General features: G+C 71.8%; 49 protein-coding genes and 5 pseudogenes (1 of these 54 cut by a window edge). 28 read left to right on the top strand and 26 right to left on the bottom strand.

The genetic code is table 11. The features are described 5' to 3' along the window. Positions 1–204 precede the first annotated feature (204 nt). A pseudogene (locus ACFY4A_RS16870) lies at positions 205–812 on the bottom strand (transposase); the annotation flags it as partial. 339 nt (positions 813–1151) lie between these two features. Between ACFY4A_RS16870 and ACFY4A_RS16875 the strand changes: the two are divergent. From ACFY4A_RS16875 to ACFY4A_RS16885, 3 genes and pseudogenes are all read left to right on the top strand, one after another. After that, positions 1152–1979, top strand: coding sequence for a sensor histidine kinase (locus ACFY4A_RS16875; RefSeq protein ID WP_390830199.1), 828 nt, complete (start codon positions 1152–1154; stop codon positions 1977–1979). Next, positions 1976–2722, top strand: a complete 747-nt coding sequence (locus tag ACFY4A_RS16880; protein ID WP_390830200.1) for a response regulator — start codon at positions 1976–1978, stop codon at positions 2720–2722. The genes ACFY4A_RS16875 and ACFY4A_RS16880 overlap by 4 nt, the downstream gene beginning before the upstream one ends. 244 nt (positions 2723–2966) lie before the next feature. After that, a pseudogene (locus tag ACFY4A_RS16885) lies at positions 2967–3293 on the top strand (3-carboxy-cis,cis-muconate cycloisomerase); the annotation flags it as partial. 114 nt (positions 3294–3407) lie between these two features. On the opposite strand, the gene ACFY4A_RS16890 reads toward ACFY4A_RS16885, so the two are convergent. Then, positions 3408–4061 (bottom strand): TetR/AcrR family transcriptional regulator C-terminal domain-containing protein, encoded by a 654-nt coding sequence (locus ACFY4A_RS16890; protein ID WP_390830201.1) that lies wholly within the window; start codon positions 4059–4061, stop codon positions 3408–3410. 63 nt (positions 4062–4124) lie between these two features. On the opposite strand from ACFY4A_RS16890, the gene ACFY4A_RS16895 reads away from it, so the two are divergent. Further along, positions 4125–5387 carry a beta-ketoacyl-[acyl-carrier-protein] synthase family protein gene (locus ACFY4A_RS16895; protein WP_390830202.1) on the top strand — a complete coding sequence of 421 codons (1263 nt, stop codon included), beginning with the start codon at positions 4125–4127 and terminating at the stop codon, positions 5385–5387. A 919-nt stretch (positions 5388–6306) separates the two neighbouring features. On the opposite strand, the gene ACFY4A_RS16900 is transcribed toward ACFY4A_RS16895, so the two are convergent. After that, positions 6307–7272 (bottom strand): pirin family protein, encoded by a 966-nt coding sequence (locus ACFY4A_RS16900; protein ID WP_390830203.1) that lies wholly within the window; start codon positions 7270–7272, stop codon positions 6307–6309. A gap of 155 nt (positions 7273–7427) precedes the next feature. Here ACFY4A_RS16900 and ACFY4A_RS16905 point away from each other — a divergent pair, with 155 nt between their 5' ends. Then, positions 7428–7775: a tetratricopeptide repeat protein gene (locus ACFY4A_RS16905; RefSeq protein ID WP_390830204.1), complete on the top strand. Its 348-nt coding sequence runs from the start codon at positions 7428–7430 to the stop codon at positions 7773–7775. Positions 7776–7796: 21 nt separating this feature from the next. Here the strand turns inward: ACFY4A_RS16905 and ACFY4A_RS16910 are convergent, their stop codons facing one another. Continuing rightward, a complete protein-coding gene (locus tag ACFY4A_RS16910) occupies positions 7797–8618 on the bottom strand; it encodes a M56 family metallopeptidase (protein WP_390830205.1) in 822 nt (273 codons plus the stop codon). Positions 8619–8627: 9 nt separating this feature from the next. Between ACFY4A_RS16910 and ACFY4A_RS16915 the strand changes: the two genes are divergently transcribed. Continuing rightward, positions 8628–9272 carry a peptide deformylase gene (locus ACFY4A_RS16915; RefSeq protein ID WP_390830206.1) on the top strand — a complete coding sequence of 215 codons (645 nt, stop codon included), beginning with the start codon at positions 8628–8630 and terminating at the stop codon, positions 9270–9272. Between the two features lie 18 nt (positions 9273–9290). Here the strand turns inward: ACFY4A_RS16915 and ACFY4A_RS16920 are convergent, their stop codons facing one another. Next, positions 9291–10730: a dihydrolipoyl dehydrogenase family protein gene (locus tag ACFY4A_RS16920; RefSeq protein WP_390830207.1), complete on the bottom strand. Its 1440-nt coding sequence runs from the start codon at positions 10728–10730 to the stop codon at positions 9291–9293. Between the two features lie 129 nt (positions 10731–10859). On the opposite strand from ACFY4A_RS16920, the pseudogene trxA reads away from it, so the two are divergent. After that, positions 10860–11243, top strand: a pseudogene (trxA, locus tag ACFY4A_RS16925) (thioredoxin); the annotation flags it as partial. Positions 11244–11411: 168 nt separating this feature from the next. Here trxA and ACFY4A_RS16930 read toward each other — a convergent pair. Together ACFY4A_RS16930 and ACFY4A_RS16935 are read right to left on the bottom strand one after the other, a co-directional pair. Continuing rightward, entirely contained in the window at positions 11412–12446 is a 1035-nt protein-coding gene (locus ACFY4A_RS16930) for a LacI family DNA-binding transcriptional regulator (protein ID WP_390830208.1), read from the bottom strand. A gap of 744 nt (positions 12447–13190) precedes the next feature. Beyond that, positions 13191–13898 (bottom strand): TetR/AcrR family transcriptional regulator, encoded by a 708-nt coding sequence (locus ACFY4A_RS16935; protein WP_390830209.1) that lies wholly within the window; start codon positions 13896–13898, stop codon positions 13191–13193. Positions 13899–13999: 101 nt separating this feature from the next. Here ACFY4A_RS16935 and ACFY4A_RS16940 point away from each other — a divergent pair, with 101 nt between their 5' ends. From ACFY4A_RS16940 to egtD, 8 genes are all read left to right on the top strand, one after another. Then, positions 14000–14563, top strand: coding sequence for an NAD(P)H-dependent oxidoreductase (locus ACFY4A_RS16940; protein WP_390830210.1), 564 nt, complete (start codon positions 14000–14002; stop codon positions 14561–14563). 377 nt (positions 14564–14940) lie between these two features. Then, complete coding sequence (locus tag ACFY4A_RS16945) at positions 14941–15660, top strand: glutathionylspermidine synthase family protein (protein ID WP_390830211.1); 720 nt, start codon at positions 14941–14943, stop codon at positions 15658–15660. A gap of 27 nt (positions 15661–15687) precedes the next feature. After that, positions 15688–16116: a cupin domain-containing protein gene (locus ACFY4A_RS16950; protein WP_390830212.1), complete on the top strand. Its 429-nt coding sequence runs from the start codon at positions 15688–15690 to the stop codon at positions 16114–16116. Positions 16117–16136: 20 nt separating this feature from the next. After that, entirely contained in the window at positions 16137–16583 is a 447-nt protein-coding gene (locus ACFY4A_RS16955; RefSeq protein WP_390830213.1) for a type II toxin-antitoxin system PemK/MazF family toxin, read from the top strand. A gap of 298 nt (positions 16584–16881) precedes the next feature. Then, the gene (gene egtA, locus ACFY4A_RS16960) at positions 16882–18231 is read left to right on the top strand and encodes an ergothioneine biosynthesis glutamate--cysteine ligase EgtA (protein ID WP_390830214.1); all 1350 of its coding nucleotides are present in this window, start codon (positions 16882–16884) and stop codon (positions 18229–18231) included. Beyond that, the gene (gene egtB, locus ACFY4A_RS16965) at positions 18228–19544 is read left to right on the top strand and encodes an ergothioneine biosynthesis protein EgtB (protein WP_390830215.1); all 1317 of its coding nucleotides are present in this window, start codon (positions 18228–18230) and stop codon (positions 19542–19544) included. The genes egtA and egtB overlap by 4 nt, the downstream gene beginning before the upstream one ends. Then, on the top strand, positions 19544–20335 hold the full coding sequence (egtC, locus tag ACFY4A_RS16970) for an ergothioneine biosynthesis protein EgtC (protein WP_390830216.1): 792 nt from the start codon (positions 19544–19546) through the stop codon (positions 20333–20335). The genes egtB and egtC overlap by 1 nt, the downstream gene beginning before the upstream one ends. Further along, entirely contained in the window at positions 20332–21294 is a 963-nt protein-coding gene (gene egtD / locus ACFY4A_RS16975; RefSeq protein ID WP_390830217.1) for an L-histidine N(alpha)-methyltransferase, read from the top strand. The genes egtC and egtD overlap by 4 nt, the downstream gene beginning before the upstream one ends. Before the next feature lie 87 nt (positions 21295–21381). On the opposite strand, the gene ACFY4A_RS16980 is transcribed toward egtD, so the two are convergent. Further along, positions 21382–22629, bottom strand: a complete 1248-nt coding sequence (locus tag ACFY4A_RS16980) for an extracellular solute-binding protein (protein ID WP_390830218.1) — start codon at positions 22627–22629, stop codon at positions 21382–21384. Between the two features lie 256 nt (positions 22630–22885). Here ACFY4A_RS16980 and ACFY4A_RS16985 point away from each other — a divergent pair, with 256 nt between their 5' ends. Continuing rightward, positions 22886–23101 (top strand): dodecin, encoded by a 216-nt coding sequence (locus ACFY4A_RS16985; RefSeq protein WP_390830219.1) that lies wholly within the window; start codon positions 22886–22888, stop codon positions 23099–23101. Positions 23102–23144: 43 nt separating this feature from the next. Here the strand turns inward: ACFY4A_RS16985 and ACFY4A_RS16990 are convergent, their stop codons facing one another. After that, on the bottom strand, positions 23145–23636 hold the full coding sequence (locus ACFY4A_RS16990) for a hypothetical protein (RefSeq protein ID WP_390830220.1): 492 nt from the start codon (positions 23634–23636) through the stop codon (positions 23145–23147). 110 nt (positions 23637–23746) lie between these two features. Between ACFY4A_RS16990 and ACFY4A_RS16995 the strand changes: the two genes are divergently transcribed. After that, positions 23747–23980 carry a hypothetical protein gene (locus tag ACFY4A_RS16995; protein ID WP_390830221.1) on the top strand — a complete coding sequence of 78 codons (234 nt, stop codon included), beginning with the start codon at positions 23747–23749 and terminating at the stop codon, positions 23978–23980. Positions 23981–24036: 56 nt separating this feature from the next. Here ACFY4A_RS16995 and ACFY4A_RS17000 read toward each other — a convergent pair whose 3' ends face one another. The 3 genes and pseudogenes from ACFY4A_RS17000 to ACFY4A_RS17010 all read right to left on the bottom strand — a co-directional run. After that, positions 24037–24330, bottom strand: coding sequence for a hypothetical protein (locus tag ACFY4A_RS17000; RefSeq protein WP_390830222.1), 294 nt, complete (start codon positions 24328–24330; stop codon positions 24037–24039). Between the two features lie 123 nt (positions 24331–24453). Continuing rightward, positions 24454–24735, bottom strand: coding sequence for a universal stress protein (locus ACFY4A_RS17005; protein ID WP_390830328.1), 282 nt, complete (start codon positions 24733–24735; stop codon positions 24454–24456). A gap of 70 nt (positions 24736–24805) precedes the next feature. Then, positions 24806–24913 (bottom strand): annotated as a pseudogene (locus tag ACFY4A_RS17010) (hypothetical protein); the annotation flags it as partial. Between the two features lie 109 nt (positions 24914–25022). Between ACFY4A_RS17010 and ACFY4A_RS17015 the strand changes: the two are divergent. Both ACFY4A_RS17015 and ACFY4A_RS17020 read left to right on the top strand, forming a co-directional pair. Next, on the top strand, positions 25023–25622 hold the full coding sequence (locus ACFY4A_RS17015; protein ID WP_390830223.1) for a DinB family protein: 600 nt from the start codon (positions 25023–25025) through the stop codon (positions 25620–25622). Positions 25623–25763: 141 nt separating this feature from the next. After that, a pseudogene (locus ACFY4A_RS17020) lies at positions 25764–26057 on the top strand (Tn3 family transposase); the annotation flags it as partial. Between the two features lie 159 nt (positions 26058–26216). On the opposite strand, the gene ACFY4A_RS17025 reads toward ACFY4A_RS17020, so the two are convergent. Next, complete coding sequence (locus ACFY4A_RS17025) at positions 26217–28031, bottom strand: DUF2207 domain-containing protein (RefSeq protein ID WP_390830224.1); 1815 nt, start codon at positions 28029–28031, stop codon at positions 26217–26219. Between the two features lie 312 nt (positions 28032–28343). After that, positions 28344–29162, bottom strand: coding sequence for a DUF5995 family protein (locus ACFY4A_RS17030; protein WP_390830225.1), 819 nt, complete (start codon positions 29160–29162; stop codon positions 28344–28346). Positions 29163–29771: 609 nt separating this feature from the next. On the opposite strand from ACFY4A_RS17030, the gene ACFY4A_RS17035 reads away from it, so the two are divergent. Beyond that, entirely contained in the window at positions 29772–33125 is a 3354-nt protein-coding gene (locus ACFY4A_RS17035; protein WP_390830226.1) for an ALF repeat-containing protein, read from the top strand. A gap of 213 nt (positions 33126–33338) precedes the next feature. Then, positions 33339–33617 carry a hypothetical protein gene (locus ACFY4A_RS17040; protein ID WP_390830227.1) on the top strand — a complete coding sequence of 93 codons (279 nt, stop codon included), beginning with the start codon at positions 33339–33341 and terminating at the stop codon, positions 33615–33617. A 120-nt stretch (positions 33618–33737) separates the two neighbouring features. Here ACFY4A_RS17040 and ACFY4A_RS17045 read toward each other — a convergent pair whose 3' ends face one another. From ACFY4A_RS17045 to ACFY4A_RS17055, 3 genes are all read right to left on the bottom strand, one after another. Next, positions 33738–35945 carry a S1 family peptidase gene (locus tag ACFY4A_RS17045; protein WP_390830228.1) on the bottom strand — a complete coding sequence of 736 codons (2208 nt, stop codon included), beginning with the start codon at positions 35943–35945 and terminating at the stop codon, positions 33738–33740. A gap of 89 nt (positions 35946–36034) precedes the next feature. After that, the gene (locus ACFY4A_RS17050; RefSeq protein ID WP_390830229.1) at positions 36035–36577 is read right to left on the bottom strand and encodes a hypothetical protein; all 543 of its coding nucleotides are present in this window, start codon (positions 36575–36577) and stop codon (positions 36035–36037) included. A gap of 324 nt (positions 36578–36901) precedes the next feature. Next, entirely contained in the window at positions 36902–37183 is a 282-nt protein-coding gene (locus ACFY4A_RS17055; RefSeq protein WP_390830230.1) for a hypothetical protein, read from the bottom strand. A gap of 472 nt (positions 37184–37655) precedes the next feature. On the opposite strand from ACFY4A_RS17055, the gene ACFY4A_RS17060 reads away from it, so the two are divergent. Both ACFY4A_RS17060 and ACFY4A_RS17065 read left to right on the top strand, forming a co-directional pair. Further along, a complete protein-coding gene (locus tag ACFY4A_RS17060) occupies positions 37656–39206 on the top strand; it encodes an esterase (RefSeq protein ID WP_390830231.1) in 1551 nt (516 codons plus the stop codon). A gap of 32 nt (positions 39207–39238) precedes the next feature. Beyond that, a complete protein-coding gene (locus tag ACFY4A_RS17065) occupies positions 39239–39700 on the top strand; it encodes an NlpC/P60 family protein (protein WP_390830232.1) in 462 nt (153 codons plus the stop codon). Here the strand turns inward: ACFY4A_RS17065 and ACFY4A_RS17070 are convergent. From ACFY4A_RS17070 to ACFY4A_RS17090, 5 genes are all read right to left on the bottom strand, one after another. Then, the gene (locus ACFY4A_RS17070; protein ID WP_390830233.1) at positions 39664–40608 is read right to left on the bottom strand and encodes a lysophospholipid acyltransferase family protein; all 945 of its coding nucleotides are present in this window, start codon (positions 40606–40608) and stop codon (positions 39664–39666) included. The genes ACFY4A_RS17065 and ACFY4A_RS17070 overlap by 37 nt on opposite strands. Next, entirely contained in the window at positions 40608–41381 is a 774-nt protein-coding gene (locus ACFY4A_RS17075) for a GNAT family N-acetyltransferase (protein WP_390830234.1), read from the bottom strand. Before ACFY4A_RS17075 ends, ACFY4A_RS17070 begins: the two co-directional genes overlap by 1 nt. A 315-nt stretch (positions 41382–41696) precedes the next feature. After that, a complete protein-coding gene (locus tag ACFY4A_RS17080; protein WP_390830235.1) occupies positions 41697–42446 on the bottom strand; it encodes a succinate dehydrogenase/fumarate reductase iron-sulfur subunit in 750 nt (249 codons plus the stop codon). Then, positions 42443–44392, bottom strand: a complete 1950-nt coding sequence (locus ACFY4A_RS17085) for a fumarate reductase/succinate dehydrogenase flavoprotein subunit (RefSeq protein WP_390830236.1) — start codon at positions 44390–44392, stop codon at positions 42443–42445. Before ACFY4A_RS17085 ends, ACFY4A_RS17080 begins: the two co-directional genes overlap by 4 nt. A gap of 1 nt (position 44393) precedes the next feature. Beyond that, on the bottom strand, positions 44394–45065 hold the full coding sequence (locus ACFY4A_RS17090; protein WP_390830237.1) for a succinate dehydrogenase: 672 nt from the start codon (positions 45063–45065) through the stop codon (positions 44394–44396). A 120-nt stretch (positions 45066–45185) separates the two neighbouring features. Here ACFY4A_RS17090 and ACFY4A_RS17095 point away from each other — a divergent pair, with 120 nt between their 5' ends. Next, positions 45186–46073: a LysR family transcriptional regulator gene (locus ACFY4A_RS17095; RefSeq protein ID WP_390830238.1), complete on the top strand. Its 888-nt coding sequence runs from the start codon at positions 45186–45188 to the stop codon at positions 46071–46073. A gap of 76 nt (positions 46074–46149) precedes the next feature. Here the strand turns inward: ACFY4A_RS17095 and ACFY4A_RS17100 are convergent, their stop codons facing one another. Next, complete coding sequence (locus ACFY4A_RS17100; protein WP_390830239.1) at positions 46150–46833, bottom strand: TetR/AcrR family transcriptional regulator; 684 nt, start codon at positions 46831–46833, stop codon at positions 46150–46152. Between the two features lie 88 nt (positions 46834–46921). Here ACFY4A_RS17100 and ACFY4A_RS17105 point away from each other — a divergent pair, with 88 nt between their 5' ends. Together ACFY4A_RS17105 and ACFY4A_RS17110 are read left to right on the top strand one after the other, a co-directional pair. Further along, positions 46922–48550 (top strand): amidohydrolase, encoded by a 1629-nt coding sequence (locus tag ACFY4A_RS17105; RefSeq protein WP_390830240.1) that lies wholly within the window; start codon positions 46922–46924, stop codon positions 48548–48550. A 93-nt stretch (positions 48551–48643) separates the two neighbouring features. Next, positions 48644–50050, top strand: a complete 1407-nt coding sequence (locus ACFY4A_RS17110; protein ID WP_390830241.1) for an APC family permease — start codon at positions 48644–48646, stop codon at positions 50048–50050. A gap of 180 nt (positions 50051–50230) precedes the next feature. Here the strand turns inward: ACFY4A_RS17110 and ACFY4A_RS17115 are convergent, their stop codons facing one another. The 3 genes from ACFY4A_RS17115 to ACFY4A_RS17125 form a co-directional block, all read right to left on the bottom strand. After that, positions 50231–52372, bottom strand: a complete 2142-nt coding sequence (locus tag ACFY4A_RS17115) for a putative bifunctional diguanylate cyclase/phosphodiesterase (RefSeq protein ID WP_390830242.1) — start codon at positions 52370–52372, stop codon at positions 50231–50233. After that, positions 52369–53181 (bottom strand): SAM-dependent methyltransferase, encoded by an 813-nt coding sequence (locus ACFY4A_RS17120; protein WP_390830243.1) that lies wholly within the window; start codon positions 53179–53181, stop codon positions 52369–52371. Before ACFY4A_RS17120 ends, ACFY4A_RS17115 begins: the two co-directional genes overlap by 4 nt. Before the next feature lie 239 nt (positions 53182–53420). Further along, positions 53421–54371, bottom strand: coding sequence for an SCO0930 family lipoprotein (locus tag ACFY4A_RS17125; protein WP_390830244.1), 951 nt, complete (start codon positions 54369–54371; stop codon positions 53421–53423). Positions 54372–55115: 744 nt separating this feature from the next. Between ACFY4A_RS17125 and ACFY4A_RS17130 the strand changes: the two genes are divergently transcribed. Further along, positions 55116–55244 (top strand): hypothetical protein, encoded by a 129-nt coding sequence (locus ACFY4A_RS17130; RefSeq protein WP_390830245.1) that lies wholly within the window; start codon positions 55116–55118, stop codon positions 55242–55244. Between the two features lie 18 nt (positions 55245–55262). Then, positions 55263–55996, top strand: partial view of a hypothetical protein gene (locus ACFY4A_RS17135; protein ID WP_390830246.1) — the 5' portion only. It continues 31 nt past the right edge of the window; 734 of the gene's 765 nt are visible here — the first part of the coding sequence; the start codon lies at positions 55263–55265; its stop codon lies off the right edge, out of view.

Here is a 55996-nt window from a genome sequence, read left to right on the forward strand (position 1 = left end):
AGTACGCCCAGTACGAGGACTTCCGGTCGGCACACCGAGAGCACGCACCGGACGCCGCTCCTCAACGGGCAAACGTTGCCTGCCGGGGCACTAGTAGGCTTGGTCAGGTGTATATCGGTTCGGGTATGTCGCGGTGGCAGGTGGTGCAGGTGCCGGCCCAGGTGACGAGGAGTGCCTGCAGTTGGCGGACGATCTGGTAGAGGCTCAGCCCTGCGCCGCGTCTTTTGGGGCTCGTGCCAGCCGCTGCAGCGTGCAGAAGGCATGCGCGACGGACACGAGGGTGACGTGGTGGTGCCAGCCGTTCCAGGTACGGCCCTCGAAATGGGCCAGGCCCAGGGCCTGTTTCATCTCCCGGTAGTCGTTTTCGATGCGCCGGCGGAGCTTGGCCAACCACACGAGTGTGGCCAGCGGCATGCCCGGGGGCAGACTGGACAGCCAGAACTGCACCGGCTCGCTCTCAGTGGCGGGCCATTCGGCCAGCAGCCAGCGCTCGGGCAGCTCCGGACCCTCCGTGGCCTGACGGATCTCGCGCCCGGCAGGCCGGATGCGCAGGGCAACGAAACGCGAGTACATGCGCTTCAACCCGCTGCGGCCGGTGCCCGGCCTGGAACCCTCGCGCCAGGACACGGGCCGGGCCGCCTGCCGGCCGGCCTCCCTCGCCAGTTCTTTCACCGTCTTGGGCTTGTCCGGGTACGTCGCCACCGGTGGGCGACCGGTGCCCTGGCAGGGCGGGGCGATCGGCGGGCATGAGCGGGATGAGCAGTGAGCCGGGAAGAGATTCCGACCGCGTAGGCCAGTTTCCGTTCCTCCACATCCGCAACCTGAGGGCCGTCACCCGCCAACTCAACGACAGACCCCGAATGGTCCTCGGTGACCGGACCCCGGCCGAGGCCATGCGAGACTGGGGCATAGCACTGCGATTCAACTGATTCGTAACCATCGATGGAAACCGCCTGAGAAGCATGAAGAATTTGTTACACGGTTCCGAGTCCGTACCACCCGGCCCCCAGGCGTGCGGCGGCGGGAACGGAGAAGTGGAATGAAGGACGAGGCATACACGCCGGAGTTCTTCCTGTGCATCCTCCCGGGGGGTGACGCCTCTGGCTCGGAAGGAGGATGCGGAGCACGGTGCGAACTGCGAAGCTGACGGTGTGTGGGGTTCCGGGGAGTACTGGCTGGTCATCGCCCTGGCCTTGGCGTGCGCAACTGCGGGCTGGCTGGGCGCGGCACTCCTGCGGGCACGGCGGCTGCACCGCAAAACACTGGAGGAGCGCGGCTGGCTGCTGGAGCGGGAACGCGAGAGTGCGGCGCGGACCGCGGTCGACGCCGAGCGGGCCAGGATCGCGTCGGACCTCCACGACATCGTCAGCCACAACGTCAGCCTAATGGTGGTCCAGGCCGGCGCCGCCCGCGAGGTGCTCGCCACGATGCCCGACGAGGCCGCGGCCGCGATGAGGGCCGTGGAGACCGCCGGACGCAACGCGATGACCGATCTGCGGCACTTGCTGGGTCTGCTCGCGCCCTCGCAGAGCGGTGAGGACGAACCGAGCGAGAACGACCTGTCACCGCAGCCGAGTCTGAGCCAGCTCAGCCCGTTGATCGACCGGATCGCGTTCGCGGGACTGCCGGTCGAGGTGCGGATCTCCGGGGAGCCGAGGCCGCTGCCGACCGGGATAGACGTCACCGCCTACCGGATCATCCAGGAGGCGCTGACCAACGCCCTCAAACACGGGGACGGTACGAAGGCCAAGGTGATGGTGCGTTATGCCGACCACTGGCTCCGGGTCGAGGTGCTCAACGGCGGGCCGAGCGTGCTGACCGGGAGCGACGAGGCGCCGAAGACAACGGCGAACGGAGCGGGACACGGACTGCTGGGCCTCCGGGAGCGGGTCGCCGTCTACGGCGGCGACCTGGACGCCCGGCGCCGCCTGGGCGGCGGTTTCCGTGTCCGCGCCCGCATCCCCCTGGACCGGCCGTGACACCCCCCGAGCCCGCCCCGCGCGTGGTGGTCGCGGACGACCAGGAGCTGGTCCGCACCGGCTTCCGCCTGATCCTGACAGTCCGTGGGATCGATGTGGTGGGCGAGGCGTCCGACGGCGTGGAAGCGGTGGCGGCGGTGCGTGAACTGCGTCCCGATGTCGCGCTGCTGGACATCCGCATGCCGCAGATGGACGGGCTCGAGGCCGCCCGCCGGATCATCGCCCAGTCTCCGGACTGCCGGGTCATCATGCTGACCACCTTCGACCTCGACCACTACGTCTACGCCGCCCTCTCCGCCGGTGCCAGCGGCTTCCTGCTGAAGGACGTCACCCCCGAGCATCTCGCCGCCGCGGTCCGTCTGGTGAACACCGGTGACGCGCTGCTCTCGCCGTCGATCACCCGCCGCCTGGTGGAGCGCTTCGCCGCGCCCGGCAGCGGCAGCGGCGGCGGTGGCACCCAGGGCGTCCGGGGTGCCACGGTCCCGGCCACCCACCGGGACCTCGTCGCGCTGACACCGCGTGAGCTCGAGGTGCTGACGCTGATGGGCCACGGACTGTCCAATGCCGAGCTGGCGCGTGATCTGACGCTCAGCGAAGCCACGGTGAAGACCCATGTGACCCGGATCTTCACCAAGCTCTCCCTGCGCGACCGCGCCCAGGCCGTCGTCCTCGCCTACGAGACGGGGCTCGTCGCACCGGGCGGCTCGGCGGATCGACGTGACCGCCTACCCCACGCCCCTTGATTCCGTGACCGACTACCCCACGCCCGGCCTTTCGGGCGGCGGACGGGGATGAGGGTGCCGATGCCGGCGCCGATTTAGCCCTTGTCGGCCGGGGTGGGCAGTCCGTCGGCTGCCGCTTTGTACAGCGCGGGGAGCGCGTGGATGCGGGCGGCGGTGATGTCGGGGTGGAGCCGGGTTCGACGTCAAAGACCCACAGCGGAGTGCCGTCCGGGGCGGCCAGGAACTGCGCGTTCCCGCCGAACGCGTCGCGGCCGAGGACGAGCGGCCCGCCGGAGCCTGGCACGCGGAGTGGGAGACCCTGCGCGACCTGCTCCGGCTCATCGGGGGCGCGGCCCGGGACGCGGCGGAACTGGTCGCCGGTCTGCAGGTGCACCCCACGCGGATGCGGGAGCACCTGGACATGGCCGCAGGACTGATCGTGTCCGAGCGGCTGACCGCCTTCGTCGCAGCCCGGCTGGGCCGCGCCCGCGCCGAGGAACTGCTGACGGAGGCGGCACGAGCCGCCCGCAGAGGGGGCCGGGGACTGGCCGAGGTGCTGGCCGAGGAGCCCGCGCTGAAGGATCTCGACCTGGCCCACGCCCGCCCTCGTCCGTGATCGCAGCGCGGCGCAGGTGGGGAGAGGTGCTGCTGCCGTCGGAGACCTCACAGACGGCATCGAGCCACGTGCCCCGGGACCCTCGCCTGCCTACGACTCTGGCTGCCCTGACTTTGCGGATACGACCGAGTCGGGCTCGGATTCGTCGTGGATGGTCAACGCTCCGGCGAGATCGAGGTCGGCGTTGGTGCCGTGTGCCCCGGCGCGGACGAGCAGCACCGCGCCGAGCGCGGTGCTCCAGAACGTCCTGACTTCTACGTTGAGTGGTCGGCGGGCACTCCAGCCGCGAGCGTCGAGGAGCTGGCTCACGAAGCGCGCGGATTGCCGGAAGAGCAACTGGAGGTGCCGGTCGACCACAGGGCCGAGTTCGGGCTTGGAGATCGCGGCTGCGAGTGCTCGCGCGAGTGACGGAAGTGAGGGCAGGGACAGTACGGCGCGGGCGATGTTGCGGCGGAATGTCGCCGCATCGGGAGCTTGGCGACCGATGCGCTCAATCCGCCGGGTGTCGTGCAGCAGGCCGAGAAAAGCGGCGTGCACGAGCAGCGAGTCCTTGGAGCCGAAATAGTAGGTGACCTGGTTGGGGAAGACCCCTGCCGCGTTCGCGATCTCCGCGACGCTCACCTCGGCGCCGGGCCGCTCCTTGCAGAGCCGGGCAGTGACCTCGATCAGTCGGCGCCTCGTCGCGCGACCACGGTCGAGCCCCTGAGGCGGCGTTGCTCGGGCTTCGGTTCGCTTTCTCTCCACGGTCGAATTGTATGTGATACAACAAGGCTGCTCGTTTGTATGACGTACAAGAGAGGTCGAAGCATGCAGCGCACTGAAGTCGTCGTGACCGGACTTGGCGCGATCACACCACTCGGTCGAGATGTGGTGTCCACATGGAACGCCCTGCTTGCCGGCGAGTCCGGCATCCGCGGCGGCGTCCTGCGCGGCCACGAGGACATCAATCTTCCCGAGACCGTCGCGGGGGTGATGGCGGTCGACCCCGCCGAGTTGCTGCCGCCAGTGCAGGCCAGGCGGCTCGACCGCGCGCAGCAGGCAGCCTTCATCGCGGCGGCCGAAGCCTGGTCCGATGCAGGCGCTCCGGACGTGGACCCCGACCGGCTCGCATCGGCGATCGGCACGGGCATCGGCGGTGTACGGACGCTGTTGAAGGAAGACGACGTACTGGAAGCGGTCGGGGCTCGGCGCGTCTCGCCACGCACGGTCCCGATGCTCATGCCTAACGCAGCGGCGGCGCTGATCAGTATCGAATACGGCGCACGGGCCGGGGTGTACACCCCTGTCTCGGCGTGCTCTTCCGGTGCCGAGGCGATCGCCCTGGGCGCGAGGCTCATCCGTTCCGGCGAGGCGGACATGGTGATCGCGGGTGGGACCGAGGCCCCGATCACCCCCATCACGGTCGCCGGCTTCGCCCAGGCTCAGACACTGTCGCGGCACACCGCTGAACCCGCGTCAGCATCACGTCCGTTCGCAGCGGACCGCAGCGGACTCGTCCTCAGTGAAGGTGCTGCTGTCGTGGTGCTCGAAAGCGCCGAGCATGCCGACGCCCGGGGCGCACGCGTCCACGCGGTGCTCGCGGGCGCCGGCATCGCCGCCGACGCTCACCACATCACGGCGCCCGATCCGGACGGCTCCGGTCAGATCTCGGCTATGCGGAAGGCCCTCGCGCAGGCGGACTTGGTTCCCGGGCAGATCAGCCACATCAACGCCCACGCCACCGGAACTCCAGTCGGCGACGTCGCCGAGGCGCACGCGATCGGGAAGGTCTTCGGCCGCGCCACCGTGACAGCCCCCAAGGCGGCGCTCGGCCATCTCTTTGGCGCCGCCGGCGCCATCGAAGCGCTCATCACCGTCCTCAGCGTGGAGCACGGCGTCATCCCGCCGACCCGCAATCTCACCACGGCCGGCGTCTGTCCCGACATCGATCTCGATGTCGTCACAGAGCGACGAGACGTCCCCCAGAAGGCCGTGCTCAGCAACTCCTTCGGCTTTGGCGGACAGAACGTCTCACTCATCGTCACCGCTGCACGGCACCCCGCGTCCCGTGCAGCCTCGATCACACCATGACGCACCCGAACTACCCAGCCAAGGTCGCCCTCGCCTGCCTACGCCTCTGATTGTCCTGACTTTGCGGACACCACCTAATCCTGCCCGGCCCCGTCGTCGTCCTCGTCCAGCTCTGGCGCGTCCGGGTTGCGCAGCGGGCGCAGGCCGCCGCCGGCGGCCGGGGTGGAGGCGGTGAAGCTGTAGCGGCCCAGGATGTCCTTGTCTGGACACCTTCGGGTGAGGGTCGTTCCGACTGCGCTGCGGTGAGCTTGCTGTCCTCGTTGAGCCGTCCGAGTGGCGGTCGGGGAGGCTGTGTGCGATCTGGCGATCTTCCTTCTCGTGCTGGACGGTGGACTGCGGCCCGGCGAGGTCCTCTCGCTGCATGTTGCCGATATCTCCTACGGCCGGCGCCGGGTGACGACGTCACCGTCGCCGACGGCTGCCCGGGCAGGGCCAACGGCAGCGCGGGCGCCAGCGATTCGTCCTCGGTCCGGGCCGCCTTGCGCGCCTCCGGAGCGACCGCGTCTGCGGTCAGGGCCCCGGCCCGCAACGCGGTCGCGAGACCGGCGACCAGGTGCTCGTGCGCGATGTGCCGGCCCAGCAGCAAAACCTCGATCAGGGCTCGGGTGCCCTCGGTCGGCGCCCTTGCCGGACACCGGGCCAGTGTCATCGGCGGTAGCCGCCACAGGGCGACGGCGCCCGCCGCGAAGGTACGACACGAACCTCCGCCGATACCCGATGACTCATCAGTAGAGTTAGCAAAGGGTCAGCAAGAGTCCTGCCACAGCTACCCACAGACGGACACACTGTGGAATTGCCAGCACCACGCATGGGGGCCTGCGGCACGTCCAGCCGCCCTCCCGCACGCGATGGGGGACGGGAGACAACGCACGACGGCGAGTCGCCCACCCGTCACCGACCAATCAGCCGTTTCCGCAGCTCAGCGAACCCTTCCCCGCGGCCTCAGCGACGTCGGCGGCAACTCGGGGGCCGGCAGTGGGTCCCCGTCGTACCCCTGCACCTCTCCGAATCTTGTCCCTTCCATCCAGTCCCGACAAGCCTGCACGATCTCGTCTTGCGACCGTCCGATCCAGTTCCAGAACATGATCAGTTCCTCCTCGAACGGCTCGCCGCCCAGGAGCATCAGACCCGCGTCCGACTCGGCGCGCAGGGGGAGTTCGGTGCGGCCGCAGCCGAGGTAGAGCATCGAGCCGGGCAGGACGGGGACGCCGTCGACGTGGGTCTCGCCGGACATGGAGAGCACGGCGTACTCGAAGTCCGGGTCCAGCGGGAGGCGTACGTCGGCGCCGCGGGTCAGGGCCAGGTCGGCGCCCGTGATCGGGGTGTACGTCGTTCCCGGCGAGGTCGCGCCGTCGAGGTCGCCCAGGATCAGGGTGGCCGTGAGGCCGGGGGCGGTGACCGTCGGCAGTTCGGTGTGGTGCTCGAAGCGCGGGTCGGTGTGGCGGTGGGCGTCCGGGAGGGCGACCCACAGTTGCGCGCCGTGCAGGAAGCGGGCGTGCGACCTGGGGCTCTCCTCGGAGTGGCTGATGGCCCGGCCGGAGGTCATCAGGCCCAGCTCGCCGGGGCGGATCAGCTGGAGGCTGCCCGTCGAGTCACGGTGCAGCACCTCGCCCTCGTGCAGCCAGCTCACCGTCTGCAGGCCCATGTGCGGATGCGGCGGGACCTGCATGCCGGGCTCGTCGGCGATGTCGTCGGGGCCGTAGTGATCGACGAAGCACCAGGCGCCCACCATGCGGCGGCCCAGGTTCGGCAGCAGCCGCCTCACCTCCGTGGACTCGCCGAGCTTGACGCGACGGGGGCTGAGGAGTTCCCGTACGGGCTCCGCCACGACGAAGCCACGGCCGCCGCACACCGCGGGAACCGACTCGCGATCAAGATTGCTCATGGCGCCCAACCTAGCCCCACGAAGGCCGTTTGAGCCCCGGCATGCCGTCGTCGGCGGGCTTCACCGCCGACGACGGCAACGTAGTGGAATATTCAACCAATCATGCCTGTTGACGCGGCCGGTGGCTCCGAACGAGGCACCTGAGGAGGTCACGAGTGGACACGACGTACTACGAGCACGGAACCCCGGCGGAGCGCTGGGAGCGGGCGCAGATGTTCTTCGACGCCCGGGACTACGCCGCCGCGGCCCGCGTGCTGGACGGGCTGGTCGAGGAGGTGCCGGAGCAGACCGGCCCCCGGCTGCTGCTGGCGCGTGCCTACTACCACTCGGCACAGCTGCGCCGGGCCGAGGCCGAGTTGCGCGTCATCGTCGAGCGCGACCCGGTGGAGCACTACGCCCGGTTGATGCTGGGCCGCACCCTCCAGCGGCAGGGCCGCCAGGACGAGGCCGAGACGCACCTGCGGGTCGCCTCCGCCCTCGCGGGCGACTTCGGGGACCGATGAACGGTCGGAGCGGCTGAACGGTCAGAGCGGCGCCGCCGGGTGGAGGAGCAGGAACAGGGTGACCGCGGAGTTCGCCGAGGACATCGCGGACACCACCGCACCGGCGGCGGCGCCCCACACGGCGGCGCCGACCGCTGTGAAGACCGACGGCCAGTGCCGGCCCGCCGGTGCCGGCGCCAGCAGGGCGGCGACCCGTCGCGGCACCGGGCCGCCGGCGACCACCGCGGCGAGAGTGGGCGCGGGCGCGCCGGACGACAGCAGGGCCGCCTTGCCGATCGCCCGCGCGACCACGCGCCGGTCGCCGACCGCGCGGGCCGCGTCCTCGTCGGCCCAGCGCTCGACGGTGTAGACGACGGCGGACCGCAGCGGCCGCAGGAACGGGTTGGCGCGGGCCGCGACGTGGACGGTGAGCAGATGACGGTGGTGGCGGGCCGCCAGGTGAGCGCGTTCGTGCGCGAACACGGCGCGCCGTTCGTCCGGAGCGAGGCCGTCGAGAAGTGCCGTGGTGACGACGATCCGGTCCTGGCTGCCGGGCAGGGCATAGGCGTACGGCGTGGTGTCGGGCAGGACGACGACGGGTGCGCCGCGCAGCCCGGTCAGGGCCCGGCGGGCGCGACGGGCCACTCGCCGGTGGCGCCACAGGGTGCGCGCGCAGGCCACCGCGACCAGTCCCAGGGCGGGGATCGCCGCACGGCCCGCGACCCGGTCGCGTGAGACGACCGCCCTGATCTCCGGGTCGGCCCACCCTTCCGGAACCGGGCTGCCGGTCAGCTGTGCGGCACCGATGACCGTGAGCAGGGCGAGGCACAGCGTGCTTGCCGGGCCGGCCGAGCGCCATGGCATCCTGGCGTGATGGCTTCCCCCCGTGCGCGTACACCCCTGGCCGAGCAGGTCGAGGAACTCCTCGCCGGCGGCGGCCCGTTGCCCATCGTCGCCGCCGGCGACCCGGTACTGCGGCGCGCCGCCGAACCGTTCGACGGCCAGCTGGAGCCCGCGCTGCTGGCCCGCTTCGTCCAGGCGATGCGCCTGACCATGCACGCGGCGCCGGGCGTGGGACTGGCCGCGCCGCAGGTCGGGGTGGAGCTGCGGATCGCGGTCATGGAGGATCCCGCACCTGTGCCGGACGAGGTGCGAGTGGCGCGCGGACGGGTGCCGCTGCCCTTCCGCGTGCTGGTCAATCCGTCGTACGAGGCCGTCGGCACCACGCGTGCCGCCTTCTACGAGGGCTGCCTGAGCGTCCCGGGCTGGCAGGCCGTGGTGGCACGGCACGCCGAGGTGCGCCTGCGGGCCGTGGACGAGCACGGGCGCCCGGTGGACGAGGTGTTCTCGGGCTGGCCCGCCCGGATCGTCCAGCACGAGACCGACCACCTCGACGGCACCCTCTACCTCGACCGCGCCGAACTCCGTTCCCTGTCCTCCAACGACGCGATGGCGCGTCGCTGGACCCAGCCGACCCCGGCGGAGGCCGCGCAGGCGCTCGGCTTCGAGTTGCCGTAGGACCACGCGGGTGCGCGGTCAGCCGCGGTAGGCCTCCAGCAGGCGGAGCCACACCTCGCTGATCGTCGGGTAGGACGGGACCGCGTGCCACAGGCGGTTGACGGGAACCTGGCCGGCGACGGCGACGGACGCCGAGTGGAGCAGCTCGCCGACGCCGGGGCCGACGAAGGTGACACCGCGCAGGATCTCGGCGTCGAGGTCGACGACCATGCGGGCGCGGCCGCGGTAGCCGTCGCCGTACAGGCCGGCCCCGGCGACCGAGGAGAGGTCGACGTCGACGGCCCGGACGCGGTGGCCGGCCTGTTCGGCTTCGGCCAGGGACAGGCCCACGGCCGCGGCCTCCGGGTCGGTGAAGACGACCTGCGGTACGGCGTGGTGGTCGGCGGTGGCGGCGTGCGCGCCCCATGGGTCCGTCTCCAGCAGGGGCACACCGGCCGCACGGGCGCCGATCGCGTCGCCCGCGATCCGGGCCTGGTACTTGCCCTGGTGGGTGAGGAGCGCGCGGTGGTTCACGTCGCCGCACGCGTACAGCCAGGTGCTGCCCTGCACGCGCAGGCTGTCGTCGACCGGCAGCCAGGAGCCGGGCTCCAGGCCCACCGTCTCCAGGCCGATGTCGTCGGTGCGCGGCGCGCGCCCGGTGGCGAAGAGGACCTCGTCGGCCTCGACACGGTCGCCGTTGCCGGTGACGGCCACGACGGCGCCGTTCTCACGGGCGACGGACTCCACCGCGGTGCCGGTGCGGATGTCGGCGCCGGCCTCCGTGAGGGCGTCGGCGACCAGTTCGCCGGCGAAGGGTTCCATGCGGGGCAGCAGCCCCTTGCCCCGGACCAGGACGGTGACCTGCGAGCCGAGCGCCTGGTAGACGGTGGCCATCTCGGTGCCGACGACACCGCCGCCGACGATGATCAGCCGCCCGGGCACCTGCTCGGCGCTGGTGGCCTCGCGGCTGGTCCACGGCTTGACGGCGTCGAGCCCGGGCAGGTCCGGCAGTTGGGCGCGGCTTCCGGTGCAGACGGCGACGGCGTGCCGGGCGGTCAGCGTCCTGCGCGTGCCGTCGGGGCCGTCGGGGCCGTCGACCGTGACCGTACGCGGACCCGCCAGCCGGCCGTGCCCGCGGTGGAGGTCGGCGCCGATGCCGTCCAGCCACCGCACCTGGCCGTCGTCGTGCCAGTGCGAGGTGTACTCGTCCCGGCGGGCGAGGACCGCGGCGGCGTCGAGGGAACCGCGCACCGCCTGGCTCAGGCCCGGCAGACGGCGGGCGTCGGCGCGGGCGATGACCGGGCGCAGCAGGGCCTTGCTGGGCATGCACGCCCAGTACGAGCACTCTCCGCCGACCAGTTCGCTCTCCACGATCGCGGTGGACAGGCCGGCCGCCCGGGTGCGGTCGGCCACGTTCTCCCCCACGGGTCCGGCGCCCAGCACCACGACGTCGTACGCGATGGTTTCCGTTTCGGTCATGGGGTCAGTCTGGTGGGTGGTGTGCGCCCTGGCCACACGGGTACGTGCGCGGAATACCCGTAGGGTCGGCCGTGTTGTGCCGACGGCTTCGCCCCACGCCAGTAAGCCGACACCAGGAAGCACCAGGAAGAGGGATACGCCATGAGCAGCACCGTGGAGCTGACCAAGGAGAACTTCGACCAGACGGTCACGGACAACGAATTCGTCCTCATCGACTTCTGGGCATCCTGGTGCGGTCCGTGCCGTCAGTTCGCCCCGGTCTACGAGAAGGCGGCCGAGGACAACCCTGACCTGGTGTTCGGCAAGGTGGACACCGAGGCCCAGCCGGAGCTGGCGGCGGCCTTCGGCATCCAGTCCATTCCGACCCTGATGATCGTCCGCGACCAGGTCGCCGTGTTCGCGCAGCCGGGTGCGCTGCCCGAGGCCGCTCTGGCGGACGTGATCGGACAGGCCCGCAAGCTGGACATGGCCGAGGTCCGCAAGGCGGTCGCCGAGCAGCAGAACGGTCAGTAGATCCTCGGATCGGTCAGTGAGTCTCGACGGGCTGCTCTCCGAGCGTGCCGGGCGGTGGGTGTCCTTCCCCTGGGAGTGGCGCCCACCGCTTCGTCGTAGCGCCGGTCGGCCGGTCGCAGGGCCAGGTCAGTCACACGGGGGGCACGCGAGGTCATATGGACTCGCGGTTCAAGTGGACTCGCGGTGGACCACCGTCGCGCCCAGCACCGCGTGCCGTTCGGGCGGGGCGCCGGGGTCGCGTACGGCGCGGTCGACCAGTTCGGCCAGGTCTCGGCCGGAGGGCAGGTCGATGTGGACGGTGCTCAGCCGGGGCCGCAGCAGCCGTCCGAGCATGAGGTCGTCGGCGCCGATCACGGCCGTGTCCTCGGGGATCCGTACGCCGCTGTCCTGCAACGCGCGCATCAGCAGCATGGCGTACTCGTCGTTGTAGGCGAACACCGCGTCGAGGCCGAGGTCGCGCCAGCGGGCGGCGAGGCGGGCGGCGGACCGCTCGTCGTAGGCGAGGGACAGTTCGGTCACGCTGCCGTCGGTGCCTCGCAGGGCTCGCCGTACGCCGGCGAGCCGGGGCCGGGAGAACATGTCCAGTCCGCGCTCCTCTGGCACGACCACGCCGACGCGGCGCCGGCCGCGGGCGTGCAGGTGGGCACCGGCCCGGTGGCCGACGCCCTCGTGGTCCATGAGCAGCGCGTGGGCCCCTTCGACGGGCTCCGGGCCGAGGGTGACGACGGCACGCGCGCCGGAGCGTTTGAGCACCGCCACTCCCCCGGGTCCGAGCCCCGCGCCGGACACCAGGACGGCGACCGGGCGCAGTTCGGCCCAGGCCCGGACGGTCTCGTCACCGGGCAGGCAGGCGGTGGCGTGCTGTACGACGGTGTAGTCGAGGAGGCCGAGCGCCCATTGGAGTTCTTCCAGGAAGCGGCTGTAGAGCGGGCCGGCCGGGAGGGCCGGGGCGGGCATCAGGACCATACGGCTGTGTCCCGCGCGCAGGCTGCGCGCCGCCGCGTGCGGCACGTACCCGAGTTCGTCGGCGGCCTCGTGGACCCGGCGGCGGGTGGGCTCGCTGATGCGGACGGCTCTGCTGTTGTTCAGGACGTAGGAGACGGTCGCGCGCGAGACGCCGGCCAGTCGGGCCACGTCGGCGCTCGTGGGCACGGAGCGCGGAGCGGGCGCCGGGGGCACGGCGGGTTTGGGAATCTGCACCATGACGTACCGCATCTTGGCAGAAGCCGCGGGCCGTCCGTCTGGTGAACTGCCCTATTACAGACGGAAGTTGAAACAGCAACAGATGTGGGACGGGCGCACGGAGGACAAGGACGCGAAGGTCGCCCTGCCGGGTCGCGCCGCCCGTGCGATGCCTCCCCAGCGCCCGGCCTCGCCGGGCCGGACGGCGCGGGCCTCATCGGGCCGGACGGCGCGAGGCTCGCCCATGTCGCCCGGCCGGATGATGTCGAGGCCACCGTGCCCTCGACGGGAAGGCCGCTCGCGCGCGTGGGCCGCGTGCGCCAAGCCGCTCGCGCGCGGAGGCCGCGGCGGCGGGGGCACCCGCTCTGGCGGGGCCTCCCACCCTGCCAGGGTGCGGCGCGGGGTTGCCGACCACTTGGGGCGGGACAGCCGCCTGGCCGTGCGCGGCGCGCCCGCTGCGCCGGGACGCCGTGTACGGCGCGCGGCACCGGGCAGACGCACCCGACCAGCCGCCCCGGCGGGACGCCACACCCCCGGGCCCTCGGGCTACTCACACCGCGACCGGGACACGATCCCGCGGGTGTGGTGCCGATGGCGAGGCCGCCCGGCACCGGGTGGCAGGCAGCCGGGCCAGGACGGCGGCCGCCGCGCGTCCCGCAAGGCACGGCCGCTCCTCCGCACGAGCGCGCCGCGACCCCCGCCGCAGGTGTTCGCCGGACATGTTCGCCGCGCGCCGCTGAGCCGGCCGGACCGGCTCCCCGGCTCTCAGCGGGGCGGCTCCGTGGAGGTGATCCGCGCGACCAGATCGTGCCAGCCCGCCTGCAACCGCTCCATCGGCATCTGGCACTGCCTGGTCAGATGGTGGATGAGGGCGGGCTCGAGGTACCCCATCAGCGTGTGGGCGAGGAGTTCGCTGTCCGCGTCCGGGACCGCCTGCCGCAGCAGCATCGCCACGTGGGCGTACTGGACCTGGCGGGCGGGTACGGCGAAGCGGCGGGCCGGGCCCGGATCGGCCGCCAGTTGCAGTTCCAGGTCGTCGGCCGCGCGGCGCAGCGCCACGCAGCCGAAGGCCCGCAGCCGCTCGGCGGGCGGCGCGCCGGGGCCCATGGGAGGAGGCCCGCTGAGGAACGCGGCCTGGAACTTCCGCTCCGAGTGGTCCAGCAGCGCCCTGAGCAGGCCGGTGCGGTCACCGAAGCGGCGGAAGACCGTCCCTTTGCCCACCTCGGCCGCCGCGGCGACGGCCTCCATCGTGACTCCGGCCGCGCCATGCTCGGCGACCAGGCGCGCGGCGGCGTCCAGCAGCCGGGCGCGGTTGCGGGCCGCGTCGGCCCGCAGACAGGGCTCGTCCTCGCCAGTGCCGAATTCGAGCAACACCGGCTGGGCCAGCGGCTCCCGGGTCTCCTGAGGTTCTTGAGGCTCCTGGGGCTTCTGAACGGGCGGCAGGGGACGGGACATGAAGACAGCGTAAGGCATCCGGAAGCGAACTGGACCGCGGTCCGGTTAAGTGGTAGAAAATTAAACGGACCTCGGTCCGGATCCCTAACGCCATTGTGTCATCCCCCTTGGAGTCCCCCATGTCTGTTCGCATCCTCGCGCTCGTCGGCAGCCTCCGCTCCGGCTCGCACAACCGCCAGCTCGCCGAGGCCGCGACCAAGCTCGCCCCCGCGGGCGCCGAGGTCGAGCTGTTCGAGGGCCTGGCCGACGTCCCGTTCTACAACGAGGACATCGACGTCGAGGGCAGCGTGCCGGCCGCCGCCGCCAAGCTGCGCGAGGTCGCCGGCTCCGCCGACGCCTTCCTGCTGTTCTCCCCCGAGTACAACGGCACCATCCCGGCCGTCCTGAAGAACGCCATCGACTGGCTGTCCCGCCCGTACGGCGCCGGCGCCTTCGTCGGCAAGCCCGTCGCCGTCATCGGCACCGCCTTCGGCCAGTACGGCGGCGTGTGGGCGCAGGACGACACCCGCAAGGCCGTGGGCATCGCCGGCGGCAAGGTGATCGAGGACATCAAGCTCTCCATCCCCGGCTCCGTGACCCGCTTCGCCGAGACCCACCCGGTCGACGACGCCGAGGTCGCCGCCCAGCTCACCGAGGTCGTCGCGCGCCTGCACGGCCACACCGGTGACGTGGCTGCCGCCTGAGCGACCCCTGGAAGGGGCACGGCGCCCAGTGGGCGCCGTGCCCCTTCCGGCTTTCCGCGAGGCTCCACGTCCGAGTCCCGACACCCGTGCCTACGGGCAGGACTCCCCGAACTTGACCGCCGTGAAGGACACCGGCTGTCCCTTCAGCTCGGTACCCGGGCCCGGACTCTGGGAGCACACCCGCCAGTTGCTCTCCACCAGCACCCACCGGTCGACCGGGGACGCGTCCTTCACCGTGAGCGACGGCTCGCGTCGAGGGCGGCACGAGCCGCCTTCACCGACCTCCCCTTGAAGTCGGGCACCCTCGGTCCGGCAGCGTCGTCCGCGGCGGCTTCTGCGCCAAGGGCGGCAAGGCCGGATCGGTCGGCGGCTGACCCATGAGACGCGAACCCCGCAGCCCGAGGCCCGGCTGGGAGCAGACGGTGCTCCAGTCAGGCCTTCCGTTCCACACCGAAACCCTGCCCGACGGCAGCAGGCTGCCCTGCTGGAACGAGAGCGCCGCCTACGTTCTCACCTCGCACGAGGTGGACTACCTGGAGGACGTCACCGAGGAACTGCACGCGATGTGCGTCGCGGCGGCCCGGCACGTCCTGGAGAAGGGCGACGTCGAACGCCTCGGCATCGCCCCCCGCTGGGCGAGACCGATGCTCGAGACCCTCGAGAACGAGTCACCGAGCGTCTACGGCAGATTCGACCTCGCCTGGGACGGCACGGGCGACGCCAAGCTGTACGAGTACAACGGCGACGTTCCGGCGGCGCTCCTCGAAGCCGCGGTGCTCCAATGGCAGTGGCTGGAGGACGTGCACCCGGACCGCGACCAGTTCAACACGATCCACGAGCGCCTGGTGCAGACGTGGCAGCGCCTGGCTCCGCGGCTGGGCGGCCAGGTCCACTTCGCGCACTCCGTCGACGAGCCCGACGAGGACATCATCACCACGGCGTACCTCCGGGACACGGCGGCCGAGGCGGGCCTTCCCACGGTGGGCCTGACGATGGAGGAAATCGGCTGGCACAGCGGCATCCGGCGCTTCGTGGACCTGAGCGACGTCCCCATCGACTCGAATCGTAGGCCCGGGACGCGGGTACCGGGGGAGTGACGGGTCCCGGGAAATGAGGGGTGCACCATGACATCGCCTTCCGAGCACGGCACCGGACCGGCCGGCCGGGCGGAGCCGGAACCGGAACCGGAACCGCGGGTCCTGTGCGACGCCCGGGCGCTGACAGACGCCCCGCCGGTACCGGGCGGCGTGCTGTGGAAGCTGGCGGAGTCCGGACGCCAGCTCGACGCGAACGTCGTACGGCTGGCGCCCGGCGCGGGCGTGGCGCCGCACCGCGAACCGGACCTGGACGTCCTGCTGTTCGTCGTCGCGGGCAGCGGTGTGCTCGGCGCGGGCACCGGCGGCGAGCCGCGTCAGCTGACCGAGGGCGCGGCGGTCTGGCTGCCGCACGGCTCCACGCGCAGCCTCACCGCCGGCCCGGACGGCCTGGCCTACCTCACCGTCCACCGGCGCCGCCCCGGCATGCGGATCCGCCCCCGTGAAGAGGCTTCCTGAGCACGCTCTAGGGTTCCCCCGTGACTGCCTTTACCGATGAGAACGTGCCCGGCCGTTACGGCCCCACCGCCACCACCGAGGCCGACCCGCGCGAGGTCGGACGGGTGCGCACCGAGTACGCGCCCGCGCACGACGGCGACCCCGACCCCGGGGAGATCGTCTGGACCTGGGTGCCCTTCGAGGAGAACGACGGCCGGGGCAAGGACCGGCCGGTGCTGGTGGTGGCGCGGGAGGCCGCCGGGACACTCCTGGCCGTGCAGCTGTCCAGCAGGGCGCACGACGGCGACCGCGAGTGGGTGGCCATCGGCAGCGGCCCCTGGGACCGGTCGGGACGGGACTCGTGGGTGGACGTCGACCGGGTGCTGCGGCTGCACGAGGACGGCATGCGCCGTGAGGCGTGCGCGCTGGACCGGATGCGGTTCGGTCTCGTGGTGCACCGCCTGCGCGAGCGCTACGGCTGGAGCTGACCCGACGGCCGCACGCACGCCAGGGCGTGCGCATCACCCGGTCGGAGTAGCAGCGGGCGACGGGGCCCGGTGGCCGCGGGACGCCCGCGAAGGGGCGGACGCATACGGAAGGCGCCGGGCCCCGACATCGCGGGCGAGTGCCTGAAATATCGCGGATACGGAGTTTTGGCGCCACGATTGTCGCGATTTGCACCCTTGTGCGAATCGGCCGGAGGGTTTTGGCTGGGACGATGCGGCCCCGGCCCGGCCCTCCGACCGCCGGGCCGGCGGCATGGTGGAATCTCAGGAGGATCCCGATATGTCCGATGCGCAGCCCACCTCGGCGGGCGGCCGTGCGGAACCCCGTACCGCCGTCACCGAGGCCGAGGCCGAGGCTCTGGTCAGCGGCATCTGCTTCAAGACCGGACCGCCCCGCGCCCTCGGGGTCGAAGTGGAATGGCTCGTCCATGAGCTGCGTACGCCGCGGCTCCCCGTCACACCCGAACGTCTCGAAGCGGCCTACGCCGCACTGCGGACCGTGCCCCTGAGGTCGGCGCTCACCGTCGAACCCGGCGGCCAGCTGGAGTTGAGCTCGCCGCCCGCCGCCTCCCTGATGGAGTGCATCGGTACCGTCTCCGCCGACCTCGACACCGTCCGCGCCGTACTGGCCGAGGACGGACTCCGTCTCGTCGGTGTCGGCCACGATCCCTGGCACACCCCCCGCAGATTCCTGCGCGAGCGGCGCTACGACGCCCTGGAGGCCTGCCTGGACCGCGGTGGCCCGGCAGGCCGGCACATGATGTGCGCCTCGGCGTCCGTACAGATCTGCGTGGACGCCGGCCACGAGGAGCCCGGACCACTCGGCCACGGACGCCGCTGGTGGCTGGCGCACCAGTTGGGCGCGGTGCTGGTGGCCGCGTTCGCCCACTCCCCGCTGGTGGCGCGGCGGCCCACCGGCTGGCTCTCCACGCGGCAGCTGATGTGGATGGAGATCGGCCCGGGACGGGCCGGCGCCCCCGCGCTGAACGGCAATCCCCGCGCCGCCTGGGCCCGGCACGTGCTGGACGCGCCGGTGATGTGCGTACGGCACGACGACGGGCCGTGGGAGGTGCCCGACGGGCTCACCTTCCGCAGGTGGATCCGCGCGCGCCGGCCGAGGCCGCCGACCCGGGCGGATCTCGACTACCACCTCACCACGCTGTTCCCGCCGGTCCGGCCGCGGGGCCACCTGGAACTGCGCATGATCGACGCCCAGCCCGGCGACGACGGGTGGATCGTGCCGCTGGCCGTCACCGCGGCGCTGTTCGACGACCCGGAGGCGGCGGAGACCGTCTACCGGGTGGTGAAGCCCCTCGCCGAGCGGTCCGGGCCGCTGCCCGCGCCGCACAATCCGCTGTGGACCGAGGCGGCCCGCTCCGGGCTCGCCGACCCCGACCTGCGCGAGGCGGCCGTAACCTGCTTCGCCGCCGCCCTGGAGGCCCTGCCCCGGCTCGGCGCCACCACCGAGGTCACGGACGCCGTCGCGGCGTTCCAGGACCGCTACGTCCGCCGGGGCCGCTGTCCCGCCGACGACCTGCTGGACCGGCTGCGCGGTTCGGAGCACCCCCGTTCCCGCCTCCGCCCGAACCGGGGAACCCCCACCGCACACGGGAAGGACATCGCTCCATGACCGATCCCGCCCTCGACGCCGAGACGCTGCGCGAGCGCGCGCTGCGCTCGCTCAGCACGGCCCGTGACCGCACCACGCTGCTGACCACCTGCGTGGAGGAGCCCGACCTCACCGCCCAGCACTCGCCGCTGATGTCCCCGCTGGTGTGGGACCTCGCCCACATCGGCAACCAGGAGGAGCTGTGGCTGCTGCGGGCGGTCGCCGGCCACGAGGCGATGCGCCCCGAGATCGACAACCTCTACGACGCCTTCGAGCACCCGCGCGCCGAACGCCCCTCGCTTCCGCTGATGGCCCCCGGCGAGGCCCGGGGCTACGCGGCCGAGGTGCGCGGCCGGGTGCTGGACGTCCTGGAGTCCACCGCGTTCCACGGCACCCGGCTGACCGAGGCCGGCTTCGCCTTCGGCATGATCGCGCAGCACGAGCAGCAGCACGACGAGACCATGCTGATCACCCACCAGCTCCGCCGGGGCCCGCAGGCCCTGACCGCGCCGGACCCGGAGCCGGCCCCGCCGTTCACCGGTCCGCCCGAAGTCCTCGTACCCGGAGGCCCGTTCACCATGGGCACCTCCACCGAGCCATGGGCGCTGGACAACGAGCGGCCCGCGCACGTGCGTAAGGTGCCGCCGTTCTGGATCGACACCACCCCGGTGACCAACGCCGCCTACCAGGCGTTCATCGAGGACGGCGGCTACACCGAGCCCCGCTGGTGGGCACCGGACGGCTGGACCCACATACGGCGGCACGACATCGACGCGCCGCTGTACTGGCGGCGTGACGGCGGCCAGTGGCTCCGCCGCCGGTTCGGCGTCACCGAGGCCGTACCGCCCGACGAGCCAGTGCTGCACGTGTGCTGGTACGAGGCCGACGCCTACGCCCGCTGGGCCGGACGCCGGCTGCCCACCGAGGCCGAGTGGGAGAAGGCGGCGCGTCACGACCCGGTGAGCGGGCGCTCGACGCGCTACCCGTGGGGCGACGCCGACCCCACGCCGGAGCACGCCAACCTCGGTCAGCGGCATCTGCGACCGGCGCCGGCCGGCAGCCATGCGGGCGGGGCGTCGGCGCTGGGCGTACGGCAGTTGATCGGGGACGTGTGGGAGTGGACGGCGAGCGACTTCCTCCCCTACCCGGGCTTCACCGCGTTCCCGTACAAGGAGTACTCGGAGGTCTTCTTCGGGCCGGAGTACAAGGTGCTGCGCGGCGGTTCGTTCGCCGTGGACCCGGTGGCCTGCCGGGGCACGTTCCGCAACTGGGACCATCCGATCCGGCGGCAGATCTTCTCCGGGTTCCGCACGGCCCGTTCGGAGAACACCTGATGTGCCGTCACCTGGCGTACCTGGGACCCGAGGAGCCGCTCGGCCGGTACCTGGTGGAACCGGCGCACAGCCTGTACCGGCAGGCGTGGGCGCCCCGGCACCAGCGGCACGGGACGGTCAACGCCGACGGCTTCGGGGTGGGCTGGTACGCGGAGTGCGACCCGGTGCCGGCCCGCTACCGCCGGGCCGGTCCCGTCTGGGCCGACCTGTCCTTCGCCGACCTGGCCCGGGTCGTGCGCACCTCGGCACTGCTCGCCGCGGTGCGGGACGCGACCCTTTCGGGCGCGGACGCGGAGGCCGCGGCGGCGCCGTTCGCCGCGGGCACCTGGCTGTTCAGCCACAACGGCGCCGTCACCGGCTGGCCGGACTCGCTCGCCGCGGTGTCCCGGACCCTGCCGCCCCGGGAGCTGCTGGCGCTGGAGGCCCGCAACGACTCGGCGCTCGTGTGGGCGCTGGTGCTGGCCCGGCTCCGCGGCGGTGACGAAGAGGGGCAGGCACTCGCCGACACCGTCCAGGAGGTCGCCGCGGCGGCCCCCGGCTCGCGGCTCAACCTGCTGCTCACCAACGGCGAGACGATCACCGCGACCGCCTGGGGCGACAGCCTGTGGTATCTGGCCGAGCCCGGCCGCCGCACGGTGGTGGCCTCCGAGCCCTACGACGACGACCCGCGCTGGCGTCAGGTGCCCGACCGCACCCTGCTCGCGGCGAGCCGCACGGACGTCCTGCTCACCCCGCTCAAGGACCCCACCGAGGACCTGGCACCCGCACGATCCGAGGAGCCCCGCACGTGAGTGAGTTCCATGTCACCCGCACCCTGCCCGAGGACGCCATGGCCGCGGCCCTGCGCGCCGATGTCCTGCACGGCCTGACCTCCGACCCCAAGACGCTGCCGCCGAAGTGGTTCTACGACGCGCGCGGCAGCGAGCTGTTCGAGCGGATCACCGAACTGCCCGAGTACTACCCGACCCGTGCCGAGCTGGAGATCCTCGCCGGCCGCGCCACCGAGATCGCCGCCGCGCTTCCCGCCCGCACGCTGGTCGAACTGGGCTCCGGCTCCTCGGAGAAGACGCGCCATCTGATCGACGCGCTGCCCGGGCTGCGCACCTACGTCCCCGTCGACGTCAGCGACACCGCGCTGGAACAGGCCGGGCGGACCCTGGTCGCCGAGCGGCCCAAGCTGAACGTGCAGGCGCTGATCGCCGACTTCACCACCGGCCTGACCCTGCCCCGCTCCCCCGGCCCGCGGCTCCTGGCGTTCCTGGGCGGCACGATCGGCAACCTGCTGCCCGGCGAACGCGCCGAGTTCCTGGCCGCGATGCGCGCCCTGCTCTCGCCCGGCGACGCGCTGCTGCTCGGCACCGACCTGGTCAAGGCCGAGGACGTGCTGGTCAGGGCGTACGACGACGCGGCCGGGGTGACCGCCGCGTTCAACAAGAACGTGCTGAACGTGGTCAACCGCGAGTTGGGCGCCGACTTCGACCCGGACGCCTTCGACCACGTGGCGCTCTGGGACGCGACCAACGAGTGGATCGAGATGCGGCTGCGCGCGCGCACCGCTCAGACGGTGAAGGTGCCCGCGCTGGATCTCGCCGTCCACTTCGCGGCGGGCGAGGATCTGCGCACCGAGGTGTCGGCGAAGTTCCGCAAGGACCGGGTGGGCGCGGAACTGGCCGCCACGGGACTTGAGTTGGAGCGGTGGTGGACTGACGGAGAGGAACGCTTCGCGCTGTCGCTGAGCGTGGTGCGGTGACGGAGGGGGCGGGGCACCGGGCGCCCCCTTCAGGCCCCGGGGGTCCTCCGGGCCGTCGCCCGGAGGGCCCCTCAGGGTGCCGGGCGGTCAAGCCAACTGCTCGGTGATCCGCCGTGAGGCGCGCCGGGCCTCCGTCGCCGGGTCGCCGCCGGAGAGCACCTTCGACATGTAGTCCCTGATCGGGTTGTCGGCCTCGACCGTGGCCCACTGCGGCGTGTTGGGGGTCGCCCGGCCGTGTGCGGCGCCCGCCGCCATGGCCGCGGCCCCCTCCTCGTCCGCGACGGCGGCGGCGAGCTTCGTCTTGTTGGGGACGTAGTTCATGGTGCGGGCCAGGTCGGTGTCCCATTTGGCGCCGGTGAAAGCGGCGACCACGGCGACGGCGCCGTCCCGGTCGGTGGTGTTCCGGGGCACGACGAGGTCTGAGCCGCCGGTGAACACCGTGCCCGGCCGGCCGGCGGTCTTGCCCGGCACGGGGAAGAAGCCCAGCTTGTCCTTGAGGGCGGGGTTCTTCTCCACGATGGTCCGGGCGAGGCCGGGCACCGCCACGATCTGCGCCACCTTCCCCCCGGCGAACACCTCCGCCTGCGGCGGGTGTTCCTCGTCGGCGTCGACCGGGCCCCGGCCGAGCGCCTGGAGTTGCCGGTAGAAGTCCATGCCGCGCAGCGCGGCGGCACTGTCCAGGGCGCCCTTCCAGCCGCTGCCGGTCTCCGTGGCGAGGTCGCCGCCCTCGTCCCAGATGAAGCCGGAGAGCGTGTACCAGTCCTGTCCGGCGAGGTAGATCCCCTGGTTGCCGCCGGAGTCGAGTTTCTCGCCGGCGGCGAGCCACTCGGTCCGGGTGCGGGGCGGTTTGATGAGGCCTGCCTGCTCGAACAGGTCCTTGCGGTAGATGACGACCCGGTTGGCCGCGTACCACGGGATGCCGTACTGGGAGGAGTTGTCCAGCCCCGGTTCGGCCAGACCGGGCAGCCAGTCCCGCATGCCCCAGTCCCGCATCGACTCCAGCGTCAGGTTGGTGAGCCTGCCGCCCTTGGCGTACTGCGCGACCTGGGTGTTGCCGACCTCGATGACGTCGGGGCCGTCCTCAGCGCGATTCGTGAGCGCGGCCTGTACCTTCGGACCGATGCCGGTCCACTCCTGGATGCGGATGTCGAGACGCAGGTCGCCGTGGGTGCGTTCGAAGTCCTCGGCGAAGCGGTTCAGGAAGTCCTGGGACGCGCTGCCCTTCATCATCCACACGGTGACGGTCTGCCGCCCGTTTCCGCCCTGCGACAGCACACCGCAGGCGCTGACCAGGAAGGAGGACGCACACAGCAGAGCGAGGAGGCGAGGTCTCACGAGGGGTCCTGTTCTTTCCGACGCACAGGGAAGGGGCCCGACGTGGGGGGACGAGCGGGGCTCGCGCGGGTGTGGTCTGCGATTTTGGTATGGACCAATGCCCGGGTCAAGTGATGTCCGGCTTGTCGTACCCCTTCGTCTCGCGCTCCGCCTCCGTATAGGGCACGGTGGAGTGACCCGCGCCACACGCGCGCCCGGAAGTCGTGACGCCCCGTGCCCGCGTCACCGGAGCCGCCCACCGAGAGGAGCCACCCGCATGACCGACCACATCTACCGGGTCACGGAGATCGTCGGCAGCTCGCACGAAGGCGTCGACCAGGCCATCCGCAACGCCATCACCCGCGCCTCGCAGACCCTGCGCAACCTGGACTGGTTCGAGGTGACCCAGGTCAGGGGCCAGCTCGAGGACGGGCAGATCGAGCACTACCAGGTCGGTCTGAAGGTCGGCTTCCGGATCGAGGACGTGGGCTGACGCAACTGCGTCGCTCTCGGGGCGTTCCTCGCTCTCCTGCGACTCAGGTGCGTCCCTCGCTCTCCTGCGCGGTCCTCAACTCGGCGGACGGCACCGTCCAGCGGGCGCGCAGGACACGGAACCCCTCCTGTTCGGCGTCCTCGCACACCAGCTCGTCGTCGTCCACGAGGACACGGATCTCCCGGTCGCGGGCGAGCCGCCGCAGTGTCTCCAGCTTGGTGCGGCGGGCCGGTCTGCGGTCGCCGTCGCGTCGCATGTGCACGCGGCCCTCGGGCAGCCCGTGGGCGGCCAGCCAGTCCAGGGTGTCCCGGCGGCACCGCTCGGGCCGCCCGGTGAGGTACACGACCTCGCATTCCGCCGCGCTCCGGCGGGCCAGCTCGACGCCCTGCCCGATCGGCGGATCCTCGGGCGCCGCCGCGAAGAAGCCGTCCCAGTCGCGCGGGCGGCGCTGGAGGAAGCGCTGCCGGTGCGCCGTGTCGGCGAGGGTGTTGTCCAGGTCGAACACGGCGAGCGGCCGTCTGTTGCTGTCCGTCACCCCGCCAGCGTAATCGGGCGCGCGTTGCCGGGCCCTCCCCGAAGGCGGGCCACGGCGCGGGCCACCGCCGTCCGGATGCGGGCCGCGCGGCCGCATCCCATGCTGGGTACATGCCCGGAGCACTGCCTGTGATCGTGCACCCGCCCTCCCCGACGGGCGGCCGGCGCGTCCGCGTGAACGGCGAGATCCTGGGGCTGGCCTACAGCGTCGCCGACGTCGCCGAGTTCCTGCGCCGCGCCGGGCTGGACGTCGATCCCGTGGAGGTCTCGGTCTCCCCACTGATCGACTGGCGCGGGGGCGGCCCCGAGTACTGGGGACCCGAGCCCGCCGACAGGCGCCGCTGAGCGCCGCGGGAACGGTCTGCCGACGGGGCACAGGACACGTTCGTCGCGGTTCGGGTTCAGGTCGTTTCCCTCACGCGCGTCTGCTGGATGGTGGCTCCGCCACCCGCGCTGACGGCGGCCACCACGGCCTGGTGCAGTTCCCGGCTGCGCCGCTCGGAACGGCAGGGCACGGGACTTCCGGTGAGGGTGAACCATTCGGAGGTGCCGGTGTACCCGACCGTCACGTCGGCCTCGTTGCCGTCCCAGGTGGTGTGGACGGTCAGGTTGCCGGTGACGACCCCCGCCTCGTCGGTCCGTACACCGCCCCGGCCGGTGAAGACCCCGGGGGTGGTCCATGATGCCCAGGCCATGACGTCGCCCTTCTCTCCTGCTCCTGCGCTCGGGTCCCGCGCCCTTCCACACTCGCCCGGCGGACCCCCTGTGTCATGGGGCCGCACGGCCCAGCCGGACGCCGATCGTCCTGCGGACGGAGCTCAGTACGGGCCACTCCGCATCGCGTCGGCTGGGCCGCGGACGACGACCACCGGGCACGCCGCGTGCTGAACGAGGTGCTGGCCGACCGACCCCAGCAGCGCCTCGGTGAATCCGCCGTGCCCCCGATTCCCCAGACCAGCAACTCCGCTCCCCGGGATGCCTCGAGCAGCGCACCCGCCGGGTGTCCGCGCTCGACCCGGGGCCGGATCTCGACCGCCGGTCGGGGCCGAAGGTCTCGTCGAGCGCCTGGGTGAGGACCTTCGCCGCGTTGTCCGCGCAATCGAATCCGGCGGCCATGGGGCTCGTGCCGTACCACAGCGGGTCCTCCCACGCGGTCACCGCCTCGGCCACGGCACCTGTCAGGGCGGCCTGCCGCGCCGCCCAGCGCAGGTCGGCCATCGACGGCTCGGAGCCGTCGACGCCGACCACGATCCGTGCGGACGCCATCAGGTCGCTCATGAGTCACCTGCCCTGGATCCGTACCTTCAGCTTGTCTCCCGCTCCTGCCCCGCGCACCCCGGGCGGCAGACGGGCCCGGTTGTCAGTGGCGGGTGGAAGACTGCCCGGCATGATCGAAGCAGACCCGAAGGCGAACCTTCTCCGCTATCTGCAAGACGCCCGTGACGCCCTGCTGTGGAAGCTCGAAGGGCTCTCGGAATACGACGTCCGCCGCCCTCTGACCCCCACCGGCACCAACCTGTTGGGGCTCGTCAAGCACACCGCCGGCGTGGAACTGGGCTACTTCGGCGATACGTTCGGACGGCCGTTCTTCGAGGGTGAGCCGCCGTCCTGGTGGTACACGGAGGACGCCGAGCCCAACGCGGACATGTGGGCCACCGCGGACGAGTCACGCGAGGAGATCGTCGGACTGTACCGGCGGGCGTGGGAACACGCGGACGGGACGATCGCGGAACTGCCGCTCGACGCGACCGGTCACGTCCCCTGGTGGCCGCAGGAGCGGCGAGAGGTGACCCTGCACCACATCCTGGTCCGCGTGATCGCCGACACCCAGCGGCACGCCGGCCACGCCGACATCGTCCGGGAACTCATCGACGGGACCGTAGGCCTGTCGAAGGGCTCCGACAACGTCCCTCCGGGCGATCGCACGTGGTGGGAGAACCACCGGCGCCGACTGGAGCGGGCCGCACGGGAGGCGGGCAAGGGCTGACAGGGGCTGATCCCGCCTCGGTTGACCCGGGACAGCGGACTGGGTCGCGGTTCCGGCACCTGATGCGGGTGGCCATCTCCGTGACGGAGGGAGTGGTCTCCTCGTCGACGCTGCTGAAGCGGCTGCCGCTCGGGGTCGCGGAAGAACGCCATCCACACCGCGTTCCGCGAGGTCGGCCGGGTGATCCGCACCGTGCGGTTGCTGCGCTACCTCTCCGACGCGCCGCTGCGGCGCCGGGTGACCGCGGCGACCAACAAGGTCGAGGCGTTCCACGGCTTCTCCCAGTCCGCCGAAGACGCCTTCCGCAGCAAGCGGCTGCGGTCGTGCCGGACCGGCCCGCAGAGCAGGGGTGCCGGTCGTGCACCCAAGGGCTTCATCAGCAACATCTACATCGACCATCCGTCGGCCCAGCTCCCCGGCGTCCCCACCTGCTGACCGAACTCCCGGCCGGCCGGCCCGAACACGGACGTTCGGGGCGGCCCCACTCCTTGGTGACGGCGCCTTCCTCCCGCGCCGTCACCGCACAACGGCGGCCGTCGGCCGGTCCACTCACGCCCGAACCGGCCGATCGCTCATCGGGCAGCGGCCCCGCACTCACCAGGAGCCGCCGCCACCGCCTCCCTCGCCGCCGCCGACCCCACCGCCACCGGAACCGCCGGAGCCGCCACCGCCGGAGGAGGGGGACACCGCCGACGCCGCGGCGGAGGTGATCAGGGCCACGGCGACGGCCGGGCCGAAGAAGGACAAGCCTTGCGCGCGGCGGGCGGAGCGGGCGGCGGTCGCGGTGGCCGTCGAGTCGGTCATCGCCTGCGACCAGCGGTCGTTCACGCCGAGGGCCACCGCCCACGCGGTGTACAGGTCCAGCCTCCCGGCAACGGCGACCTCGTCCACCTGCTGGGGAGCAGGGTCGGACAGATAGCGCCGGAACGACTCCACCTGGATCCACAGGGCCGTACCGCGGGAGGAGCGGACCTCCAGCTCCCAGCCCCGGATGGCACCGGCCAGGCCGCCGCCCGCAGCGACCGCGCCGGACACCAGGACCACCCACCAGGCAGGGCCCACCTCATTGTCGCTGAGTACGCTGCCGACGACGACGGCGATCACGCCCACCACGGCGGCGACGACCCCGCCCACTTGCGCCCAGAAGTGGCGGTCGACGCCGACCGGATCCCACAGCCCGGAGTGGCGCCGCCAGGCATCCAGGTGTCCCTGGAGAGCGACCCAGCCCGTCCTGAACCACGGGTCGTACGTACCCAGGGTCACGCTGTCACGGCCGGGGAACACACGGTCGAATACGTCCTTGACCGTCGGGTCCACCTCTCCGCCGTCCGCAGGTGTACGTCGGGTCAGCGTCGGATGGTGCTGGTTGTCGTCGATGTCGAGGTGGCCGTCGAGGGCGGTGGTCATCAGCCAGGCCACCTGGTGCTGGGGAAGGACGGATTCGGCGAGCAGGATGCCGCCCTGCGCCGGGGTGAGTTCGGCCGGAGGGGCCGGGACCGGGGTCAGAGACCGCCTGAGCTTCTGGATGTCGACACGCTTCTCCCTGCCGTCCCCGCCGTCCGCCGTGACCCGCTCGCGCCCCATGAGGCGCATCACCAGCGTCGTCACCAGCGCGGCGAGCATGGTGATCACGGTGGCCATCAGGCCGGGCACCAGCGTGCCGACGCCCACGTCGTTGCCGGTCGCCGGGCCCGAGGGCGGTACGGGCGCGGCCGCCCTGTCGGTGAGCGTGCCGCCGGTGCGGGTCGCGTACAGTGTGGCGCCCTTGCCCGCGCCGAGCTGGCCGAGGTCGGCGACGAGGTGGCCCGTTCCGGGCTTTGTGAGCGCACAGCGTTGCTGGGAACCCTCGGTGCCCTGGACGCAGCGCGCGTCGGCGAGGTCGTACGGGGCCACTACGTGGATCTGGACGTTGTCGACGTCGACGTTCCAGCCGGTGCCGATCGCGTCCCAGGCGAGCTTGCCGCCGGGGGCGACGTTCTGGAGCGTGTACTGGACGGAGTAGCGGTGGACGCCGGTGACCGCGTCGTGGGGGTCGCCCACGCGGAAGCTTCGGACGTCCTCGCCCCACAGGTCCCTGTTGTTGGGGATGGTGATCTCATACGGCACCGGGCCGCCGTCCATGGCGACATGGGGCTTGGACTCGTCCTCGTAGCCGAGGCCGGGGATGTCACGGTAGATGCCGTGCCGTCCCTCGATGCCGACCCCGAAGTCGTAGTCGATCACCTCGGTGACACGGGCGCTGCCGTCCTTGTTGATCTCGGCGCCGACCCACATCCTGGTGACCCGCTCGGTGTTCCCGGCCAAGGCGCCCAACGTCGCGACTGCGCCCACCAGCACGGCGGAGACGACCAGCCACACCATGCCGACGCGTCTGCGCCGTCGTACCGAAACCTTCGATCTGCCGCTCACGGCAACCCCCAGTCGCTTTGGACACCTGCAGCATGCGACCACAATGACATCACGCCTGGATCGGAGGGGTTCGCCCTTGGGACAGTGCGGAGGGACTCCAGTGCGGCAGACCGCGGTTCACCGCCGGTCGCGTCAGGGCAACTCCGGTGCGATCCGGATGCCGCCCCGCAAACCGCCGATGCCCCGGGGGACTGCGGTCCTGCCGGGGCATCGGCATGGGAAACGTCCTCACGGTGGGCCTGCTGAATCGCTTCGTCGAGCGACAGCTGAGGCTCGTTCTGACACTAGGTGAGCAGGTGTCCGGCACCGGCTTCAGCCAGATGCCGGCCGGTCGATCCGCCGGGCCTCACCCCGTCCCCTGCCAGACGGAGGATCGCTCATGGCGTTGTCCAGATGCGTGATGACGGCCGGCACGTCATCACTCTCGGTGCTCCGGATCAGCTGCAAGGCCGGCCGGACCAGGCCGCCCGGTCGCGCTGTCAACCGTGCGAGCACGGCGGCCCGGATGTCGAGCCGCTGGATGGTGGCCTCGCGCTCCTCGTCGTTCTGGCCGGCAAGCAGGACGGCGTTGTACCACGCCTCCTCGCGGGACTGACGGACACTGAAGTCGAGGATCCGCTCGTCGGTTCGGGCTCCGACCCGATCCAGCAGCGACAAGAGTGGCGACAGGGCGCCGACCGAGTCCTGCACCGCCAACACCACCCGCCCAAGGATGTCGTTGATCAGCAGAAAGTCGCGCCGCAACGCGTGGATGGCCTCGCCTGGGCTGGTCCGTGCGGCGGCGATGGCCAGGTCGAGGTTGATGTGCGCGTTCACGCCGAGTATCAGGTGCTGGACGATGACGGTGTCGGCGTCGTTGAGCAGCCCGAACGCCTCGCGCCAACAACGCGGCCCGCTCCGGTCACGACGCCAGGCGTCGTACGCGTCGAAGTAGCGGTTGCCGAAGAGCGTGTCGAAGCGGTCCATTCGGGCGCCGTCGTCGAACAGCCCACCGTGAATGGCCGTGCGGACCTCAACGGTCACCTGCCGGTACAGCGCCGCGAAGTACCCGACCCGGTCACCGGCGCGACCGGCCTCCCGCACGATGCCGGCAAGCCCCTCCACGACATCGTCGATGTTCTCCGCCGCCATGCCCAACTCCCCCCTCGCGGCCCCTCGTTCGGACCGCACTCTGGCTGCTGTCCGCAGTGCCGATTACAGCCCTGTCCTACCACCGCACACCGGGGAGGGTCCCCGCCCTGCAGGAAACGGGACGGGAGCCCCGACCCGGCACGTCGCCAGCCCCGGGGCGGGCGCCTGAACGCGCCCCGTCACGAGTGGTCGCGCACAGCGCCTTCTCATGGTGCCCGGTGCCGTGTCGCCGGGCACCACGGGAACGTGACCGCTACCAGATCGCCTCGACCCACTCCGGGAGCGGCGCGGTCCGGGTGGAGGAACGAGTTCGGTCAGGCGTTCCACGGCGGGGTGCATGGTGGGTTCTCTTCCTTCATCGGCGTCGCGCACAGGCCGGGCCCTTTAACCAGAAGCTGTCCCCAACAGGACGGTCGCTGGGACCCGTTCAGTCATCTTTTGTCGAACTCATGTTTCTTTGAATGTCCGTTGGTATCGTCGGCCCGTTACACAGGCGCCCCATGGGTTCACTGGTGTCACGGGTGAGCAGTCCAGGCATTCAGGGGGAGTCGGCCGGATCGGCACTCGCCGGCCCGGCTCACTGGTATTCACGGGGAGGACAGCACACCCATGCAGACGACCTTTTGGAGTCGGCGCCGATTCGTCGGCCTGTTGACCGCCGTCACGGCCGCCGCAGCGTCTCCCATCGCGTTGACGCCCGTGGCCCGCGCCGTCACGGCCGAGGGCGAGACGGTCGATCCGCTGGCCCTGCCGGACACCGACCGCGCGAAAGTCGTCAAGGCATGGATGACGGGCGGCAGAGCGGTCAGAGCGGCCGCGGCCGACGCGCTGCACGGCACCGAGGCAGACATCCAGACCTTCCTCGCCGAAACGCTGCCGAAGGCGACGCTGGAGGACAACCGTGTCGCCCTCTTCACCTACCTCGCTCACTCCGGCAAGGGGCTGCGCCGCGAGGCCATCGACGCCCTCAACAACGGTGACAGCGCGATCGAGGCGTTCCTCAGGGACGGCTTCAAGCCCGCCATCGTCGAGGACCTGCAGGTGGTCACGGCCACCATCTCCAGCACCGGCGGCAAGGCGGTCAAGCGGGAGGCCTCCGACGCCCTGAGCACCGGCACGCAGGCGGCTCTGGAGAACTTCCTGCTCCAGGGCCAGTACACCGCCCGCGAAGAGGACATGCGGGTGGAGATCGCCGCCATGATGTTCACCGCCGGTCCGGAGGTGCAGATATACGCGGACCGCGCCCTCAGCGGCACGGCGGCCGACGTCCAGTGGTTCCTTGACACCGGCCAGCACATCGCCCGGGCCCGGGATCAGGAGACAGCGACGATCGAGGAGCTCGTCGCGGTCGTCGAGCGGGAGGGCAAGCGCGCGCAGGCCGAGACCGACGAGGCCGTCGAGGCCTCCGAGCGCGCCAAGACCGCCGCGGAGAAAGCGAAGGAGGCCGCCGAGATCGCGGCTGCGGAGGCGGCCGCCGCCAAGGAGGACGTACAGAAGTCCGCGGCCGCCGCCCGCAAGGCCGCCAAGGCCGCCCAGGGCGCTGCGGATGCCGCCCGCAACGCCATCAACGCCTCCCACGCCGCCGTGGCCGCGTCCCGGCGCGCGTCCTGGGCCGCCACCGCGGCCTCGCAAGCCGCCGCGACCGCCGGAAACGCCGCCGCACGTGCCTACAACGCGGCGATCGCCGCCTCGAAGGACGCCTCGAAGGCGCAGGCGGCCAAGAACGCTGCGGTCGCGGCCCGCAACGCCGCCGCCAAGGCGCGCACCGCCGCCAAGGCCGCCGACTACGCCGCGACCGCCTCCGCGCAGGCCGCGGGCGCTGGTTCCGCGGCCGCGGGCGCGGCCCGCAACGCCGCCGCTGCCGCCTCCGCCTCCGCCCAGGCGGCGCAGGCCGCGGGCGCGGCGCAGGCGGAAGCCGCCGAGGCCCAGCGGCAGGCGGCGATCGCCAACGCCGCGGCCAACCGCGCAACCAACTTCGCCTCCACAGCACAGGCTCTGGCCAACTCGGCCGCTACAGCGGCGCGTACGGCACGAACCGCTGCCAACTCCGCCGCGGACCACGCGGACAACGCTGCGGCCGCGGCCGAGGAGGCAGTGAAGTACGCAGGCCAGGCGATCGACTACGCCAATAAGTCCACCGCCCACGCGGCCGCCGCGGTCGACGCCGCCAACACCGCCACCAAGGCCGTCGAGGACGCGGTCGCCGTGGAACGGGCCGCCCGCGATGCGGAGTTGGCGAGACTGGAGGAGTTCAAGCAGCAGGGCCTGGCCGAGGCCACGGAGCTCGCCCGGATCGAGGCGGACGAACGGGCGGGCTACGAGAACAAGCGCGCGCAGGCGGAGCAGACTGCCCAGGCCATCAAGGACCTGATCATCCAGGCCGAGCAGGCCCTATCAGGCGACGACTTGGGGCTGGCCGCCACCCTGGGCCGCAAGGCCTGCATCGGCCTGCTCAACGCGAACGGCGCCTGGACTCGGGAGGCCGCCCAGTTCGCCCTGTCCGGTGCGGACGCCGACGTGCACGCCTGGATCGACACCGATCGGGCCATCGCCCAGCGGCAGGACGACCGGGAGACCGCCCTCTACTACGCCCAGGTGTCCGCGCCGGCGGTCGCGGTGGCGGCGCAGACCGCGCTGGAGAGCGACGCCGAGGACGCGTCGCGCACCTTCCTCACCACGGGAGCGATCGAGGCCGCCGCGGACGACTACCGTGTCCAGATCCTGCGCATCCTGAACAACAACCCCGGGTCCGCCGTCAGGGCGGCGGCCCAGGGCGCCCTCGACGCGAACACCCCGAAGGCGCTGCAGGACTTTTTCGACAAGGCCTACCCCGACGCGATCCGGGAGGACGACGCGGTCGCCACCGCGGCCCTCATCAACACCGGCGGCGCGTACACCAAGGCCCACGCCGAGGTGGCGTTGGAGGGCCCGACGTGGATGCGCCGGAACTTCATCGACGTCGTGCAGCACAAGACGGCCCAGCTCGACTACGACTCCGCCACCCACATCGCGGCGATCCGCGGCGCGATCGCGGCGGCGGCGAAGATCGCCTGCAAGGCGCAGGAGGACGCCGCGCTGGCGTCCAAGGCGGCGGCGGAGGCCCGCAAGGCGGCCGCTGAGGCTGCGGAATGGGCGAACAAGGCCCAGGCCTCGGCGGAGGCGGCCGCCGGCTACGCCGAGGAGGCCCGCAAGAACGCAGACGACGCAGACAAGTCCGCCGCTTCCGCCCAGACCTCGGCGAACAAGGCCAAGACCGCGGCGGCGACCGCGCGTGGCGCCGCCCGCTCGGCGAACTATTCGGCGAACAAGGCGATCGACGCGGCCCGCCGCGCCCTGAACTCCTCCTACAGCGCCCAGGCGTCGGCGGCCAGCGCCCGCCAGTCCGCGCTCCAGGCGGGCCAGGACGCCAGGACGGCGGCGGCCGCGGCCAGCGACGCCCGCCGCATCGCCACCGAGAAGCGCAAGGCCGAGGCTGCGGAGGCCGCGCGGCAGGCGGCCGAGGAGGCGCGGAGGAACCGGGAGAGCATGACCGACCCGGCCGACAGCTCCACCCACGACCAGGTCAACTCCAACGGCAGCAACGGCGACAACGGCGAGAAGTGGTACGAGGACGCCGGCTGGTGGGCGGACACCTTCAACTACATCAGCATCGGCACCGGCTTCCTCTCCGCCGGCCTGGGCCTCGCGAGCCTCGCCTTCCCGCCGCTGGCGGTGGCCGCCGGGTTCCTGGCGTACGTCTCCATGGGCTCCGCCGCCCTCAGCACCCTGTTCACCGGCTTCGAGTACGGGTTCGGCAGCGGCGAGTTCGTCTCCTCCGCCGCGGGTACCGTGCTGGGACTGGTCACGTTCGGCCAGTCGAAGTGGATCGGGGCGCTCGGTGGCACCAAGGTGGCCACGAAGGTCACGCAGTTCGCCCACGATCTCGTATCCCCGATCACCTCGACGTTGTCGTCGTTTTTCTGATAGGAACCGGTTCGTAGACTGATCGGCAGGGGGGCCGACACCCGCCGTCGGCCCCCCTGCGCCTTTCTCACCTCTCGATGGATTTCCCGCCGGAAGGACACCGCGTTCGTGCTCGCGTCCGTTGCCACCGGATGGCTGTGGCTGATGGCCGCAGCGGCCTTTGTGATCCATTCTTGCGCCATGGCGAGGTGGATCCCACTCCGGAAATTCTGGATGACGTATCCCTTCATCATGGCCGGATGCGGGGTCGGCGCGGTCCTGTTCGGCCAGTGGCGGGGTTTCTCCCTGGCCGCCATGGTGACCGGGTACGCGTTCGGGCTCATCGGGCTGACGATCGGGATGTTCCCGACCCGCAAGCGATTCACGGTGTGGGCCCATGAGATCGAGCAGGGTGTGCGACGCGAGAAATACGACTACCCGGCCTCGCACCTCGTTTTCTGCGCGGTCTCCGTCGTCGCCCTGCTCGTCGTCGCACTCGTCCTGACGCGGTGACACGGCCGCGGTGACGGCTGCGGTGATTCAGTATGCGCAGCATCAAGCGAGAGCCCCCCGAAGGGTCTGGCCCTTCGGGGGGCTCTCGGCATCAGCGGATGGGTCTCCGGCTGCCCTCGGCTACCGGGCGGCGGTACCGAAGTCGACGCCTGCGGCCGGGAGGCCGCCCTGGCCCGGCTGGTAGGTGGTGATCGCGGTGGCCGTGCCGCCGGCGGTCACGTTGGACATCGGCAGGACGTGGAGGGCGCCGTAGGTGGACGGGCCGTACGGCATGCCGGCGTAGAGGTTGGTGCCGGTGTAGTGAATGCTCCGGCCCAGGTACTGGTTGGCGCCCGGGGTGCCCGGGAGGCCGGCGGAGTTGCCGACCTCTATCCAGCGGTCGTTCGCGCCGGGCGTGCCCAGCAGCGAGAAGGTGGTGATCGCGCCCGCGTTGGCCGTCGTACCGACGGCCTCGTTGGGGATGCCGACGGCCAGCTTCATCGTCGCCGTGGTGCTCACCGCACGCGGGGCGGTGTTCACGGCAGCCACGGTCGCGCCGAACTGGTCGCCGGCCTCGGAGGCGCCGACCACGTCGTCGTCGCCGGTGCCCGAGTAGATCGTTTGGAGCTGGCTGAAGGTGCCCGAGGCGGTGAGACGGAAGGTCTCGACCATGCCCGTGTCGGCCTTGTCGGCGCCGTTGATGGTCAGGTCCTCACCCGGCACGCCGACCGCGAGGATCGACTCGGTGGCGGCCGCCGCGCCGGAGGGGCGGTACGGGACGAGGGCCAGGGACTTGCCGAACTGGTCGCCGGCCTCGGAGGCGCCGGAGACGGTGTCCAGGTCCTGGTCGAGGTAGTACAGCGGGGTGGGGCGCTTCTCGGAGTTCAGCGTGTGGCTGAAGACCGTCACATTACCGGCGCCCGATTCGGTGCCGACAGCCTCGTTGGGTGTGCCGACGGCGATGTGGTTGGCGTCGGCCGCGACGACGCTGCCGAAGCCGTCGCTCGCCTCCGCGGCGCCCGGCACGCCCGTGCTGTCCTGGTGCGCCGAGGTGTTGGTGGTGCCGTGCACATAGAAGATCATGCCGGCCTTGGACACGGAGCCGAGGGACTCGCCGGGCACGCCGATGACCAGGAACGGCTCACCGGCGGTGGTGGTGCCGGCGGCGAGGGCCGCGCCGGTGAGGTCGCCGGCCTCGGGACTGGACGCGGCCAGGGAGGCGGTGCCCATGCCCTGTTCGAGGTGGGTGTCCTTCACTGCGCCCGTGCCCAGGCCGTTCGGGGCGCCGTGCAGAATGTCGACCATGCCGGCGTCGGTGGTGCTGCCGAGGTCCTCGTGGGCGATGCCGACGACCAGGTCGGTGCAGCCGTCCTCGTTCCAGTCGACGGTGTCGACGGCCTCGCCGAACTGGTCACCGGACTCGGCGCTGCCCGGCACCCAGTCGAGGTTCTGATTGATCTCGGCGGTGCCCTTGCCGCCGCCGTACACGACCCGGACCAGGCCCGCGTTGGCGACGCCAGCGACAGTGGCCTTGGGGTCGGAGACGGCGATGTCCTCGACGCCGTCGCAGTTGAAGTCGGTGATGCGGGTCGCGCCGACCTTGGAGTCCACCCAGGAGGACAGGTCGTCGACGCGGGCGGCGACGCCGCCGGTGCGGGTCTCGGCGGCGTCGATGCCGTAGCAGCCGCCCTGGTAGGACTGGCTGCTGAGGGCCACGAGCTGATGCGTGCCCCCCACGACGCGCACCACGGGTCCGCCGGTGTCGCCCATGCACGCAGCCGCGCCGTCCTTGCCGGTGACCGTGGCGGTGGTGGCGGCGATGGCGTCCACCGAGAGGGCCCCGGTGTTCAGCTTCAGCGGCGCCCATTCGGTCTTGGTGCGCCCGTACCCGGCGAACTTCAGCTCCTCCCCGGCGGTGGGCGCGGTGGTGGCCAGGGCGATGGGGGCGACGTTGGTGACCGGCCGCTTCAGGCGGGCCAGGACCACGTCGCGGTCGGTGCGGGGCACGAGCTCCACGACCTGGAGCACGGCGCCGTCGGTGCCGGTCAGATCGGTGCGGCCGATCGTCGCGGTGGTCGTGACCTTCGGCTTGCCCGCGGGCACAGCGAGGCTCGTGGCCGGGTCGTCGGCGAAGCAGCTCGCCGCGGTGAGCAGCCACTCGGGGGCGACCAGGACACCGGAGCAGCCTCGGTCGTGGCCGCCGATGATGAGCTGTGCGGTGTAGCTGAACGTGGTGTCGGTGACAGGGGTGCCGGTCACGGCGGACGCGGGCGCCGCGCACAGCGCGAGGGTGCCGGCGATCAGGGCCGCTGCCGGTGCGGAGACACGCACGGGTCTGGTGTGTCGCATGAGGTTCTTCCTCGGAATTCCTTGTTCGGGAGGTCTGCCGGGCCCGGTGGCCTGCGGCAGAGCGAGGGACGAGGGTGTCCGGCAGTGCCCTACTTGGAGGTCCTGATCTCCACGAGCATGAACTCGCGGCCCTGCTCGTCCGCGCTCTCTCCGACGGCGGTCCAGGTGTTCTTGGCGATGTCGAAGCTCTTCTCCTCCGTGCCCGTGGTCATGTCGACCTGGGTGCTGTAGTCGTTGCCCTTGACGGCGTAGACGGAGGGAAGCTCCAGCGTCAGCCAGCCGGAGTTGCCGGTGACCTGGAAGCAGATCTTGCTCTTGTCGCGGGCCAGGACCTCCAGCTGGCCCGTGCCGCTCAGGCAGTCGGCGAGCGTGATATGGCCGTCGCCGCGCTTGAGGACGATGTTCTTCTCGGCGAGGATCTTGTCGGCCTGCGGGTAGTTGAAGTCCTCCACGGCGTATCCGGGGGCCTCGTCGGCGACGGGCGCTGCCGCCATGGACGTGGTGCCCTGCACGACGGACGCGCCGACCGGCAGCGCGAGCCACGCCAGGGCGCCCGCGGCCACGGCCGCGAGAGCGGTTCCTATGAGTCTCTTCCGCCTCGGTCTTGCCGGAATTTCGGCAGGTGCCTTCATCACAGTCCTTCACTCGTGGTGTTTTGCGCATGGGTGTGAAGGTGACCGGAATTGCCGTGCAGCCCCCCACTCCCGACGCAGGAACCATAACTGTTCGAAGAGCGCGGGTCCCCGGTATTGATCACATCCGTTGGTTTGCCAGGGCAAGGCGCTTGCAGAGCGAGCCGAAAGGGCGGGGCGGTTGCTTCTTCTTGCCCTGGGTCTTGTCGGGAATCCCAGGGAGCTGCTCCGGCGACATGCGCTGGACGATCGCTCAGGACTCCCTGCTCGAAATCCCCGAAGCCTCCGGCTCGATTGTGAGCCCGGAGTACATCGTGACCTCCGTCAACTCGACGGGAAAGGGTTCCGGCAGCCAGGCGACGGCGGCCGGGGAGGCTGCCCGTGGCGGATCGCGTAAGAGGCCGGCTCGGCCGTGACGAGAGCGAGGGTTCGGACGGATTCGGCGTCGTGCGGGAGGCCGGTCCACTCGGTGAACTGCTGGACGGCGAGGTGCCGGGCCAGCCGGGCGCCGCGTCTGGTGCTGCCGAAGCGCAAGGTCAGTTGGCGGGTGGCGGGGGTGTGGGGCGGCTCTGGCTTCGCCTCGTCGGTGATCTGATGTTGCGTCACAGTGCCAGCGTGGGCGGGTTGGTGTGTCGCTGACCAGGTACGTCGGCCGTACGTCGGGCTTGTCGTACGGCCGGGGCGGTTCGCTGGTGCCCTTGTTGTACGCGGGCTTGTACGGGTGTTGTACGGGCCATACGTCGTGCCCTCGTTCCTGTGGGTCGCGCTGGACATGGCCCCGGTGGCGTGCGGGTGACGAGCGTAGCCGTGGGTGGTGGGCGGGGTGGCACCTCAGGGGACGGAAGGGCGGTGGGAGCGTGAAGGCGGTACGGGGCACGGGCTGTCCTCGCCCCGGATGCCCGACTCGCAGCGATCTCTTCGACGAAGAGGTGATCTTCTTCAGCAAAAAGGACATGCCGCCTGTACAACCCTTCCTCCCCATGCGGTGTCAAACACGGTGCCGGACATAGGAACGGGACCTGTCCGGACACCCCCGCGCCCCGAGCCAGCCGGTCGTATCCGAGCCAAGGAGCCGCTCATGCGCAAGAACCGCTCGGCCGCCGTCGCGGCGGCATCGTTTCTCCTCATGACGGGCGCGATCATCGCGACCGCTCCGAGCGCCTATGCCGGAACACCCGGCGGAACACACGCCAACGACCGCAACACCGACTTCAACGGCGACGGATACGACGACGTGCTCGTCGGCGCCCCCGGGGCGGCGGTCGGCAAATACAAGGGCGCCGGGATGGTGACCGTGCAGTACGGCGGACCCAAGGGCATCGGCACGACCAGGGCCAAGGTCTTCAGCCAGAACTCCACGGGCGTCCCCGGCGCCGCCGAGACCGGTGACGGCTTCGGCAAGTCGCTGGCCACCGGCGACCTCGACGGCGACGGCTACGACGACGCGATCATCGGCATCCCCGGCGAGGACCTCGGCGCCGTCGCCAACGCGGGCGCCGCGGTCGTCCTGTGGGGCACGCCGAAGGGGCTCACCGGATCGGTCAGCGACTGGCTGCAGTCCGATGACCTCACCACCAGCGGCAGGTTCGGCGCCTCGCTCGCCGCGGCCCGCTTCGACGACACCACTCCGGGCGACTCCCTCGCCGTCGTGGACTCGGTCGGGCTGACGGTCTACAGCTTCGAGCCCGCCCCCCAGCCCACCGCCAAGAGCGCGGACGCGCAGGCGCGGCGGCCGGTGCAGAAGTCGCGCACCACGCTCACCTCGCCTCCGCGGAAGACGCTCAGCAAGGCCTCCGCCGCCGACGCACCGGGCATCCGGCCCAAGTCGATGACCACGGGCGACTACGACAACAACGGCTTCGCCGACCTGGTCGTCTCCGGCACCAGCGTGGGCGACGAGCCCGGCTACGGCTGGTCGTACATCCTGCCCGGCACCGCGTCGAACGAAGAGCCGCTGCCGATCACCGCGGTGCGCGGCGGCCCGGTCGTCGCGTCCGGCGACATCAACCGCGACGGCTACGACGACCTGGTCACCGGCGAGCCGCACAGCCCGGACGACGGCGGCGAGAGCATGACCGGCGGCATGGTCGGCGTCTACTACGGCAGTGCGGACGGGCCCGCCGGCCGGGAGGGGCCGGGCACCCCTCCCGTGTGGTGGACCCAGAACTCGGCGGGCGTGCCGGGCACGAACGAGCGGGGCGACGGCTTCGGCACCGACCTCTCCGTCGGCGACACAAACCGCGACGGATACGCGGACGTGGCGATCGGTGTCGCGGGCGAGGACATCGGCTCCGTCGCCGACGCGGGCGCCGTCACGGTCCTGCGTGGCTCGGCCAAGGGCATGACGTCCACCGGCGCACTGTCCGTGCACCAGGGCACCAAGAACGTCCCGGGCACCGTCGAGAAGGGCGACAAGTTCGGCGGCCAGGTCTCCTTCACCGACCCGAACGACGACGGCCGCTTCGGCCTGCTCGCCTCGGCACCCGGTGAGAACACGAACGACGGCTACGTCTGGGTGTTCTCCGCGGGCAGCTCGGGCCTGACCACCTCCGGCTCCTGGAGCTACAGCCTGAGCGCGTTCGGCGGCCTGCCGACGGACGCGCTGTACGGGGCGGCGATCGACGACTAGGCGGTACAGCCGTCATGGAGCGACGACACCGCATGCCCCGGCCGCGAGGCCGGGGCATGCGGTGCTTCGTGCGCTCGAACCTCGACTGCTCGGGGTACACCCGCATGGTCTACGGCTACCACATGGGCGTGCCCATGGCCGCGAAGGCGGACACGTCCGGGAACCGGATACCGCGCCAGTCCCGCGACATGGCCGACCACACACCCGGTGTGCTGATCGACCGGACCGACGGCGTCCGTCCGCCGGCCGCGACCCTGCTCCAGCCCGGCGACCTCGTACTGTTCAACGCCGGCTCCGGGGACGACGGGGACCCGCAGACCGCCACGGTCGACCACGTGGGGATCCATCTCGGAGGGGACGCGGCCGGCAAGCGGCGCTTCCTGTCCAGCCGCAAGACGGTCAACGGGCCCACCATGGCCCATCTGGCCGGCGCCTCACCGCTCGACGGCACGGGCCTCTACGCCGAGTCCCTGCACACCGTGCGCCGCGTCTGAGCCGGCACTCGGGGCCGGTGCGGCCGGGTGGCCGCCCCGGCGGGGGCGTGACCGGCGCAGGTGTCACCAGCCCAGACGTGACCGCGGGTTTCTGTCGAGCGCGCGATGGCACCGTGGTCCTGGCCGTCGGGGTCGTCCTGCTGCGCCGCGCGGGCCAGCGTGCGTCGGTCGGGAAAGGCACCTGGAGGAAGCACGGGACGCACGTCGACCTCGGCGACCAGGCCGTGTGCCGTCGCCACCCGCCACAGGGACGCGAGCAGGGAGTCGTCGCCGACGAAGGCCGGGGCCGTGCTCGCCGCTCCCCCGGCGTGGCTCAGGTAGCGGATGCGGACAGGCTGGACGGGCACCCCGGCGTCGAGGGCGGCCTGGAAGACGGCTCGGTGGAAGGCGCCCTGGGCGCGACCGCACCAGGTGCTGCCTTCGGGGAAGGCGGCGACCGCGGCGCCGGCGCGCAGTTCCCCGGCGATGTGCGCCACCGTCGCGGGCAGGGCGCGCAGACGGTCCCGTTCGATGAACAAGGTGCCGCCGCGCGCGGCGAGCGCGCCGGCCACCGGCCAGCGTCGGATCTCCGTCTTGGCGAGCATCCGGGCCGGGCGGACAGCGGCCAGCAGCGGGATGTCGAGCCAGGAGATGTGGTTGGCGACCAGCAGGAGGCCACCGGTGGGCGGGGCGGTGCCGGTGATGCGGACCCGGACGCCCGAGGCCCTGATGACCGCCCGGCACCAGCGCCGGACCCAGCCGGCGGGGATCCTCCCCCAGCCGAGCGGCGACAGCGCGATCCCGGCGAGCACGAGGGTCACGACCAGCGTCAGCCGCAGCACGGCGCGCGGTACGGCCGCCGTGGACCCCGTGCCCGTCTCCACGCACGCCCTCGGGGTGCAGGGCGCGCTGGGCAGCCAGAGGCTCATCAGGCCGGTACGAGGGAGAGGAAGTGCCGCAGGTAGCGCGGGCTGACGCGGCGCATCGACAGCAGGACGTAGAGGTCGGCGACCCCGAAGTCGGGGTCGTGCGCGGGCACGCCGCAGACCTGCGCGCCGAGCCGGAGGTAGCCGCGCAGGAGGGCGGGCAGCTCGGTGCGGGGGGCGGCCGGGAGGTCGGTCCGCGGGATCCAGGGCAGCAGCGGGTGCACCCGGTGCTCCTCCGGTGCCAGGTGCTTGTCGCGTACCCGCTCCCAGGTGGCGGAGGCGAGGGCCCCGCCGTCGGCGAGCGGTATCGAGCAGCAGCCGGCCAGCCACTCGTGGCCGCGGTCCACCATGTAGCGGGCCAGTCCGGCCCAGATCAGCCCGATCACCGTGCCGTCGCGGTGGTCGGGGTGCACGCAGGAGCGGCCGACCTCGACCAGGCCGGAACGGATCGGGGCCAGCGCGGTGATGTCGAACTCGCCCTCCGCGTACAGCCGTCCGGCGATCGCGGCCCGCTCCGGCGGCAGCAGCCGGTAGGTGCCGACGACCTGCCCGGTCGTGGTGTCGCGCACGAGCAGGTGGTCGCAGTAGGCGTCGAAGGGGTCGACGTCGTACCCCGGCTGCGGGGTGGACAGCAGGGCGCCCATCTCCCCAGCGAAGACGTCGTACCGCAACCGCTGCGCGGCCCGCACGTCCGCCTCGTCACGGGCGAGGGCGACGGTGTAGCGGGTGGGGGGCGCGGGCTGCGGGGGGCTTTCGAGCGTGGAGACGCCGGTCATGTTCTCTCCTGGTCGTGGACCCGGTACGGAAGAGGGACGGCGGACCGGCGGTGCGGTCCGTCGTCCCTGTTCTTCCGATGCCGGTTGGCGTCCGCGTGACCTGTGCCGGGAGAACGGATGTGGGGATGTTGAACGGCGCGGGCGGCGCCCCGTGCGGCCGGCCGCGGCGGCACCCCGCCCGTCCGGCCCCGCTCGTGATCGCGTGGTCGCCCGCCTGCGGCGCGTCCGGGCGGAGAGAAATCCGAGGCGGGGCCGGGGATGAGCACCACTCCCGGCCCCGCCCGTCCGCCCCCTCGGCGAACGTTTCCTGGTGGGCTACCGCTTGGACGCCTTGCGGGTCGCGCGGAGCCACTCCTTGTTCATGCTGGTGATCGACACGAGGGGGATGCCCTTGGGGCAGGCGGTGGCGCACTCTCCGGTCAGGGTGCAGCCGCCGAAGCCCTCCTCGTCCATGCGGGCCACCATGTCCAGGACGCGGGTCTCGCGCTCGGGCGCGCCCTGCGGCAGCACGTTGAGGTGGTTGATCTTGGCGGAGGTGAACAGCATCGCCGCGCCGTTGGGGCAGGCGGCGACGCAGGCGCCGCAGCCGATGCACTCGGCGTGCTCGAAGGCGAAGTCGGCGTCCGGCTTCGGTACGGGCGTGGCGTGGGCCTCGGGTGCGGAGCCGGTGGGGGCGGTGACGTAGCCGCCGGCCTGGATGATCCGGTCGAAGGCCGAGCGGTCCACCACCAGGTCCTTCACCACCGGGAAGGCGGCGGCGCGCCACGGCTCGATGTCGATCGTGTCGCCGTCCTTGAAGGACCGCATGTGCAACTGGCAGGTGGTGGTGCGCTCGGGGCCGTGCGCGTCGCCGTTGATGACCAGGCTGCACGCGCCGCAGATGCCCTCGCGGCAGTCGTGGTCGAAGGCGACCGGGTCCTCGCCGGAGAGGATGAGCCGTTCGTTGAGGACGTCCAGCATCTCCAGGAAGGACATGTCGGGCGAGATGTCGTCCACCTCGTAGGTGGACATGGCGCCGTCGGCGTCGGCGTTCTTCTGCCGCCAGACGCGCAGGGTGAGCTTCATGCGTAGCTCCGCTGGGTGGGGTGGACGTACTCGAAGACCAGGTCTTCCTTGTGCAGGGTGGGCGCCTCGCCCGTGCCCGTGAACTCCCAGGCCGCCGCGTAGGCGAACTGCTCGTCCCTGCGGGCCGCTTCGCCGTCGGGGGTCTGGGACTCCTCGCGGAAGTGGCCGCCGCAGGACTCGGCGCGGTGCAGCGCGTCGAGGCACATGAGCTCGGCGAGCTCCAGGTAGTCGACGATGCGGTTGGCCTTCTCCAGGGACTGGTTGAACTCCTCACCGGTCCCGGGCACCTTGATGCGCCGCCAGAACTCCTCGCGGATCTGCGGGATGCGGTCCAGCGCCTTGCGCAGGCCCGCCTCGGTGCGGGCCATGCCGCAGAACTCCCACATCAGTTCGCCGACTTCGCGGTGGAAGGAGTCGGGGGTGCGGTCGCCGTCGACGGACAGGAGCAGGTTGAGGCGGTCCTCGGTCTCGGCGACGACCTCCTGGACGGCGGGGTGGTCCTCGGTGACGGCCTCCTGGTGCGGGTTGCGGGCCAGGTAGTCGTTGATCGTGGCCGGGAGGACGAAGTAGCCGTCGGCAAGGCCCTGCATCAGCGCCGAGGCGCCGAGGCGGTTGGCGCCGTGGTCGGAGAAGTTGGCCTCGCCGATCGCGAACAGTCCGGGGACGGTGGTCTGGAGGTCGTAGTCGACCCACAGGCCGCCCATCGTGTAGTGCACGGCGGGATAGATCCGCATCGGCACCTCGTACGGGTTCTCCGCGGTGATCCGCTCGTACATGTCGAAGAGGTTGCCGTACTTCTCCTCGACCTTCTTCCTGCCCATGCGCTTGACGGCGTCCGCGAAGTCCAGGTACACGCCCTGGCCGCCGGGGCCGACGCCGCGGCCCTCGTCGCAGACGTTCTTCGCGGCGCGGGAGGCGATGTCACGCGGGACGAGGTTGCCGAAGGAGGGGTAGATGCGCTCCAGGTAGTAGTCGCGCTCGTCCTCGGGGATCTCGTTCGGCGGGCGGTTGTCGCCCTTGGCCTTCGGGACCCAGATGCGGCCGTCGTTGCGCAGCGACTCGCTCATCAGCGTCAGCTTGGACTGGTGGTCGCCGGTGCGCGGGATGCAGGTGGGGTGGATCTGGGTGAAGCAGGGGTTGGCGAAGTACGCGCCGCGCCGGTGCGCCCGCCAGACGGCGGTCGCGTTGGAGTTCATGGCGTTGGTCGACAGGTAGAAGACGTTGCCGTAGCCGCCGGAGGCGAGGACGACGGCGTCCGCGAAGTACGTGTCGATCCTGCCGGTGATCAGGTCACGGGCGACGATGCCGCGGGCCCGGCCGTCGACGACGATCAGGTCGAGCATCTCGGTGCGCGGGTGCATCTCGACATTGCCTGCGGCGATCTGCCGGGACAGCGCCTGGTAGGCGCCGAGCAGGAGCTGCTGGCCCGTCTGGCCGCGGGCGTAGAAGGTGCGGGAGACCTGGACGCCGCCGAAGGAGCGGGTGTCCAGCAGGCCGCCGTACTCGCGGGCGAACGGCACGCCCTGCGCCACGCACTGGTCGATGATCTCCACCGAGATCTGCGCGAGGCGGTGCACGTTGGACTCGCGGGCGCGGAAGTCGCCGCCCTTGACGGTGTCGTAGAACAGGCGGTGGATGGAGTCGCCGTCGTTGCGGTAGTTCTTCGCCGCGTTGATGCCGCCCTGCGCGGCGATGGAGTGGGCGCGGCGCGGGGAGTCCTGGTAGCAGAACTGGACGACGTGGTAGCCCTGTTCGGCCAGGGTGGCGCCGGCCGAGCCGCCCGCGAGGCCGGTGCCGACCACGATGACCGTGTGCTTGCGCCGGTTGGCGGGGTTGACCAGCTTGGCCTCGAAGCGGCGCTTGTCCCAGCGCTCGTTGATCGGGCCGGTGGGGGACTTGGTGTCGACGACCGGCGCACCGGTCGCGTAGTCGGCGTAGGAGGTCATGTCAGCTCACCACTCCGGTCATGACGCCCACCGGGACGGCGATGAAGCCGGCCGTGAGCAGCAGTGCGAGAACGTTGGCGGCGGTCTTCAGGGCACGGTCGCGGGTGCGGCTGCCGACGCCGAGGGTCTGGGCGGCGCTCCAGAATCCATGCCGGATGTGCAGGCCGAGCGCCAGCACGGCGACGATGTAGACGACGTTGCCGTACCAGGTGGAGAAGGTGTCCACGACGTTCTGGTACGGGTGGCCCGGCTGGAATCCACCGGAGTGCACGGTGCCGGTGGTCAGGTCGAGGATGTGCCAGACGATGAACAGGCCGAGGATGATCCCGCCCCAGCGCATGGTGCGGGTGGCGTAACTGGCCCGGGGCCTGGCGTGCACGTACTTGCTGGGCCGCGCCTTGATGTCGCGGCGGCTGAGCTGGTAGGCGGAGACGGCGTGGGCGACGACGGCGGCCACGAGGACCACACGGACCAGCCAGAGCGTCCACTCGTAGTGCATGAACGGCTCGCCGAGCGTGCGCAGCCAGTGGGCGTAGTGGTTGAACTCGCCGGCCCCGAAGTAGATCTTCAGGTTTCCGATCATGTGGGCGACCAGGTACAGCAGCATGATCAGGCCGCTGACCGCCATCACGGTCTTCTTGCCGACGGTCGAGCCCCACACGGTGCGTGCCATGGACGGCCGTCGGTCCGTCCGCGTTGCCAGTGCCATGTCTCAGCACGCTAGGGCCGAAGGACCCCATCGGTCCAAGACATGGTCCGGCTCGTTTCGATAGGGATTGACTATGCTGGTCTTGTGCAGTTCCAGCAGCTCCAGTACTTCGTGGCGGTCGCCGAGACCCGGCACTTCACCCGGGCGGCCGATCTGGTCCATGTCGCCCAGCCGTCGCTGTCGCAGCAGATCAAGGCGCTGGAGCGGGAGTTGGGCGCGGATCTGTTCCTGCGCGCGCGGGGCAACATCAGCCTCACCGACGCCGGGGAGGCGCTGCTGCCGCTGGCCCGGCGCATCCTCGCCGACGCCGACACGGCGCGGCACGAGGTGCAGGAACTGGTGCAGCTGCGCCGGGGCCGGGTGCGGCTCGGGGCCACGCCGAGCCTGTGCACCGGCCTGCTGCCGGACGTGCTGCGCGCCTTCCAGGACCGCTACCCGGGCATCCGGCTGCTGGTCGAGGAGGGAGGTTCCCACGACCTGGTGCGGGAGCTGGCCCGCGGCGCCCTGGACCTGGCGCTGATCGTGCTCCCGCTGCCCACCCCCTCCCCGGCCCTGACCACGGTGGAGCTGCTGCGCGAGGACCTGGTGGTGGTCTCCTCGCCCGAGGCTGCCGCGCCCGGTGGTCCGGGGCGGCGCTCGGTCGCCGTCGCGGATCTCGAGGGGGAGCGTCTGGTGATGTTCCGGCACGGCTACGACCTGCGGGAGCTGACGGTCGCCGCGTGCCGCGCCGAGGGCTTCGAGCCGGACCTCGCCGTCGAGGGCGGCGAGATGGACGCTGTGCTGGGTTTCGTACGGGCGGGGCTGGGTGTCGCCGTCGTCCCGCGCATGGTCGCGACGCGCTCCGGCCGCGGCCTGCGGGTCACCCCGCTCGCCCGTCCCGGACTGCACCGCACGATCGCACTGGCCCACCGCAGCGACGTGGCCCCGCCGAGGGCCGCGCGGGAACTGCAGCGGATGCTGCTGGAGCGGTGACTCTCGAGCGCGCCCCGCACTCCCAGGCGGGACTTGATGCCCTGTCAAGCTGACTTTGCATCAGCCTTACTTGCCGTCAACTACCTTCCACCGAGGCGGTTTCCGCGGCCAGCCGAGCACGCAGGCCGTCGACCAGCGCCGCGAGGGAGACCTCGAAGGCAAGGTCGGCGGCGGGTCGCCCCTGCGTGGCCGAGACCTCGTCCCGGGCGTGCACCGCCGCGGTGAACCTGGGCACCTGGGGCGAGTCCGGCCCCGGGTCGAACATCGCGGCCGGTGCCACCAGGTCCAGCGCCGAACCCAGGATGAACGACTCCACGCCGACCATGACGGGGATGACCGACGCGGTCGGCCATCCGCCGCGCTCCAGCCCGACCACCACCGACTCGTACATCCGCAGGGTGCGATGCGCACCGGACACCGGCATGGTGGCCAGCAGCGAGATGGTCTGCGGATGCGCCGCGAAGGCCGCCCGGTAGAGCCTGGCCCAGCTCACCAGGGCCTCGTCCCAGGGGAGGGTGTCGAAGACCCTCGCGTCGATCGGGTCGGCCACCAGTTCGCGCACTCCGGCCAGGATGTCGTCCTTGCCCTTGACATGGTTGTACAGCGACGAGGGCCGGACCCGGAGCCGGCGGGCCAGCAGGGCGATGGAGAACCCCTGGGCGCCGACGTCGTCGATCAGGTCCAGCGCCCCGCGCACGATCACCTCGCGATCGAGTACGGGCGTGCTCGGCCGTCCCGTCCTTCGCGTCCCGGCGCTCATCCGGTGTCCCCGCCCCTCTTCCCAAGCGTCGTTGCGTGAGTCTAACCTGCGTCCACTAAAACGAATGGCATTCGCTTTGGGAGTACGTATGCCCCTCACCGTCTTCCGCAACGGCACCGTGTGGACCGGTCTGCCCGCACCGTCCGGCGCCGGGCAGCCGCCGACCGCACTGGCCGTGCGGGACGGCCGCGTCGAGGCCGTCGGCGCCGCGGCCGAGGCGCTCGCCGACGCCGCCGACGAGCTGCTGGACCTCGGCGGAGGGCTGCTCATGCCCGCGTTCGGAGACGGTCACTGCCACCCCGACCAGGGCGGATTCGAAGCGCTCGGCCCGCAGATCAGACCCTGTACCAGCCTGGACGAGCTGGTCGCGGAGGTCGGCCGGTACGCCGCCGAGCACCCGGAGGCCGACTGGATCCTCGGCGGCAGCTACGACTCCACGCTCGCCCCCGACGGCCTCTTCGACGCCCGCTGGCTGGACGCCGTCGCGCCCGACCGCCCGGTCGCCCTGCGGGCCTGGGACTACCACACGCTGTGGTGCAACACCGAGGCCATGCGCCGGGCCGGCCTCGACGGCTCCACCCAGGACAGCGAGCGCGGGCGGTTCGTACGCCGACCCGACGGCAGCCTGATGGGCACCATGGTCGAGTGGGACGCGGTCGACGCGGTCCTCGGCGCCGCGCCCCCGCGCACCCTGGACGAACGCGTACGGGCCCTGGCCCTCGCCACCCGCGCCTACGCCGAGGCCGGGGTCACCTGGATCCAGGACGCCTGGGTGGACCACGAGGCCGTCGACGCCTATCTGACGGCGGCCCGGCAGGGCGTCCTGGCCACGCGGGTGAACCTCGCGCTGCGCGCCGACCCGTCGCGGTGGCGCGAGCAGCTCGCCGAGTTCGCCGCCGACCGCGACCGGATCGAGGCGGCGGGGCTCGACCGGCTGACCGTCCGCACCGTCAAGTTCTTCGTGGACGGCATCATCGAGAACCGCACCGCGGCGCTGCTCGAACCGTACGCCGACGACCCCTGCACCCGGGGCATGCCGGTCTGGGCCGCCGCCGAGCTGCGCGAGGCCCTGGTGGAGATCGACCGGCTGGGACTGCAGCCGCATCTGCACGCGATCGGCGACGCCGGCATCCGCACCGCCCTGGACGCCCTCGCCCACCTCACCGAGGCGCGCGGCCCCCGGGACCGCCGTCCGGTGATCGCCCATGTGCAGATGGTCGACCCCGGGGACCTGCCCCGCTTCGCCGAACTGGGCGTGATCGCCAACATCGAGCCGCTGTGGCTGCAGCCCGACCCGGCGATGACCCACCTGACCATGCCCCGCCTGGGCGAGGTCCGGTCCCGGCAGCAGTACCCGCTGGGGTCGCTGCTGCGCAGCGGCGCCCGGGTCTCGTTCGGCAGCGACTGGCCGGTCACCGACCACCGGCCGCTGACCGGCCTGCCGGTCCCGGTGACCCGGCAGACGCCGGAGCGCCGTCCCGAGGGCGGCTGGCTGCCGCAGGAGCGGATCGACATCGAGACCGCGATGTCCTGCTACACGGCCGGCGTCGCCCACCAGGCGATGGCCGACGACCGTGGTGTCCTGGCCCCCGGACGGGTCGCCGACCTGGTCTGGCTCGATCGGGACCCCCGCGACTGCGACCCGCACGACGTGCCCGCCATCACCGTGCTCGGCACCTGGCTGGCGGGCGAGCGCACCCACGGCACCGAGGGATGACCGCACGGCGGGCGCCGCCGCAAGCCCCGCCGCAGCCCCCGCCCTTGCCGAATCGCCCGGCAATTCCTCATTCTTCTGCGGAAGGAACGCTTCATGACGGATACAGACGCCCCCGCGGAAAACGGACTCAAGCGAGTCCTCGGGCTGCCGGGACTCACCCTCTTCGGACTCACCTATCTCGCCCCGGTGACCGTGTTCACCACCTACGGGGCGGTCACCGGCGTGACCAACGGCCATCTGCCGGCCGCCTATGTGATCGCCCTGGTGGTCATGCTCTTCACGGCCGTCAGCTACGGGCGGATGGTGCGGGCGTTCCCGACCGCGGGGTCGGCGTACACCTACACCCAGCAGTCCTTCGGCGGGCATGTCGGCTTCATGGTCGGCTGGACCCTGCTGCTGGACTACCTCTTCCTGCCGATGATCAACTTCCTGCTGATCGGCATCTATCTGCACAGCCAGTTCCCGTCGGTTCCCGCACGGGTGTTCGTGCTCGCCGCGCTGCTGCTCGCGCTGCTCGTCAATGTGCTCGGCGTGGACTCCATCAGCCGGCTCAGTGTCCTGGTGGTGGGCCTGGCCGGGGTGCTCGTGGTGCTCTTCGTCGCCCTGTCCGTCCACCACTCGCTCGGCCACGGCGTCTCCGAACCGTTCGCCTCGTTCCTGCCGGGCGGCTCCGGAACCTCGGCGGCCTTCTCCGGGGCCGCGATCCTCGCGCTGAGCTTCCTCGGGTTCGACGCGGTCTCCACCATGTCGGAGGAGGCCAGGGACCCGCGGCGCACCATCCCCCGCGCCATCGTGCTGACCACGGCCATCGGCGGCGTGCTCTTCATCGTGGTGTCCTGGATGGGCGCGCTGGTGCACCCGGGCTCCACTTTCAGCAACCCCGACAGCGCGGGCCTGGACATCATGCGGACGCTGGGCGGCTCGGCCTTCACCTCGTTCTTCGTGGCCGTCTATGTCGCGGGCTCCTTCGGCTCCGGGGTCACCACGCAGGCGAGCGTGTCCCGGATCCTCTACTCGATGGGACGCGACGGAGTGCTGCCCAAGCGGGTGTTCGGCTATCTCCACCCCCGCTTCCGCACCCCGGTGATCGCGACCGCCCTGGTGTCCGCCGTCTCGCTGGTCGCCCTGTTCATCAGCCTCGACAACGCCGTGGTGATGATCAACTTTGGGGCCCTGATCGCCTTCTCGATGGTCAACCTGAGCGTGGTCAAGCACTACCTGGTCGACCAGGGCCGCCGGAGCGGGCGCGACCTGCTCTCCTACGGACTGCTGCCGACGGTCGGGTTCGCCCTGACCGTCTGGCTGTGGACCAGCCTGGAGGGCATCACCTTCGAGGTGGGGCTCTGCTGGATGCTGGCCGGGTTCCTGTACCTGCTGTTCCTGACCCGTGCGTTCAGGCGGAAGCCTCCGGTGATGAGCTTCAGCGAGAACCGGACGGAGGCGGTGGCCGCTCCCGGGGACGAACGGGGAGTGGGTGCGGAGGCGGTGCCGCGCGTCTGAGAGCCACGGCCGAGGGGCCTGCCGACGGTGTGTCGGCAGGCCCCTCTGTCGCGTCCGGCCCGCGCCGCCCCGCTTGTCGGGGGCCCGGGCACTGTCTTCGGCTGCGGGTGCGTCGTGGCCGGGCGCGCAGTTCCCCGCGCCCCTGGGAGCCCCTACGTGGCCCCGGGGCCGGGTCCTCGTTCAGCCCGTCGCGTCCGCCAGGGCCAGTTCGTGCAGGCGTTCCGGGGGGCCCGGGCGGGCGTAGTACCAGCCCTGGGCGGTGTCGCAGCCCAGGACGCGCAGTTGTTCGGCCTGGGCGCCGGTCTCCACGCCCTCCACGGTGACCGCGAGGTCCAGGCTGTGGGCGAGCGCGACGATACCCTCGACGATCTTCAGGTCCACGGGGTCGGCCGGGAACCGCTGCATGCCCTGGGTGAAGGAACGGTCCAGCTTGAGCACGCTCACGGGCAGCCGGCGCAGGTTGGCCAGGTTGGAGTAGCCGGTGCCGAAGTCGTCCAGGGCGATGTCGATGCCCATCTCGGCCAGCCGGCGCAGCGGCTTGAGCAGGTCGTCGTCGGCGCCGATGAGCGCCGACTCGGTGACCTCCAGGCACAGCGCGTCCGGCTGCACACCCGCACCCTCCAGGATGTCGACGGTGTCCTGGACGAGCCCGGGATGGGTGAGCTGGCACGGCGAGAGGTTCACGTTGATGCGCAGCGGGCCCTCGGCGCCGTCCCCGTGCAGCTCCCGCCACCGGCGGGCCTGGCGCACCGACTGCTCCATGACCCAGCGGCCCAGCGGGACGATCAGCCCGGTGTGCTCGGCGAGCGGGATGAACCGGTCGGGGCCGAGGACGCCGTGCTGCGGGTGCAGCCAGCGCACCAGCGCCTCGGCGCCGCGCACGCTGCCGTCGCCGAGGCGCACCAGCGGCTGGTACTCGATGAAGAACTCGCCGCGGTCCAGCGCGGTCGGCAGTGCCGTGGTCAGTCCGTGCCGGGTGATGGCGCGGGCGTCGGCCTCCGGGTCGGCGAGCTCGAAGCGGTTGCCGCCGGCCGACTTGGCCCGGTACATGGTGATGTCCGCGCTGCGCAGCACCTCCGCCGCGCTGCGCTCGCCCGCCGGTCCCTCGACGATGCCGATGCTGCCGCGTACGGCCAGTTCCCGGCCGTCGATACGGATCGGGGCGACCAGCGCGTTCATGATGCGGGCAGCGAGCTCGTCGACCTCGTGCCGGGTGCCGGGGCCGGTGGTCAGCGCGACGAACTCGTCACCGCCGAGCCGGGCGACCATCTCGCCGGGCGCGGTCGCGCAGGCCTGGAGCCGGTCGGCGACCTCGACCAGGAGCCGGTCGCCGGCCGCGTGGCCGAGGCTGTCGTTGATGGTCTTGAAGCCGTCCAGGTCGAGGTAGCACAGGCCGAAGCGCTGGCCCTCGCCCGCGTTCAGCGCCTTCTCCAGGCGTTCGAAGAACAGGGTGCGGTTGGGCAGGCCGGTGAGCGCGTCGTGGGTGGCCTCGTAACGCAGTCTCAGGTTGAGCAGCCGCCGCTCGGTGGTGTCCTCCATGAGGGCGAGCTGGTACTGCGGGTGGCCGTCGGCGTCGCGGAGCAGGGAGACGGTCAGGTTGGTCCACAGAACCGTTCCGTCCGGCCGGTAGAAGGCCTTCTCCACGTGGTAGTGCTCGCGCTCGCCGCGCACCAGCTCCTCGTACAGCCGCCACATCTGCGGGGCGTCGTCGGCGTGCGTCCAGTCCCGTACGTTGCGGCCGCGCACGGTCTGCTCGAAGCCGCCGAACATGCGCAGCAACGCGCTGTTGACCTGGAGGACGTTGCCCTCCAGATCGGCGATGGCGATGCCGATCGCCGCGCCTTCGAACACGGCGCGAAAGCGCGCCTCGCTGGCGTGCAGGGCCTGTGCGACCACGCCCTGGGCGCGCAGCGCCGCCTGGGCTATCGCCTCCTGCTCGGCCAGCGTGCGTTCGCGCAGGGCCCGCGCGAACCCGGCCGCCATCGAATGCTGCAACCGCGCGGAGCGGGCCCGCAGGTCCTCCTGGTCGCCGTCCTCGCCGCAGTACAGCACGAGGTAGGCGTCGAGGCAGTCCAGGGAGCGGCTGAGCGCCTCGGGCGCGGTGCAGTGCGCGTCGACCAGGGCCGCGCCGACCGCCTCGCCCTCCTCCGCGTCGAAGGCCCGGTCCCGTAGCGCGGTGCTCAACCGGCGGACGAGCGGCAGGAGCCGCTCCTCGAACTCCGGGCGGGTCAGCGACGTCGAGGTCACCGGGAAGACGGCCCGGCTCCAGATCGTCGTCAGCCGGCGCAGTCTGTCCTCCGGCCCGTCCGGTTCCGCGTTCACGCCGTACGCCCCACGCCGGCGAAACCGGAGAAGGCATAAGGGTCCTCGTCCTCCGGCGCCGTACGAGGCCGCCAGTTCGGCATCGGCACCAGCCCGGGTTCCACCATGTCGTACCCCTCGAAGAACCGCGCGATCTCCTCGCGCGAGCGCATGATCAGCGGGTTGCGAATGTCCTTGTACACGTCCACCAGGGAGCGGCTTCGCTTCGCGGGGACCGGGATTCCCTCGTACGAGGCATGGGTGAGGACGAGCAGGCTGCCCGGCGCGAGCGCGTCGCGCAGCTCGGCCACCGCACCGTAGGGGTCGTCCGCGTCTTCCACGAAGTGCAGTATGGCAACGAGAAGCAGCACGACCGGCCGATTCAGGTCGATCAACCGCCCCAACTCGGGGCTCGCGAGGATTTCCCCGGGCTTGCGCAGGTCGGCCGCGATCACGTCCGCGTCCTCGTTGCCCGCCAGAACGGCCTTGCTGTGGCTGACGGCCACCGGGTCGTGGTCGACGTACACCACCCGCGCGCCGGGCCGGACGGCCTGGGCGACCTCGTGGACGTTGCCGAAGGTGGGGATGCCGGACCCGATGTCCAGGAACTGGGTGATGCCCTCCTCCAGGGCGAACTCCACGGCCCGGCGCATGAACGCCCGGTTGGCCTGCATGATCTTGGGCAGCCCCGGCATGAACTCCATGGCCCTGCGGGCCGCTTCCCGGTCGACCTCGAAGTTGTGCGAACCGCCCAAGTAGAAGTCGTAGATACGAGCGACGCTCGGCACCGAGATGTCGATGCTCCGCGGAGCCCAGGCGGGACGCTCCATCCATCTCTCCACTGCGTAGGCGATCCGGTGTTCGAGCTGAGGCTACTGATCGCCCGCCGAACGGGCGAGCGGAAACGGAAATTGACCATCCGTTCCCGGTCACCACCTGCGCATCCGGTCCGTTCCTCGCACCCGCATCGCGGTGAATTGCCACGTTCTGCGCACACGGCGGACCGCCCCCTCCGCGCGGTGCGGAGGGGGCGGTCCGGTCCGAGGCCAGTCCGGCGGGGAGGTGGTCCCTACTGCGGCGCGCCGATCGCCTTGCCGTCGGGGGAGACGGCGAACCATGTGCCGCCGACGCCCTGGCCGTTGACGTCCCCGGGTGCCTCGTCCCCGGAGAAGGTGTAGAGGGGCCAGCAGTTGACGGTCATCTGCTTGACACCGTCGGGCCGGGTGAAGGGCATCATGCCCTTCTTCACCACGCCCTTGGTGTCGCCGGCGGCGACGGGCGCCACGGCCGGCCACTTCTCCAGGCAGGAACCGGTGCAGGCCGAGACCGACTTCGGCCACGCCTGGTCCTTCGAGAAGCGGTAGACCGTCATGCCGTTCCTGTCGACGACGACGTCGCCCAGTTCGGTCTTCTTCACGGACAGCCCCGGCAGGTTCGTCAGAGAGGCCTTCTTGCCGTCGGGCGCCAGCGCGAACCACCTGCCGTTCACGCCCTGGCCGCTGGTCTCGCCGGCCTTGGTGTCCTTCGCGTAGCGGTAGGCGGGCCACCCGCCGATGGTCAGCTGCTTGGTGCCGTCGGTGCGGGTGACCTCGCCCAGCAGAGCCTTGTCGATGCCGGCGCCGGCCGTGGCGCCGGCGGCCGGAACGGGCGGCCAGGCCCTGGCACAGTCGCCGTCGCAGCTGGACCTGGGGGGCTGGGCCGTGTCCACGTCGAAGCGGTACAGGGTCATCCCGGCGCTGTCGGTGACCACCTTGCCCAACTCCGCGTTGGCGGAGACCGCGAGCTCCCCGGCGGCCTCGGCGGCACCCTGCCGGCCGTCGGCCCCGTAACCGTTGCCGATGCCGCTGTCGGCACCGGTGCCGGCACTCGTCCCGGCACTGCCGAATCCGCCGGCCGCGGCGGTCGCACCCACGTTCTGACTGTCCGCCGAAGGGGCGCCTTCCTGACCACACGCCGTCGTCAGCGCCAGCACGGCCGCGGCCGCCGCTACGAGTGAGGCGCTCCGCCAGGAGGTGTTCATCGTCAACTCCCCATATTCAAAAGGGTGTTGCAGCGCCCTGCTGCGCCGCCGCACGACACTGGGTACGCATGACGGATGCGGTTGTGTTCAACCGCGGCAGAGATTTTCGTTCCGGAACCTGTGACACGTTTCGCGTCACCCCGTACGCGCGTACCCATCGGCGGCGCCGCACCGGCCCGCCGATCAAACCCTCCGACCTGCGGCGTCCCACCTTCGGGGCAATCCGCGCCCACCGCGGCGTGCCGCGGTCCACGACAGCTCATGATCTCGCTCGTGCAACGACCCGAACCGACGCGATCCGCCCTGGTGCTGCGGGTGTTGACGCCGGCGCTGCTGGCGTGGACGTGTGTGGGCGGGGCGGCCCCGGCCGCGGCCGACGCCTGCGCGTACGCCTTCACCGGCCCGGACGGCACGGAGGCGGTGGCGGTGGCCGGCGGCTCCTGGCCCTCTCTTCAGCCCCTTCCGCCGCCGTGCCCGCGGCCGACGCCCAGCCCGAGTCCCACACCGACACCGACGCCCACACCGACACCCACGCCGACGCCGCCTCCGCCGTCCAAGCCCGCGCCGCCGCCGAAGCCGAAGCCCACCCCCAGCCCCACTCCCAAGCCCCCGCCACCCCCGCGTCCGGCGCCCGCCGCCCCACAGCCCCGCCACACTCCCCCACCGCCCTCACCGCCCCCGCCACCTGCGCCGCCGACCCCGGAACCGGCCCCCAAGCCCCGTCCCCGCCCGTCCGCGGCGCCGGTGACCTACCCGCGCCACCACACCCAGCCGCACCGGCCGAGTCCCCGGCGCAGCCCCTCACCCCTCACCTACGTCCTGCTCATCGCGGTACCCGCACTGGCCGCCGTGGCCGCGCTCCGCCCGCGCTGACCCCCTGGGAGGAATCCGTTGTCGGAATGGCTTGTTCTCGTTCTCGCGATGCTGGCCGCCTGTGCGGTGGTCGTGATCATCACCCTCCTGCGGCACCGCACGAAGGCCGTGGACGACGATCCCACCGAGACCCCGGACGTCATCGAGTACATGACCATGTGGATCGGCGTCGTCTACGCCATCGTGCTGGGTCTGGCCATCGCCGGTGTCTGGGAGGCACGCGTCGCCGCCCAGGACCACGTCCAGGCGGAGGCCCAGGCGCTGCACGAGGTCTCCGAGCGTGTCCGTGTCTATCCGCCGGACGTCCGCGACCGCATCCGCGCCGACGTCGACGCCTATGCCGGACACGTCGTGACCACCGAGTGGAAGACCATGGCCGACCACGGCCACGTCACCAAGCGGGGCGACGAACTGCTCGGCCGCGTCCGCGCCGACGTCACCGACTACCAGCCCACGTCGGACTTCGAGGCGCAGGCCTACCAGCCGCTGGTGGACCAGGTGGCCGCCGCCGCCCAGGCCCGCACCGCGCGCGCCGGCTCCACGGGGGCGACGATGCCGGGTGTGGTGTGGTTCGGCCTGATCTCGGGGGGCGTCATCACCATCGGCATGGTGTTCGCACTCCAGATCCGGCGCACGAAACGGGAGCTGATCCTCGCGGGTCTTTTCTCCGCGCTGATCGCCTTCCTCCTCTTCCTGATCTGGGACTTCGACGCCCCCTACAGCCGCGGGGTCTCGGCCACCGCCGGGCCGTT

Source organism: Streptomyces sp. NPDC001292 (genome assembly GCF_042896465.1).
Lineage (GTDB): Bacteria > Actinomycetota > Actinomycetes > Streptomycetales > Streptomycetaceae > Streptomyces.

Coding starts and splice junctions, on each gene's coding strand:
- ACFY4A_RS16895 (WP_390830202.1), top strand. CDS start 4,125: ATGCAGCGCACTGAAGTCGTCGTGACCGGACTTGGCGCGATCACACCA.
- ACFY4A_RS16900 (WP_390830203.1), bottom strand. CDS start 7,272: ATGAGCAATCTTGATCGCGAGTCGGTTCCCGCGGTGTGCGGCGGCCGT.
- ACFY4A_RS16910 (WP_390830205.1), bottom strand. CDS start 8,618: ATGCCATGGCGCTCGGCCGGCCCGGCAAGCACGCTGTGCCTCGCCCTG.
- ACFY4A_RS16915 (WP_390830206.1), top strand. CDS start 8,628: ATGGCTTCCCCCCGTGCGCGTACACCCCTGGCCGAGCAGGTCGAGGAA.
- ACFY4A_RS16920 (WP_390830207.1), bottom strand. CDS start 10,730: ATGACCGAAACGGAAACCATCGCGTACGACGTCGTGGTGCTGGGCGCC.
- ACFY4A_RS16930 (WP_390830208.1), bottom strand. CDS start 12,446: ATGGTGCAGATTCCCAAACCCGCCGTGCCCCCGGCGCCCGCTCCGCGC.
- ACFY4A_RS16935 (WP_390830209.1), bottom strand. CDS start 13,898: ATGCCTTACGCTGTCTTCATGTCCCGTCCCCTGCCGCCCGTTCAGAAG.
- ACFY4A_RS16940 (WP_390830210.1), top strand. CDS start 14,000: ATGTCTGTTCGCATCCTCGCGCTCGTCGGCAGCCTCCGCTCCGGCTCG.
- ACFY4A_RS16945 (WP_390830211.1), top strand. CDS start 14,941: ATGAGACGCGAACCCCGCAGCCCGAGGCCCGGCTGGGAGCAGACGGTG.
- ACFY4A_RS16950 (WP_390830212.1), top strand. CDS start 15,688: ATGACATCGCCTTCCGAGCACGGCACCGGACCGGCCGGCCGGGCGGAG.
- egtA (WP_390830214.1), top strand. CDS start 16,882: ATGTCCGATGCGCAGCCCACCTCGGCGGGCGGCCGTGCGGAACCCCGT.
- egtB (WP_390830215.1), top strand. CDS start 18,228: ATGACCGATCCCGCCCTCGACGCCGAGACGCTGCGCGAGCGCGCGCTG.
- egtC (WP_390830216.1), top strand. CDS start 19,544: ATGTGCCGTCACCTGGCGTACCTGGGACCCGAGGAGCCGCTCGGCCGG.
- ACFY4A_RS16985 (WP_390830219.1), top strand. CDS start 22,886: ATGACCGACCACATCTACCGGGTCACGGAGATCGTCGGCAGCTCGCAC.
- ACFY4A_RS16995 (WP_390830221.1), top strand. CDS start 23,747: ATGCCCGGAGCACTGCCTGTGATCGTGCACCCGCCCTCCCCGACGGGC.
- ACFY4A_RS17000 (WP_390830222.1), bottom strand. CDS start 24,330: ATGGCCTGGGCATCATGGACCACCCCCGGGGTCTTCACCGGCCGGGGC.
- ACFY4A_RS17015 (WP_390830223.1), top strand. CDS start 25,023: ATGATCGAAGCAGACCCGAAGGCGAACCTTCTCCGCTATCTGCAAGAC.
- ACFY4A_RS17030 (WP_390830225.1), bottom strand. CDS start 29,162: ATGGCGGCGGAGAACATCGACGATGTCGTGGAGGGGCTTGCCGGCATC.
- ACFY4A_RS17035 (WP_390830226.1), top strand. CDS start 29,772: ATGCAGACGACCTTTTGGAGTCGGCGCCGATTCGTCGGCCTGTTGACC.
- ACFY4A_RS17040 (WP_390830227.1), top strand. CDS start 33,339: ATGACGTATCCCTTCATCATGGCCGGATGCGGGGTCGGCGCGGTCCTG.
- ACFY4A_RS17045 (WP_390830228.1), bottom strand. CDS start 35,945: ATGCGACACACCAGACCCGTGCGTGTCTCCGCACCGGCAGCGGCCCTG.
- ACFY4A_RS17050 (WP_390830229.1), bottom strand. CDS start 36,577: ATGAAGGCACCTGCCGAAATTCCGGCAAGACCGAGGCGGAAGAGACTC.
- ACFY4A_RS17060 (WP_390830231.1), top strand. CDS start 37,656: ATGCGCAAGAACCGCTCGGCCGCCGTCGCGGCGGCATCGTTTCTCCTC.
- ACFY4A_RS17065 (WP_390830232.1), top strand. CDS start 39,239: ATGCCCCGGCCGCGAGGCCGGGGCATGCGGTGCTTCGTGCGCTCGAAC.
- ACFY4A_RS17070 (WP_390830233.1), bottom strand. CDS start 40,608: ATGAGCCTCTGGCTGCCCAGCGCGCCCTGCACCCCGAGGGCGTGCGTG.
- ACFY4A_RS17075 (WP_390830234.1), bottom strand. CDS start 41,381: ATGACCGGCGTCTCCACGCTCGAAAGCCCCCCGCAGCCCGCGCCCCCC.
- ACFY4A_RS17080 (WP_390830235.1), bottom strand. CDS start 42,446: ATGAAGCTCACCCTGCGCGTCTGGCGGCAGAAGAACGCCGACGCCGAC.
- ACFY4A_RS17085 (WP_390830236.1), bottom strand. CDS start 44,392: ATGACCTCCTACGCCGACTACGCGACCGGTGCGCCGGTCGTCGACACC.
- ACFY4A_RS17090 (WP_390830237.1), bottom strand. CDS start 45,065: ATGGCACGCACCGTGTGGGGCTCGACCGTCGGCAAGAAGACCGTGATG.
- ACFY4A_RS17100 (WP_390830239.1), bottom strand. CDS start 46,833: ATGAGCGCCGGGACGCGAAGGACGGGACGGCCGAGCACGCCCGTACTC.
- ACFY4A_RS17105 (WP_390830240.1), top strand. CDS start 46,922: ATGCCCCTCACCGTCTTCCGCAACGGCACCGTGTGGACCGGTCTGCCC.
- ACFY4A_RS17110 (WP_390830241.1), top strand. CDS start 48,644: ATGACGGATACAGACGCCCCCGCGGAAAACGGACTCAAGCGAGTCCTC.
- ACFY4A_RS17120 (WP_390830243.1), bottom strand. CDS start 53,181: ATGGAGCGTCCCGCCTGGGCTCCGCGGAGCATCGACATCTCGGTGCCG.
- ACFY4A_RS17125 (WP_390830244.1), bottom strand. CDS start 54,371: ATGAACACCTCCTGGCGGAGCGCCTCACTCGTAGCGGCGGCCGCGGCC.